General features: G+C 59.5%; 59 protein-coding genes and 1 tRNA gene (1 of these 60 only partly in view). 48 read left to right on the top strand and 12 right to left on the bottom strand.

Annotated elements, in window-relative coordinates:
* Nucleotides 1-102 precede the first annotated feature (102 nt).
* Genes VFO29_09055 through VFO29_09040 form a run of 4 tightly spaced genes read left to right on the top strand, consistent with a single transcriptional unit; the run spans nt 103 to nt 3,123 of the window.
* Entirely contained in the window at nt 103-339 is a 237-nt protein-coding gene (locus tag VFO29_09055; protein HET9393647.1) for a hypothetical protein, read from the top strand.
* A gap of 24 nt (nt 340-363) precedes the next feature.
* Nucleotides 364-1,635 (top strand): Glu/Leu/Phe/Val dehydrogenase, encoded by a 1,272-nt coding sequence (locus tag VFO29_09050; protein HET9393646.1) that lies wholly within the window; start codon nt 364-366, stop codon nt 1,633-1,635.
* Nucleotide 1,636: 1 nt separating this feature from the next.
* A complete protein-coding gene (locus VFO29_09045) occupies nt 1,637-2,296 on the top strand; it encodes a hypothetical protein (protein ID HET9393645.1) in 660 nt (219 codons plus the stop codon).
* Nucleotides 2,233-3,123, top strand: coding sequence for a dihydrodipicolinate synthase family protein (locus tag VFO29_09040; GenBank protein ID HET9393644.1), 891 nt, complete (start codon nt 2,233-2,235; stop codon nt 3,121-3,123). The genes VFO29_09045 and VFO29_09040 overlap by 64 nt, the downstream gene beginning before the upstream one ends.
* Here the strand turns inward: VFO29_09040 and VFO29_09035 are convergent.
* Together VFO29_09035 and VFO29_09030 are read right to left on the bottom strand one after the other, a co-directional pair.
* Nucleotides 3,120-3,350 carry a NifU family protein gene (locus VFO29_09035; GenBank protein ID HET9393643.1) on the bottom strand — a complete coding sequence of 77 codons (231 nt, stop codon included), beginning with the start codon at nt 3,348-3,350 and terminating at the stop codon, nt 3,120-3,122. The genes VFO29_09040 and VFO29_09035 overlap by 4 nt on opposite strands.
* The gene (locus VFO29_09030) at nt 3,340-4,248 is read right to left on the bottom strand and encodes a hypothetical protein (GenBank protein HET9393642.1); all 909 of its coding nucleotides are present in this window, start codon (nt 4,246-4,248) and stop codon (nt 3,340-3,342) included. Before VFO29_09030 ends, VFO29_09035 begins: the two co-directional genes overlap by 11 nt.
* Nucleotides 4,249-4,370: 122 nt before the next feature.
* Here VFO29_09030 and VFO29_09025 point away from each other — a divergent pair, with 122 nt between their 5' ends.
* The 18 genes from VFO29_09025 (at nt 4,371) to VFO29_08940 (ending at nt 19,112) form a co-directional block, all read left to right on the top strand.
* Nucleotides 4,371-5,096: a response regulator transcription factor gene (locus VFO29_09025; protein HET9393641.1), complete on the top strand. Its 726-nt coding sequence runs from the start codon at nt 4,371-4,373 to the stop codon at nt 5,094-5,096.
* Between the two features lie 72 nt (nt 5,097-5,168).
* Complete coding sequence (locus VFO29_09020; GenBank protein ID HET9393640.1) at nt 5,169-6,224, top strand: ATP-binding protein; 1,056 nt, start codon at nt 5,169-5,171, stop codon at nt 6,222-6,224.
* Between the two features lie 59 nt (nt 6,225-6,283).
* Nucleotides 6,284-7,168 (top strand): phosphate ABC transporter permease subunit PstC, encoded by an 885-nt coding sequence (gene pstC / locus VFO29_09015; protein HET9393639.1) that lies wholly within the window; start codon nt 6,284-6,286, stop codon nt 7,166-7,168.
* A 74-nt stretch (nt 7,169-7,242) separates the two neighbouring features.
* Complete coding sequence (gene pstA, locus VFO29_09010; GenBank protein HET9393638.1) at nt 7,243-8,076, top strand: phosphate ABC transporter permease PstA; 834 nt, start codon at nt 7,243-7,245, stop codon at nt 8,074-8,076.
* A 5-nt stretch (nt 8,077-8,081) separates the two neighbouring features.
* On the top strand, nt 8,082-8,876 hold the full coding sequence (gene pstB / locus VFO29_09005; GenBank protein ID HET9393637.1) for a phosphate ABC transporter ATP-binding protein PstB: 795 nt from the start codon (nt 8,082-8,084) through the stop codon (nt 8,874-8,876).
* A gap of 171 nt (nt 8,877-9,047) precedes the next feature.
* A complete protein-coding gene (locus VFO29_09000; protein ID HET9393636.1) occupies nt 9,048-10,577 on the top strand; it encodes a hypothetical protein in 1,530 nt (509 codons plus the stop codon).
* Entirely contained in the window at nt 10,577-11,404 is an 828-nt protein-coding gene (locus VFO29_08995; protein HET9393635.1) for a phosphate ABC transporter substrate-binding protein, read from the top strand. Before VFO29_09000 ends, VFO29_08995 begins: the two co-directional genes overlap by 1 nt.
* A 51-nt stretch (nt 11,405-11,455) precedes the next feature.
* Nucleotides 11,456-12,511 carry an L-threonine 3-dehydrogenase gene (gene tdh / locus VFO29_08990; GenBank protein HET9393634.1) on the top strand — a complete coding sequence of 352 codons (1,056 nt, stop codon included), beginning with the start codon at nt 11,456-11,458 and terminating at the stop codon, nt 12,509-12,511.
* Entirely contained in the window at nt 12,508-13,689 is a 1,182-nt protein-coding gene (locus VFO29_08985; protein HET9393633.1) for a glycine C-acetyltransferase, read from the top strand. The genes tdh and VFO29_08985 overlap by 4 nt, the downstream gene beginning before the upstream one ends.
* A complete protein-coding gene (locus tag VFO29_08980) occupies nt 13,686-14,717 on the top strand; it encodes a hypothetical protein (GenBank protein ID HET9393632.1) in 1,032 nt (343 codons plus the stop codon). Before VFO29_08985 ends, VFO29_08980 begins: the two co-directional genes overlap by 4 nt.
* Before the next feature lie 2 nt (nt 14,718-14,719).
* On the top strand, nt 14,720-15,805 hold the full coding sequence (locus VFO29_08975) for a multicopper oxidase domain-containing protein (GenBank protein ID HET9393631.1): 1,086 nt from the start codon (nt 14,720-14,722) through the stop codon (nt 15,803-15,805).
* Between the two features lie 14 nt (nt 15,806-15,819).
* On the top strand, nt 15,820-16,026 hold the full coding sequence (locus tag VFO29_08970; GenBank protein ID HET9393630.1) for a hypothetical protein: 207 nt from the start codon (nt 15,820-15,822) through the stop codon (nt 16,024-16,026).
* A gap of 208 nt (nt 16,027-16,234) precedes the next feature.
* Nucleotides 16,235-16,573: a hemerythrin domain-containing protein gene (locus VFO29_08965; GenBank protein HET9393629.1), complete on the top strand. Its 339-nt coding sequence runs from the start codon at nt 16,235-16,237 to the stop codon at nt 16,571-16,573.
* Between the two features lie 70 nt (nt 16,574-16,643).
* Nucleotides 16,644-17,252, top strand: a complete 609-nt coding sequence (locus tag VFO29_08960) for a histidine phosphatase family protein (protein HET9393628.1) — start codon at nt 16,644-16,646, stop codon at nt 17,250-17,252.
* The gene (locus VFO29_08955; protein HET9393627.1) at nt 17,249-17,572 is read left to right on the top strand and encodes a cupredoxin domain-containing protein; all 324 of its coding nucleotides are present in this window, start codon (nt 17,249-17,251) and stop codon (nt 17,570-17,572) included. Before VFO29_08960 ends, VFO29_08955 begins: the two co-directional genes overlap by 4 nt.
* On the top strand, nt 17,569-17,889 hold the full coding sequence (locus VFO29_08950) for a cupredoxin family copper-binding protein (GenBank protein HET9393626.1): 321 nt from the start codon (nt 17,569-17,571) through the stop codon (nt 17,887-17,889). Before VFO29_08955 ends, VFO29_08950 begins: the two co-directional genes overlap by 4 nt.
* 6 nt (nt 17,890-17,895) lie before the next feature.
* On the top strand, nt 17,896-18,783 hold the full coding sequence (locus tag VFO29_08945; protein HET9393625.1) for a metallophosphoesterase: 888 nt from the start codon (nt 17,896-17,898) through the stop codon (nt 18,781-18,783).
* A 5-nt stretch (nt 18,784-18,788) separates the two neighbouring features.
* A complete protein-coding gene (locus VFO29_08940; protein HET9393624.1) occupies nt 18,789-19,112 on the top strand; it encodes a putative quinol monooxygenase in 324 nt (107 codons plus the stop codon).
* Between the two features lie 53 nt (nt 19,113-19,165).
* Here VFO29_08940 and VFO29_08935 read toward each other — a convergent pair whose 3' ends face one another.
* Nucleotides 19,166-20,542, bottom strand: coding sequence for a winged helix-turn-helix domain-containing protein (locus tag VFO29_08935; protein HET9393623.1), 1,377 nt, complete (start codon nt 20,540-20,542; stop codon nt 19,166-19,168).
* Between the two features lie 97 nt (nt 20,543-20,639).
* Between VFO29_08935 and VFO29_08930 the strand changes: the two genes are divergently transcribed.
* Nucleotides 20,640-22,886, top strand: a complete 2,247-nt coding sequence (locus VFO29_08930; GenBank protein HET9393622.1) for a CocE/NonD family hydrolase — start codon at nt 20,640-20,642, stop codon at nt 22,884-22,886.
* Between the two features lie 53 nt (nt 22,887-22,939).
* On the top strand, nt 22,940-24,316 hold the full coding sequence (locus VFO29_08925; protein ID HET9393621.1) for a hypothetical protein: 1,377 nt from the start codon (nt 22,940-22,942) through the stop codon (nt 24,314-24,316).
* 93 nt (nt 24,317-24,409) lie between these two features.
* Here the strand turns inward: VFO29_08925 and VFO29_08920 are convergent.
* Nucleotides 24,410-24,486 (bottom strand) — tRNA-Met (locus VFO29_08920).
* 20 nt (nt 24,487-24,506) lie between these two features.
* Here VFO29_08920 and add point away from each other — a divergent pair.
* From add to VFO29_08890, 6 genes are read left to right on the top strand one after another with little or no spacing between them, the layout of a single operon-like run.
* Nucleotides 24,507-25,553, top strand: a complete 1,047-nt coding sequence (gene add, locus VFO29_08915) for an adenosine deaminase (GenBank protein ID HET9393620.1) — start codon at nt 24,507-24,509, stop codon at nt 25,551-25,553.
* Nucleotides 25,554-25,575: 22 nt separating this feature from the next.
* On the top strand, nt 25,576-26,241 hold the full coding sequence (locus VFO29_08910) for a metal-dependent transcriptional regulator (GenBank protein HET9393619.1): 666 nt from the start codon (nt 25,576-25,578) through the stop codon (nt 26,239-26,241).
* The gene (locus VFO29_08905; protein ID HET9393618.1) at nt 26,238-26,870 is read left to right on the top strand and encodes a rhomboid family intramembrane serine protease; all 633 of its coding nucleotides are present in this window, start codon (nt 26,238-26,240) and stop codon (nt 26,868-26,870) included. Before VFO29_08910 ends, VFO29_08905 begins: the two co-directional genes overlap by 4 nt.
* Nucleotides 26,867-28,774 (top strand): ATP-dependent DNA helicase, encoded by a 1,908-nt coding sequence (locus tag VFO29_08900; GenBank protein ID HET9393617.1) that lies wholly within the window; start codon nt 26,867-26,869, stop codon nt 28,772-28,774. The genes VFO29_08905 and VFO29_08900 overlap by 4 nt, the downstream gene beginning before the upstream one ends.
* Complete coding sequence (locus VFO29_08895; protein HET9393616.1) at nt 28,771-29,790, top strand: hypothetical protein; 1,020 nt, start codon at nt 28,771-28,773, stop codon at nt 29,788-29,790. Before VFO29_08900 ends, VFO29_08895 begins: the two co-directional genes overlap by 4 nt.
* Nucleotides 29,759-31,087, top strand: coding sequence for a histidine-type phosphatase (locus VFO29_08890; protein ID HET9393615.1), 1,329 nt, complete (start codon nt 29,759-29,761; stop codon nt 31,085-31,087). Before VFO29_08895 ends, VFO29_08890 begins: the two co-directional genes overlap by 32 nt.
* 68 nt (nt 31,088-31,155) lie before the next feature.
* Here the strand turns inward: VFO29_08890 and acs are convergent, their stop codons facing one another.
* Nucleotides 31,156-33,117, bottom strand: a complete 1,962-nt coding sequence (gene acs, locus VFO29_08885; protein HET9393614.1) for an acetate--CoA ligase — start codon at nt 33,115-33,117, stop codon at nt 31,156-31,158.
* 50 nt (nt 33,118-33,167) lie between these two features.
* Here acs and VFO29_08880 point away from each other — a divergent pair, with 50 nt between their 5' ends.
* From VFO29_08880 to VFO29_08825, 12 genes are read left to right on the top strand one after another with little or no spacing between them, the layout of a single operon-like run.
* A complete protein-coding gene (locus VFO29_08880; protein HET9393613.1) occupies nt 33,168-33,662 on the top strand; it encodes a TlpA disulfide reductase family protein in 495 nt (164 codons plus the stop codon).
* A gap of 17 nt (nt 33,663-33,679) precedes the next feature.
* Nucleotides 33,680-34,732, top strand: a complete 1,053-nt coding sequence (gene hrcA, locus VFO29_08875; GenBank protein ID HET9393612.1) for a heat-inducible transcriptional repressor HrcA — start codon at nt 33,680-33,682, stop codon at nt 34,730-34,732.
* A gap of 3 nt (nt 34,733-34,735) precedes the next feature.
* Nucleotides 34,736-35,863 carry a molecular chaperone DnaJ gene (gene dnaJ / locus VFO29_08870; protein HET9393611.1) on the top strand — a complete coding sequence of 376 codons (1,128 nt, stop codon included), beginning with the start codon at nt 34,736-34,738 and terminating at the stop codon, nt 35,861-35,863.
* A gap of 3 nt (nt 35,864-35,866) precedes the next feature.
* Nucleotides 35,867-36,598 carry a 16S rRNA (uracil(1498)-N(3))-methyltransferase gene (locus VFO29_08865; GenBank protein HET9393610.1) on the top strand — a complete coding sequence of 244 codons (732 nt, stop codon included), beginning with the start codon at nt 35,867-35,869 and terminating at the stop codon, nt 36,596-36,598.
* An 8-nt stretch (nt 36,599-36,606) separates the two neighbouring features.
* On the top strand, nt 36,607-36,888 hold the full coding sequence (locus VFO29_08860; GenBank protein HET9393609.1) for a hypothetical protein: 282 nt from the start codon (nt 36,607-36,609) through the stop codon (nt 36,886-36,888).
* Nucleotides 36,888-37,589, top strand: a complete 702-nt coding sequence (locus VFO29_08855; protein HET9393608.1) for a polyprenol monophosphomannose synthase — start codon at nt 36,888-36,890, stop codon at nt 37,587-37,589. Before VFO29_08860 ends, VFO29_08855 begins: the two co-directional genes overlap by 1 nt.
* 1 nt (nt 37,590) lies before the next feature.
* A complete protein-coding gene (gene accD, locus VFO29_08850; GenBank protein HET9393607.1) occupies nt 37,591-38,442 on the top strand; it encodes an acetyl-CoA carboxylase, carboxyltransferase subunit beta in 852 nt (283 codons plus the stop codon).
* A complete protein-coding gene (locus tag VFO29_08845) occupies nt 38,439-39,443 on the top strand; it encodes an acetyl-CoA carboxylase carboxyltransferase subunit alpha (protein HET9393606.1) in 1,005 nt (334 codons plus the stop codon). The genes accD and VFO29_08845 overlap by 4 nt, the downstream gene beginning before the upstream one ends.
* Nucleotides 39,440-39,748, top strand: coding sequence for a hypothetical protein (locus VFO29_08840; protein ID HET9393605.1), 309 nt, complete (start codon nt 39,440-39,442; stop codon nt 39,746-39,748). Before VFO29_08845 ends, VFO29_08840 begins: the two co-directional genes overlap by 4 nt.
* Complete coding sequence (locus tag VFO29_08835; protein ID HET9393604.1) at nt 39,745-40,110, top strand: hypothetical protein; 366 nt, start codon at nt 39,745-39,747, stop codon at nt 40,108-40,110. Before VFO29_08840 ends, VFO29_08835 begins: the two co-directional genes overlap by 4 nt.
* A 56-nt stretch (nt 40,111-40,166) precedes the next feature.
* Entirely contained in the window at nt 40,167-41,039 is an 873-nt protein-coding gene (locus VFO29_08830; protein HET9393603.1) for a hypothetical protein, read from the top strand.
* 33 nt (nt 41,040-41,072) lie between these two features.
* Nucleotides 41,073-41,597: a hypothetical protein gene (locus VFO29_08825; protein ID HET9393602.1), complete on the top strand. Its 525-nt coding sequence runs from the start codon at nt 41,073-41,075 to the stop codon at nt 41,595-41,597.
* On the opposite strand, the gene VFO29_08820 is transcribed toward VFO29_08825, so the two are convergent.
* Nucleotides 41,594-41,830 (bottom strand): DUF6496 domain-containing protein, encoded by a 237-nt coding sequence (locus VFO29_08820; protein HET9393601.1) that lies wholly within the window; start codon nt 41,828-41,830, stop codon nt 41,594-41,596. The genes VFO29_08825 and VFO29_08820 overlap by 4 nt on opposite strands.
* A 15-nt stretch (nt 41,831-41,845) precedes the next feature.
* Entirely contained in the window at nt 41,846-42,052 is a 207-nt protein-coding gene (locus tag VFO29_08815; GenBank protein HET9393600.1) for a hypothetical protein, read from the bottom strand.
* Nucleotides 42,053-42,107: 55 nt separating this feature from the next.
* Between VFO29_08815 and VFO29_08810 the strand changes: the two genes are divergently transcribed.
* Complete coding sequence (locus VFO29_08810) at nt 42,108-42,824, top strand: hypothetical protein (GenBank protein ID HET9393599.1); 717 nt, start codon at nt 42,108-42,110, stop codon at nt 42,822-42,824.
* A 24-nt stretch (nt 42,825-42,848) separates the two neighbouring features.
* Here VFO29_08810 and VFO29_08805 read toward each other — a convergent pair whose 3' ends face one another.
* Nucleotides 42,849-43,091: a hypothetical protein gene (locus VFO29_08805; GenBank protein ID HET9393598.1), complete on the bottom strand. Its 243-nt coding sequence runs from the start codon at nt 43,089-43,091 to the stop codon at nt 42,849-42,851.
* Nucleotides 43,092-44,043: 952 nt separating this feature from the next.
* On the opposite strand from VFO29_08805, the gene VFO29_08800 reads away from it, so the two are divergent.
* Genes VFO29_08800 through VFO29_08790 form a run of 3 tightly spaced genes read left to right on the top strand, consistent with a single transcriptional unit; the run spans nt 44,044 to nt 45,376 of the window.
* Entirely contained in the window at nt 44,044-44,442 is a 399-nt protein-coding gene (locus VFO29_08800) for a hypothetical protein (GenBank protein ID HET9393597.1), read from the top strand.
* 53 nt (nt 44,443-44,495) lie between these two features.
* On the top strand, nt 44,496-45,062 hold the full coding sequence (locus VFO29_08795; protein ID HET9393596.1) for a hypothetical protein: 567 nt from the start codon (nt 44,496-44,498) through the stop codon (nt 45,060-45,062).
* Entirely contained in the window at nt 45,059-45,376 is a 318-nt protein-coding gene (locus VFO29_08790; protein ID HET9393595.1) for a hypothetical protein, read from the top strand. Before VFO29_08795 ends, VFO29_08790 begins: the two co-directional genes overlap by 4 nt.
* Before the next feature lie 33 nt (nt 45,377-45,409).
* Here the strand turns inward: VFO29_08790 and VFO29_08785 are convergent, their stop codons facing one another.
* Entirely contained in the window at nt 45,410-45,637 is a 228-nt protein-coding gene (locus VFO29_08785) for a helix-turn-helix transcriptional regulator (GenBank protein HET9393594.1), read from the bottom strand.
* A 74-nt stretch (nt 45,638-45,711) separates the two neighbouring features.
* Here VFO29_08785 and VFO29_08780 point away from each other — a divergent pair, with 74 nt between their 5' ends.
* Nucleotides 45,712-46,257 carry a helix-turn-helix transcriptional regulator gene (locus VFO29_08780; protein ID HET9393593.1) on the top strand — a complete coding sequence of 182 codons (546 nt, stop codon included), beginning with the start codon at nt 45,712-45,714 and terminating at the stop codon, nt 46,255-46,257.
* A 2-nt stretch (nt 46,258-46,259) separates the two neighbouring features.
* Here VFO29_08780 and VFO29_08775 read toward each other — a convergent pair whose 3' ends face one another.
* Genes VFO29_08775 through VFO29_08765 form a run of 3 tightly spaced genes read right to left on the bottom strand, consistent with a single transcriptional unit; the run spans nt 46,260 to nt 48,494 of the window.
* Nucleotides 46,260-47,231, bottom strand: a complete 972-nt coding sequence (locus VFO29_08775) for a hypothetical protein (protein ID HET9393592.1) — start codon at nt 47,229-47,231, stop codon at nt 46,260-46,262.
* Entirely contained in the window at nt 47,192-47,848 is a 657-nt protein-coding gene (locus tag VFO29_08770; protein HET9393591.1) for an alpha/beta hydrolase, read from the bottom strand. The genes VFO29_08775 and VFO29_08770 overlap by 40 nt, the downstream gene beginning before the upstream one ends.
* Nucleotides 47,838-48,494, bottom strand: coding sequence for a phosphoribosyltransferase (locus tag VFO29_08765; GenBank protein ID HET9393590.1), 657 nt, complete (start codon nt 48,492-48,494; stop codon nt 47,838-47,840). The genes VFO29_08770 and VFO29_08765 overlap by 11 nt, the downstream gene beginning before the upstream one ends.
* Before the next feature lie 420 nt (nt 48,495-48,914).
* Here VFO29_08765 and VFO29_08760 point away from each other — a divergent pair, with 420 nt between their 5' ends.
* Nucleotides 48,915-49,373 carry the 5' portion of a hypothetical protein gene (locus VFO29_08760; GenBank protein ID HET9393589.1) on the top strand. 3 nt of this gene lie beyond the right edge of the window, so the window shows 459 of its 462 coding nt (coding positions 1-459); its start codon is at nt 48,915-48,917; the stop codon falls past the right edge of the window.

Genomic DNA, 49,373 nt, shown 5'->3' with positions numbered 1-49,373 from the left:
CTGGGCGTTTGAGCGCATTTCGCGGATCGAGCCCCCACCCACGGCCCCACAAAGGTGCCTCCCAGGAGAAGCAAAGACGAGTGAGCGAAACCTCACTTCCGCATGATACCGACTCAGATTATCGACGAGTTTTTCGCGTGGGCTCCGCTCACGGTTCTCGTGGTGATTCTGGTGGTCGTTTACATGTTGACGCGCGGTGAGAAACAGTTCTCCCCTCCAATTGGAAAGACGTATTCTTGCGCGCAGTGCGGACGCCGGGGCGTGCGCGAACACATGGTGCCCGTGAGCGTCGAAGGCGCGGTCGTGTGGTATTGCGGACGCTGCGCGCACACCCACTAAGGAATTTGGAGGACTCGTAAAGGTATGGCCCTGGATCTTTCTGCCGTTTCGTCATCCGAAAATGTTTGGCAGATGGCGCAGCATCAGCTCGACGACGTCGCCCGTTTAATCGGCTTGAATGAGTCGATGCACGGGTTCTTGCGCGAACCCAAGCGCGTCTTGGAAGTTTCCGTGCCCGCGCGTATGGACGCCGGTACGTTCCGCATGTTCAAAGGTTTTCGCGTTCAGCACAACATGTCGCGCGGACCGACCAAGGGCGGCATCCGGTTTCACCCGGACGTGACGCTCGACGAAGTCAAAGCGCTGGCCATGTGGATGACGTGGAAGTGCGCGCTTGTGAACATCCCGTTCGGCGGCGCCAAAGGCGGCGTGATCTGCGACCCCAGAACCATGTCGATGCAAGAGCTCGAGAATCTGACGCGCCGGTTTACGAGCGAGATTTCAATTATCATCGGGCCGGAAAAAGACATTCCGGCGCCCGACGTTTACACCACGCCGCAGATCATGGCCTGGATCATGGACACGTATTCGATGCAGAAGGGCTACTCGGTCCCGGGCGTGGTCACCGGTAAGCCGGTGGCGATTGGCGGTTCGCTGGGACGCGACAAAGCGACGGCGCGCGGCTGTCTCTATGTAACGGATGAAGCGATGGCGACGCTGGGCTTGAAGATCGAGGGCGCGCGCGTTGCTATTCAAGGTTTTGGAAACGCCGGCATGTACGCGGCGGAGCTGATGTCGCAACGCGGATACTCCGTTGTTGCAGTCACCGACTCGAAGGGCGGCGTCGCCAATCCCAAAGGTTTGGATGTCGCCGGCGTGATGGCGCACAAGGCCGAGACCGGCTCGGTGGTCGGTTTCACCGGTGGCGACCGTATCAACAATAAAGACGTGCTCGAATACGACTGCGATGTTCTGGTGCCCGCTGCGCTCGAGAAAGTGATCACCAAGGACAACGCGCCCAAGATTCGCGCCAAAATTGTGGCCGAAGCGGCCAACGGACCGACGATGCCGGACGCCGATAAGATTCTGCACGAACGCGGAATCATGGTGCTGCCCGACATTCTGGCAAACGCAGGCGGCGTGAGCGTTTCGTATTTTGAGTGGGTCCAAGATCTGCAAGAGAATTTCTGGGAGGAAGACGAGATCAACGACCGGCTCAAGCGCAAGATGACGCGCGCATTTAAAGAAACCCACGAGCATGCGCAGCGTCTCGACGTTGACATGCGCCGCGGAGCGTACGCGGTCGCAGTCAGCCGGGTGGCCGAAGCCACCAAGCTCCGCGGACTCTATCCGTAGCATGAAGACGATCGAAGAGGTCGCGCGGAGGCCTTCACCGGCGCCGCGCCCGAACGCGCTGGCGTTCGACGGAGAATTACTGTGGATGGGTTCGCTCGAAACGCAGCGGCTCTACGCGATCGATCCGCGGACGTGGGGCGTGCGCGAAGAAGCGCAGGCGCCAGGCAAGCCCTACGGTGCCGTTTCGGTCGGCGATGAGCTGCGCGTGGTTTGTTCCGAGACCGAAGAGGATCACCGCATCATCCGCAAGTTCGTTCCGGGTCATGGTTTTAAGAACGACGGAGCCATTCCGTGTCCGGATGACACCGGCTCGTACTTGGCATACGACGGCGATCTTCTGTACCTCAGCCAATTCTATGAACGAAAGATCATGTCGTTTGACGATGCCGGCCACTTTGGAAACGCCATCGCTGCGCCGCACGACATTTGCGGGCAAGTGGTCGTCGAGGGTCTGTTTTATTTGGTGACGACCGATGACGAAGAGACCGACGACTACTTCTTGACGCGCATCGATGCGCGCGACGGCAAGGTAAAATCGGAAGACGTCGCCCGCGTTCCTTTTAAAGCGCGGTCGCTGGCCTACGATGGCAGCCGTTTCTGGACCAGCCATCGCGAGCGGCACGAGATCGTGGCGTTTACGGTCGAAGGCGTTCCTCGATAGCCGCTCTCGCGCCGCGAGGCATTTACTCCGCGACGCTTACGCCGTTCGACGGCGAATATCGCCCCGACGCTTCGCTGGCGATTCCGTATTATCGTTCGCTGTTGGAGCGCGGCTGTGACGGCCTAAACATTCTCGGCACGACCGGCGAGGCGATGTCCGTCACGCCCGCCGATCGGATGCGCTTCATGGAATCCGTCGCCGGCGCGTTGCCGGCCGAAAAGTTCATGGCCGGTACGGGCGCCGCGGCGCTGCACGACGCGATCGCGCTCACGCGTGCTGCCTTTGCGTCCGGCTTTGGCGCAGCGCTCGTCATCCCGCCGTTTTACTATCGCGACATCTCCGATACCGGGATTCTCCAGTTCTTCGACGCCGTTTTCAGTGGTGCAAGCCCGCCGCAGGGCGGGATTCTGCTCTACAACTTTCCGCGGATGTGCGGCATCACGTTTCATGCCGGTTTGGTGGAGTTGCTGCTCAAAGAGTTTCCGGGCCTGATCGGCGGCATGAAGGACAGCTCCAACGATCTCGCGCTGGAGCGCGAGCTGCACGCGCGCTATCCCGAGTTCGCGATACTTCCCGGCTCTGAAGAATTATTGCCGGCGGTTATCGAGGAAGGCCTCGCGGGCTGCATTTCGGGTAGCGTTTGCTTGTGGCCCGAGCTCGCAGCCGAGGCGTGGGCGAATCGCGATCTCGCAAGGGCGAATGAAGTGCGAAGGATCCGGCTCGACCTGCCCGTTCCGTTTATAGCTGCAGTTCGCGCGCGAGTGGCGGCCGAGCAGAAGAACGAAGCGTGGCTTCGTTCTATTCCGCCGCTCATGCCGGCCGGTTAGACCTGAACGACTTCTTTGATTTCGGGGACGTCGGCGCAGACGACTTGTTCGATCGCACCCTTGAGCGTGATGTTGGCTGCGGAACAGCCTCCGCACGCGCCTAGCATTTGCACGAACGCGGTTTCATTCTCGACTTTGATCAGCCACACTTCGCCCCCGTCCATTTGAATGCCGGGGCGCACTTTGTCGAGCGCCGCGTTGACGCGTTCCGCTATGTTATTGTCCATAGCCTTTCATCAATTCGTGCATGCGTCCGGCAACCAAGAGCGCATCGTCCCAGTCGCGCTGCCACATGTTGCGGCCGAAGATCAAACCGACGCAGCCGGCTTCCATCGCCATCTGCGCTTTGTGCACCGTGTCTTCGTCGCTGATCTTGCTGCCGCCGGAGACCAGCACGAGCGACCGTCCGGCCGACTTCACAACTTTACGCAATCCATCTAACTCCGACAGCTGCAGCGTGTCGTAAGGTTTCGGCATCTGGCTTGCGGTCGCGGCGTCCCATTTTGGCACGTTCAGTTTGATGACGTCCGCGCCCATCTCGCATGCGACCCGCGCCGCGTAGTCAACAGCGTACAGCGAGTCGATTCCACCTTTGGATTTGACTGCCGCGCCGCGCGGATACGCCCAAATGACCAGCGGCATGCCATAGCGTTCGCAGTCGCGGCGCACGTCGCCGCACTGGGCGATGTCAACGTCCTGCGAAGGGCTGCCGACGTACAGTGTGTAGCCGACGGCGTCGGCGCCTAACCGGACGGCGTCTTCCACCGAAGCCGTTTGCGAACTGAACGCTTCGTCGTCCGGAGGGACGTTCGTCTTGCCGTTGATCTTGAGGATCAGCGGAACCTTGCCCGCGTATGGTTTGTGATACTTCTCAGCCAGGCCGATGTGCAGTGCCATTCCGGAGAAATTCCCCGCGACCGCCAGCCGGTAGATCCAGTCCGTGTCGATCGATTCCGGATTGCTGAAGAAATCGATCGGGCCGTGTTCGAGTCCCTGATCGATCGGCAGCAGCATCAGCGTTCCGTTGGCGGGACCGTGTTCGTACATAAAGCGGTGTAACCGCACGCGCTTCCCCGTCGATAAGTTCAGTTCGTCAAATGTCGGTCTGCGGACCGGTGCCAACATGCTTGCTCCCTTCGCCGCCGCTGGAGGACCTCGGCGCCCTGTGCCTGCCCAGCCTGTGCCTAAAGGAAGATTGGATTGAGAACTGCCAAATCATTCCACTAGACATCTTTATGACCACCTCCTTGGCCAGCAAAAGGGGCAGCTTCAACAAGCACCCCGACTTCAACAAAAAAATCCTCGTCGTGGACGACGAGGCGGCGATCTTGCAAACGCTGCGCTACAACTTGGAGCGCAGCGGATACGAGGTCGTGACCGCCAGCGACGGCCGGACTGCCGTGGCAATGGCGCAAAGCGAGGAGCCGGATCTCATCATCCTCGACATCATGCTGCCCGTGCTGGACGGCATGGAAGCCTGCAAAGAGATTCGCAAGGCGAGCTCGGTGCCGATAATCATGCTGACTGCCAAGGATCAGGAGATCGACAAGGTGCTGGCGTTGGAACTCGGGGCGGATGATTACGTCACGAAACCGTTTGCGCTGCACGAGTTTCTGGCACGCGTCAAAGCGCGCTTACGCCGTCCGTCGCCGTCGACGACGCCTGGCCGCGAACAAGCCATCGTGCTCGGCGGAATCGTGCTCGACCCGTCGCGGCAGCACGTTACGGTGCGCGGCAAAGAAGTCGCGCTTGCGCCAAAGGAATTCGCTCTGCTGCGCGTGCTGATGGAGAATCACGGCCGCGTCGTCACGCGCCAGGTGCTGCTCGACAAAGTTTGGGGCTACGATTTCGAAGGCGAGCAGCAGACGGTCAGCGTGCACGTGCGCTGGCTGCGCGAAAAGATCGAAGAGGACGCGCAAGTCCCCCGGCACATCGTCACCGTTCGCAGCCGCGGCTACATTTTTAAGGAATAGCATATTCGCTGGTTCAGACGATCGCAAGCGTCGCCCGAACCGCCTGAGGGGCAGAGCCGCGCCGAAGCGCGCTTGGACGATCGCTTCGACGCGCTGGTGCGCGCGCTTCCGCTCGGCGTCATCATGCTGCGCCGCAACAAACGCCTGCGCTTCGCCAATCGCGCGGCCGCCGCGATCTTCGGTTTCGATCGCGCGCGTGCCAAAGGCTTGCATCTCATCGAAGCTGTTCCGTCGATAGAACTCGAGCGCCGCGTCGATGCCGCGCTCGCGGGAGAAGCGCTGGTAGCTGCTCCGCTCATCGTTACGGGAAAGCGAACCGATCGGAGCTATGCGGTGACGGTTTATCCGCTCAGAATTTCGCGCCGCGGCGACGATGAGGAAGGCGGCGAAATATCCGGCGCGCTGATTCTAGCCGAAGATCAAACCGAGCAGCTGGCGCTGGAACGCACGCGTCAAGAGTTTCTTTCCAACGTCTCGCATGAATTGCGCACCCCGCTGTCGTCGGTGAAGCTCATGCTCGAAACGCTGGTGCAGGGCGGCGACGACGATGCGCGGGCAGTGTTTCTTCCGCAAGCGTTGCGCGAAGTGGACCGCCTCGCGGGGCTCGTGCAGCGGTTTCTCGAGCAGGCCCGGGCCGAGTCCGGGCAGCCGATGCTCCGCATCGAGGAAATTGATCTCGAGGCGGTTGTGCGGGCGGTCCTGCAGCCGCTCCAGCGGCAGGCTGTGGCCAAACGCATTTCGCTGGACTTGCGTGCGCATCGCCCGGTAATTGTGGAAGCTGACGGACAGCAACTCTCGCAAGTTCTCGTGAACTTGATAGACAACGCGCTGCGCTTTACGCCTGCAGGCGGATCGGTCACGGTGGATTTGGACGTGGAAGACGGGTATGCCAAGATCGTCGTCTCCGATACCGGCATCGGCATTCCATACAAAGACATCCCGTATGTATTCGAGCGGTTTTTCGTGGCGGATCGTTCGCGGGCACGCGGCGTAACGGGCGCCGGGCTGGGACTTTCGATCGTCAAACAAATCGTTGAATCGCACGAAGGAACTATTACCGTGGAATCGGTACTCGATGCGGGCACGCAGTTCACCGTCCGAATTCCCATGATTGCGCGCGTTTCTTAATCTTTCTTAAGGTTGCCTTAAGATGGCCTTATTGTTGATTTAAGTACGATGAGGTGGCTTTGATCCGAAGTCGAACCGGCTTCGCGCACGTCCAAGAGCGTATCGCATCGGGTGCGCTTTTTTCAGCGAGTGCTTTTGTGATCGCGGCGATGGCGGCGCTCATTGTCTACCTCGCGTACATGGGGCTGCAGCTCTTTTTCGTCGACCACGTTTCGCCCCTCACGTTTTTGTTTTCGCCGAACTTCACTCCGGACGATCGGCATCCGGGTGCCCTGGTGTTCATCGTCGGATCGCTCACCATCACGCTCTTTGCGATTTGCGTCGGCGGCCCGTTCGGCGTGGCGGTCGGAATCTTTCTCTCCCTCCTGGCTCCCAAACGTTTGGCCAGCGCGATGAAGCCCGCGATCGAGATTCTGGTCGGCATTCCGTCGGTAGTATACGGCTGGCTGGGCTTAACGCTGCTCGTGCCGCTTGTTCGTGAGCATGCGGGCAGCCAAACCGGCTTTGGACTGCTCACGGCCGGCATCGTGCTGTCTATCATGATCCTGCCGACGGTGATTTCACTATCCGAAGACGCATTGCGTTCGGTGCCGGTAGCGATACAGGAAGGCTCGATGGCACTCGGCGCAACGCGCTGGCAGACCATTTGGAACGTCCTGCTCCCGGCGGCGCGCAGCGGCCTGACGGTGGCCGTCATCTTGGGCATCGCGCGCGCGATCGGTGAAGCGCTTGCAGTGCAAATGGTGATTGGAAATAGCGCGGTATTGCCGAAGGGATTGCTTGCGCCGACCGCCGCGCTGACGACTGAAATCGTGACGGACATGGGCAGCGCGCAGGATGGCACCATCCTCTATCACTCGCTCTTTTCGATGGCGCTGTTGCTATTGCTGATCGCGATGGCCCTGATCGTGGCCGTGCGCTTGGCATTGCGGAGAAGCGTTTAGTTATGGCGACCGCTGCCGCATCGTTCCGCGCGAAAGCTGACGCCATCGGAAAGCGGCGTGCAGCGGACGCGTTCATGACGGGCGTCCTGTGGGCGGCCGCCCTGTCCATCATCGTGCTGCTGGCGTTTTTCGTCGGCTACATACTCTATCTGGGCGCGCCGGTCATCTCGTGGCATTTTCTCACCTCGCCGCCCAGCGAGGTCTCTGCCGGCGGCGGCGTCGGGCCGGAGATATTCAACTCGTTCTACATTCTTATACTCACCCTGATCTTCACGACGCCAATAGCAATGGCGGGCGGCATCTACTTGCAAGAGTATGCGCGCCCCGGCCTGTTTACGTCGCTGGTACAATTCTGCGCCGAGTCGCTCGCGACGGTGCCTTCCATTGTAATGGGCCTTTTTGGCCTCTTGCTCTTCGTAACGATGCTGCATTGGAAGTTCACTGCGATTGGCGGCGCACTCACGCTGACGCTGCTGAATCTGCCCGCGCTCATGCGCGTGACGCAAGAGGCGTTACATTCTGTGCCGGACGCCTTTCGCGAAGGGTCGATGGCCTTGGGGGCGACCAAGTGGCAAACCATCACCAAAGTCGTGTTGCCGAGCGCGATCGCGCCGCTCACGACGGGGGTGGTCTTGATCGCCGGCCGCATCTTCGGTGAGACCGCGGCGCTGATCTTCACGGCGGGCGTAAGTGTCTCCGCGGGAAGGTCGGCATATGATTTCGGCCTATTCCATCAAGCGGAGACGCTTTCGGTCCACCTTTGGTACACGCACTCCGAAAGCTTGATCCCCGACGCCGCGCGGGTTGGAAACGGATCGGCGCTGGTCTTGCTGGTAATGGTGCTGGTCTTCAACGTATCGGCCCGCTTGTTGGGGCTTGGTCTAAGCAGACGGTTCATGGGAAGATGATAACGATGATGTCGATGCCTGCCGGCCCGGAGACGCTGCCCGAGACCGCGCCGAAGCTTCGAGTTGACGACTTGAACGTCTATTATGGACCGGTTCAAGCGATCAAGCACGCCTCGCTCAACGTCCGCGAGAATCGCGTCACGGCTCTGATTGGACCCTCAGGCTGCGGCAAATCGACCTTCGTGCGCGCGCTCAACCGGATGCACGATCTTACCCCGGGCGTGCGCGTCGAAGGCGCAGTCATTCTCGATGGCGAGAACATCTACGCCAAAGACGTCGATCCCGTGGCGATCCGTCACCGCATCGGCATGGTCTTTCAGCGCGCCAATCCGTTCCCGAAGTCGATCTTCGAAAACGTCGTCTACGGATTGCGCATTCACGGCGTGCGCGGACGCAAGCTCTTGATGGACCTCGCCGAGCGCAGCCTACGCCATGCCGCGCTGTGGGACGAGGTGAAAGATCGCCTCAACCGATCGGCACTCGACCTCTCGGGCGGCCAGCAGCAGCGTCTGTGCATCGCGCGCGTGCTGGCGGTCGAGCCGGAGGTCATCGTCATGGATGAACCCGCTTCGGCGCTCGACCCGATCGCGACGAGCAAAATCGAAGACCTGATCGGCGAACTGAAGAAAGAGTACACGGTCGTCATCGTCACACACTCGATGCAGCAGGCTGCGCGTATCTCGGATTACACCGCGTTCTTCCTGATGGGTGAGCTGATCGAGACGGGCAAGACACGCGACATTTTCTTCAAGCCCACCGACAAAAGAACAGAAGACTACATCACCGGCCGCTACGGCTAATTCGGGCTCTTTTCCGCGCCATCGTCGTTGCGCCGAGCCTTGTGTACGTTCCACATGGGTACACCGCGGCTCGTCGCGCCTAAATGGCGCGAAAAATAGCCCCGAATTCATACAATGAGACCTTAAGGATATGATAAAGGCCCCTTAATAGGATCTCGTTACGATGGGGGCATGCGATATCTGCGATACGTGGCGCTTGCATGCTTCAGCTTCGCATTGGCGGGTGCGGCCGTTTCCGGCGCGACCGCCGACCCGCAGCCTAAGAATCGGCCGACGCCCAAGCCGCCGGCATTCGCGTTCGGCGGGTTCGTGCGATCGTATGATTTTACGCGTCAAAACGCCAGCGGGTTTGCGAACACGTTCAAAGCCATGAATCAAGGCTCGGTCAACACGGCCGTTAGCTTGCGCGCCAATTACCGCTTTAACAACAGCCCGTTCTCGATCGGCGCAACCTATCTCTACGCGAATCCCGGGGCATGCGTCTCCTCGGTTTCGCACCTTTCGCTTCCGTGCGGCAAGCATTCGTTCATCACGCAAGGCAGCGAACCGCTGAATCCCGACGACACGCTGCCCGGATTCGAGATGAGCACGCTCTACGAAGCCTATCTACAGTACAAGGATCCGAGCGCGACAATTCGATTGGGCAACCAAGTCGTTACTACGCCGTGGGCGAATCCATCGGACTCGCGGCTGAAGCCGGTGGCGTTCCAAGGTCTCGACGCCACGGTCCGGATCAATGCGCGCTGGAACGCGGAAGTGATGTACATGGCCCGATTCGAAAGCCGCGCGAGCTCTGATTTCGACAACGCGACGCTGTTGACGAGCCACCCCGTTGATGCGCCCGGAGCGGCAGCCAATATTTTCACGCCGGGCGGGACGTCGATCACAACGCCGGGGTTTGGGTACGCCCGCCTTGGATTCGCGGCCGGTAATCTCAGCGCCAACCTGCACTATTACGGCTTCTTGGACATTGCAAACGCGCTGTGGCTGGACGCAAAGTACGCCTGGTCGAATCCGCACAAACCGTTCGTCGCCGTCCAATTCGGCTCGGAAAGCAACGCCGGTCGTGCTGTGGCCGGCAAGATTAACAGCCAGGTGTTCGGCATTCAAGCCGGCTTCACGCCACTAAGGAATCTCGACCTGGCGGTATCCTATAACATCGAGCCGCAACGCAGCGATACGCTGTCGCTGCCGGGCGGCGTCAGCTGCGGTTCGAACAACCAAATCAAGACCGCCGCCGGCGTGACGTTCCCGTACTTCTTGCCGGCCGGCGGTACGACAAATTGTTTCGGCAATCCGGATGGCACAACCACCGTCTATTATGGCGGCTGGGCGAGCCCGTACACGGATTCGTACGCCACGGATCCGTTATTCACGACGAGCATCAGCCAAGGCATGGCTGACCGCCGCAGCCCCGGACAAGCACTGAAGTTCGCAGTCACGTTCCAGCCCGGCGACAAGCAATTCCGTTTCATCGCAAGCCGTGCATATTACACGTACGGCGCTTCGTTAGCGGGTGTCTCGCCCACGCAAGAGACGGATCTCGACGGCACCTGGTTTTTCCGTAGGCCGGCCGCCGGCCCGTATCGTGGTTTTTCACTGCGCCACCGCTACGCGGAACGGACGCAAAGCAACACACAGCTGTTCGGCGGTACGCCGATCTTCAAGTACAACCGTACCCAATTGGAATACGACTTCTAATGAAGGAGGCGCACCTCATGTTCAAACGGCTGATGACGGCGATCGCTATGATTGTCGTGGTTCTTCCAACCGGCGTGCTTGCCGACACGCAGATCACAGCGGTCGGGTCGACCGCGCTCCTGCCGCTCGTGAAAGAATCGGCAACCCAATACCAACAGCAGCACGGCGACGTACGCATCAACGTGTCCGGAGGGGGGTCGTATCAAGGCATCGCGCAAGCTTCGTCGGGCGTCGCCGAGCTCGGTGACTCCGACATAATCGCTCCCGGCAACTCGGGCCTGACCGACCACAAAGTCGCCGTCGTCGGATTCGCCATCATCACTAACCCGTCGACACGCGTGACGAACCTGACGGCCGCTCAAGTGCGCGGCATATTCGCGGGGCGCATCACCAATTGGAAGGATGTGGGCGGCGCCGATCAGGGAATCGTCGTGATCAACCGTCCGCGGGCCTCGGGAACGCGGGCTGTTTTCAGCGCGACGATCATGGGCGTTTCAAAGATCAATGAAGCGGGGTTGACGGTCGACAGTTCGGGTACCGTCGTTACCACCGTCAATTCGACTCCCGGTTCCGTTTCGTATGTTGCGCTCGGGTATACGCGCAATCAGCCGGTCACCGTGCTCAAGATCAACGGCATTGCACCGAACGAGGGTACGATCGTTACGGGCAAGTATCCGATCTGGTCGTACGAACATATCTTCACTAAAGGCAAACCCTCCGCTGAAGTGGAGAACTTTATCCGGTTCATCGCGTCCAATCAATCCGTTCTGGAGAAGCTCGGGTATATTCCGATCACGCACATGAAGGTCAAAGAGACCAACCGCTGACGCGGCGCGGCGAATGAGCGCATAAGGCCGGTCTAGAATAGACCGGCCTTCATGCTTCCTAAGACGATGCGCGCGCTCTGTAAAACCGCGCCGAAACCCGGGTTTGAGGCATGCGAGGTTCCCGTTCCAAAGGTAGGCCCGGCCGACGTGCTGATCCGCGTCGAAAAGGCGGGCGTCTGCGGCAGCGATCTCCACATCTATTCCTGGGACACGTGGGCGCAAAGCCGCATCAAGCCGCCGCTCGTCGTGGGCCACGAATTCATGGGGCACGTCGCGGCCGTGGGCGAGGCGGTGCGCATGGTTTCCGTGGGCGACCGCGTGTCGGCCGAGGGACACATCGGCGACGGCACCTGCTTTTTATGCCGCACCGGCCAAGCGCATCTCTGCGAAAATCTGAAGATTATCGGCGTCGATCGCGATGGCGCGTTCGCCGAATATATTTCGATGCCCGAAGGCAACGTGTGGAGGCTGGATCCGGCGATCCCCGACAACGTTGCCGCAGTTTTCGATCCGCTCGGCAATGCGGTACACACAGTGATGGCTGCCGGCGTGAGCGTGAAGTCGGTACTCATCACCGGCGTCGGCTCGATCGGCTTGATGGCGGTCCTGGTCGCGCGCGCGGCGGGCGCGTCGGCAATCTACGCGGTGGACGTCAATCCGGCGAAACTCGCGTTGGCCAAGAATTTAGGCGCCGACGAAACGTTTCTCGCAAACGATCCCCAAATCGTCGAGAAGGTACTGACGCGAACGCGCGGCGAGGGCGCCGACGTGCTGCTGGAGATGTCAGGCAGTCCGCAAGCGATCGATATGGGGTTACAAGCGGTGCGCAATGGCGGCACCGCGGCTTTGCTCGGGATTCCCTCGGACAACATCAGCATCAATCTGGCCGACCGCGTAATCTTCAAAGGCCTGCAAATCCTTGGCATCAACGGTCGCCGCATGTTCGAGACGTGGTACCAAACGGAAGAGCTCGTTCGCAGTGGACGTGTTGATTTGCAAACCATCATTACACACGTCTTACCGTTCGACGAGTTCGACCGGGCGTTCGAATTAATGCGCAGCGGCGAGGCGGCCAAGATCGTTCTCGATATAAAGGGGAGCTCGTGAATACCGTCTTTGAGCAGCGCCTGCAAGGCGACATCGAAAAACTGAAAGCGGCGGGCACATACAAAACGCTGCGTCACATCACTACGCCGATGGCGCCCGAAGTGCACATGGAAGAAGCCGGCGACGTTATCGTCCTTTCCAGCAATAACTATCTCGGGCTGTCTGATGAACCGTCAGTCGTCGAAGCCGGAAAAACTGGGCTCGACAAGTACGGCGCCGGCACGGCGTCGGTGCGCTTCATCTGCGGAACATTCGACATTCACCGGCAACTCGAGGACCGCATCGCGCAGTTCCTGCGCACAGAATCTTCACTTACCTACGTGTCGTGCTGGAATGCTAACACGGGCCTGTTTCCAACCATATGCGAAGACGGCTCCGCGATTATCTCTGACGAGTTGAATCATGCGTCGATCATCGACGGCTGCCGCCTTGCGAGCAAGGCAAAGCGCGAACGCTATAAGCATAGCGATATGCGCGACCTGGAAGAGAAACTCAAGGCGCTGCAGGGGTCTGCGCCGATTCTCATCGTTACCGACGGCGTCTTCTCGATGGAAGGCAGCGTCGCAAAGCTGCCGCAGATCGTCGAGCTCGCGAAGAAGTACAATGCGGTCACAGTAGTGGACGACTCGCACGGGACGGGCGTGATGGGCAAGACCGGACGCGGAACGATCGAACACTTCGGACTCGACGGCCAAGTTGACATCATTACCGGAACGCTCGGAAAAGCATTGGGAGGCGCGGCGGGCGGTTTCGTGGCGGGCAGTCACGCGCTCATCGATACACTCATCCAACGTTCGCGGCCGCAGCTGTTTTCGAACGCGTTACCGGCCACCGTTGCGTGCAGTTCTTTGGCGGCAATCGATTTTGTGGATGCGCATCCCGAGCTCGTGCAGCACCTGCGCGACAACGTCGCCTATTTTCGCGAGCGCTTGGTGAAGCTTGGCTTCAAACCGCTCGAGGGAGAGAGCGCTATCGTCCCAATCATCATTGGGGAGACGGCTGCCGCAATCGCGATGAGCGATCGACTCCTGAAGAAGGGCGTCTTCGTAACGGGTTTCGGCTTTCCGGTCGTACCCGAAGGCACCGCCCGCATCCGCGTGCAAATCAGCGCCAAGCTCACCAAGGACGAGATGGATCGCGCCTTGGCGGCTTTTGCTGAGGTTGGGGGTTTCGCATGAGGAGCTTTTTCGCACTCGCGATTTGCGCATTGGTCTTAAGTATCGCGCAGCCGTCGTTTGCGCAGACCGCAACTGCGCCGTCACCCGCGCCGTTCACGGCGCCCGCAAATTGGGTGCAGATGCCGCGCGGATTTACGCTGACGGAATTCAAGAATCTGTGGCAAGGGGCGAAGTCCGGGAAGACGCGCGCCGGGATCTTCGGCCAGGCGGTTCTGCCTGTGCCGGCGGGCTTTGTCGGAGCCGGCATCGCGCAGTTGAAATCGATCCTGTCGAAGCCGAGCACGCCGCCGAAGTCAAAGTCAAAATCCAAATCAAAGGCAAAAGCGAAAGCTAGCGTGAGCAATCAGTTCAGCGCGTCGACCGTGCCGGCGACGTTGTGCGGCGGAAAAGCCAGCATTTCGACCATCCGCTTCGGCCAGGGTACGAGTGCGGCAATTCTCGAGATCGTCGTGCTTTCGAAGAACGGGCTCACCTATGCCAGCGCGTACGCGCGGCCGAATGGCGGCGCGGCAAACAGCACGATCGAAACGACGATGCGCACGTCTTGTCCGCTACCGAACGGTGATTTGGCCGATGCCGTGCCGCCGGCCGGGTTTGCACCCGTGGCGAAAGGATTGGAAGCTGAACTTGCGGGCATCTGGCTTGGAAATTCTCCGTGGCAGATTATTATTCTCTTGCAAGGCCACGGCATTCCGTCGCCCAACTCGATCGCGGACATGGTGAAGCCCACCACCGTCATGAAGAACGGTCAGATGCAATCTCGGGTGTCCGTAAAGCGCGTGAAATTTTGCGGCGACGCTGCCGTTCCGGGAATATTGGTCAACGCCCAAGGAAGCGTGCCGCCGGGCTTCGGCATAAGTTCCGATCTGGCAGCGGTGCAGGGCACGAACGCAACGTACCTGCTTTGGTACTTTCACCCATCCGATTACAACGATCAGAGTGCGCAACAGTCGCTGCTGACGCTTTGTGGCGGCGTGCCTCCGCCCGAGTCAACCGCAACACCCTCGCCGTCTCCGGGAAAGAGTTAAGAGTGAAAAAGGTTCTCAGCTTGCTGATCGTCGCGATCGGCACGTTCGGCATGTGTGCAGCTCCGGCACTCGCCCGGACTCGCACCTACTACATCGCCGCGCGGGAAGTGCAATGGAACTACGCGCCGGGCGGGACTAATCAGATCACCGGCGCTCCGGCTAGAAAACCATTTCCCATGGACTACATCGGTTGGACCTACACGAAGGCGCTGTATGTGCAGTACGCCGATCGCGCGTTTACTAAACCCGTGCCTAAACCGCCCTATTTCGGCATGCTGGGCCCGGTGATTCGCGCTGAGGTTGGAGATACGATCGTCGTCTACTTTAAGAACGCGACGCGTTTTCCGGAGAGCATTCACGCGCACGGCGTTTTTTACGACAAAGCATCGGAAGGCGCGCCATATAGGGACGGCATGAGCTTAGCTAGGAAAGGCGGCGACTCGGTCGCGCCCGGTGCTACGTTCCGTTATGTTTGGCACGTGCCGGTTCGAGCCGGTCCGGATCGTATGGACGGCAGCTCGGTTTTGTGGATGTATCACGCCCACGTCGATGAAGTCGCGGGCATTAGTGCGGGGTTGATCGGGCCGATGGTCATTACGCGCAAGGGGATGGCCCGCCCGGACGGCTCGCCCAAGGATGTCGATCGTGAACTGTTCTCCATGTTTTCGCTCGACGATGAGAATCAGAGCTTGTACATGCCGGAGAATTTAAAACGGTCGAAAGCCGCCGAGCAGATTCCGCCTCCCGATCGGTTCAATCCATTCGGCGCGTTTTATCCTACGAATGAGATCCCAAACATCAACGGCTTCGTTTTCGGCACGGGGCCGATGCCGACGGCGCGCGTCGGTCAGCACGTGCGCTGGTATCTGATGGCCGACGCCAGCGATGCGTTCGACATCCATGTGATCCACTGGCATGGCAATGACGTTTCGAACAACGGCATGCGCACCGACGCCGTACAAGTCTTGCCGGCAGGCATGACGATTGCGGACATGGTTCCGGACAACCCCGGCATTTGGCTCTACCATTGTCACGTGAATTTCCATTTGCAAGGCGGAATGGTAGCGCGCTATAAAGTGGTGCGCTAGCGTATAAGGCGGCTATGTCGAAGGAGTTACGCAGAGCGCAGACCGCGCGAGCGCCGCAAACTCCGCAGCAGCGGCAGCACGTTGTGCTGCAAATCATTCAGCCGGGCTTAGCGGGGCTGATGGACAAGTTTTTTGCGTCGAATTTCTGGATATCGGCAATCGAGGTCATCGTCGGCGGCTCGCTCGTGTTCGCAGCCGGAGTCATTATCGGCAGGTCGTAGGCGAGCGAGCGCCCGGAATCCGGTTTCGTTCGGTCCATATTGGTGAAAAACCCGTGAGCGAGAGGGAGGACCGGAATGAATGCAATTGAGTTACTGAAAGCGGACCACCGCGGTGTGGAAGCCCTGCTGCAACAGGTCCAAGATCTTAGCGAGACGGCGCACGACCAGCGGCGCGACCTGTTCCAAAAGATCCGATAAGGAGCTGAGGGTGCACTCGAAGATCGAAGAGACGATCTTCTATCCGGCGCTCAAGCAAAAAGCAAAATCGGAAAAGGACGACGACGCGACGGAAGAAGTCCTCGAAGCATTTGAGGAACATGCGAACGTAAAAAGCATGATAGAAAAACTGGAAGCCACCGGCGCCGCCGACGAGACCTACAATGCGAAGCTGGAAGTCTTGAGCGAACTGATAAAACATCACGTGCACGAAGAAGAGCACGAGATGTTTAAGGAAGCTTCGGAACTCATGGATGAATCGGAGCTGGAAGAGCTGGGCGGCCGGCTAGCGCAGATGAAGGAAGAACTTCTGAACGCCGCTCCCGCATAGACGACCCCGCGAAGGGCCTTAAGGCTTTCCTGAGGGCAATCCAACCGTCCGGATTGCGCATACCAGTCCTATGAAACAATTTCTCTCGGGCGCGCTGGTATTCGCATTGGCAGCCGCCTTGGGTACGGCATCCCCCGCAGCAACTCTGCAGGGAAAATCCCTCCTAAGCGCCCTGCGCCACGGCGGATACGTTATCGTTTTTCGCCATGCCGCCACTGATCAAACGAAACCGGATCATGCGGTCGTCGATCTCAAGGATTGCAGGACGCAGCGCATCCTGACCGATGACGGGCGCATCATGGCTCGAAACATCGGAAACGCCTTCGATCAAGACTACATTCAAGTCGACAAGGTGCTGTCGAGTCCGCTTTGCCGGACGACGTACACGGCTGAGCTTGCGTTCGGTCACGTGGATTCGGTGGTTCCCGGTTTGCGAGAGCCGAAACCGAAGAACGCGGCAAATGCGGCAAAGGCGGCAGCTGTACTGCGGCCTTTACTCGCGGAAATTCCCGCGCCTGGAATGAATGATGTTATCGTAACGCACGGTTTCAATATCCAGGCCATCACGCATTTCAAACCCGCCGAGGGAGAGGCCGTCATCTTCAAACCGGCTCCCGGCGGTACGTTTGTCATAGTTGCGCGAGTTAAAGCGTCAGAGTGGCAGGGCTTGAACAAATGATCGCTGCTTTTCGCGCGCTAGCACCCGCGATCACCCTCATGCTTTTCGTCGGCGGATCGGTCTACGCGAAGGGCGGGCCGGCAGTATCCATCAAGGACGAAGCGTTTCATCCGGCAAGCATTCAGGTGCGAACCGGAGACGCGGTCAAGTTTACGAACAATGACGGCGAAGAGCATACTGTCACCGCCGATAACAATTCGTTCGACTCAAATATACTTACGGCGGGTAACGGCTTTCAACACAAATTCACCAAGGCTGGGCGTTACAGTTATCATTGTAAAATCCATCCATTCATGCATGGAGTTATCATCGTAAAATGAACAAGCTACTCGTCTTTTTGTCGCTTATGCTGCTAACGGCCGGCTCTGCGGCTGCGGCCACACGAACGGTTGACATCCGCAATTTCAAATTCAACCCCACACCGCTCCGTATCCACGTGGGTGACAGCGTAACCTTCGTCAACCACGACAATGAAGCACATACAGCGACGGCCTACGATAAGTCGTTTGATTCACAGGGTCTGGACAGTAACGACAAGTGGACGCACGTTTTCCGCAAGCCGGGCACGTACAGATACTTTTGCCAGCTGCATCCCTACATGAAAGCGATCATCATCGTCCTTCCTTCGAAAATGTGAGGAAACATGAAACGTAAGAGCTTCGTCGAGCACATCGGGTGGACGGGAGCCGGAATCGTTTGGACGCTGAGCGCGGGCGGTCTGCTGACTGAAAGCGCGTGCTCGGCGGAACAGCCCGGCGGTGGATTCAATTTCGTGCAGATTAGCGATAGCCACATAGGCTTCCACCGCCCCGAGAACCCGGATGTCGCGGGAACGTTAAAGAAGACCGTGGATAGAATCAACGGCCTGAAAACCCAGCCCGCATTTGTCGTTCATACCGGCGACGTCACGCAGCTCTCCAAGCCTTCCCAGTTCGGTACGGCGAAAGATATTTTGAGCGGCCTCAAGGCTCCCGTGATTACGCTACCCGGCGAACACGACGTCATCGGGGGTCCGAAAGAATTCTTCTCCGCTTTCGCCAGACAAGACGCCCCGGATGGCTGGTTCTCGTTCGACCAGGGCGGTGCGCATTTCGTGGCCATCGTCAACGTCTTTGACTTCGAAGTCATGGGCAAGATGGGACAGAAACAGCTCGACTGGATGAAAAAGGATCTCTCAACGGTGAGCAGCAGCACGCCGGTGGTCGTGTTCGGACATGTACCGATGTATGCGTTGTATCCGAAGTGGGGCTGGACGACGGAAGATGGCGCTCAGGCGCTTGCATTGTTGAGGCGTTTCGATCACGTCACCGTTCTCAATGGACACATTCACCAAATCGTCCGGCACAGCGAAGGGAATATTCAATTCGCGACAGCAGCCGCGACGGCATATCCCCAGCCGGCTCCCGGTAAAGGGCCGGGGCCGGGTCCACTCATGGTGCCGCCGGGCCATCTTCTGAGCGTGATTGGGTACCGCACCGTGGAGTTATCGAATACGAAGGCAGCCGCCGTCGAAGATTATTCGCTAGCGTAAAATCCATGCTGGTGCCGGGAAAGCGTACGGCGAATGCCGGCGCCATGCTCGTCAACTCCGTTCACTACACCTTTGCCTCCGAAGACGCAGGCAAAGCCGCATCGATCTTTAGAGAACTTCGCGATGCATCGCGCATGGAAGAGGGTGTCATTTCGTTCGAGGTGGGCCGCGGTCAAGACGACCCCAATGTGTTCGCATTGTGGGAAGAGTACCGCGATAAGGCGGCTCTTGATGCCCACCTTGCGTCCGACCATTTCAAGCGTCTTGTCATCAACGGCGTCCGGCTGCTCGCCAAACGGCGAGACTTCGCAATGGTCGCGCCACTCTGAAGCCTAACTCGCGGTCGCCTTCAGGAACGTTAGACCAGAAAGTCCGCGTTCCGTCAATTAAACAGTTGCTGAAAGCGGTGGTCGCTTCCCAAGGTTGCGAGGCGCGGATCAAAGCGTTCCAGCGCGGCAGCGAGAGGGGTATCCGGCCGGGCGATCTCCAGGGCGTGCATTGCGGCGTTGCGCTGTCCGATGGAAAGATAAAAGGCGGCAGCTTCGGCCGGTTCGATTCTTCGCAAGGCCAGAAGCCGTTCCACGCGTTGTCGTTGCCAATGCTCAACGTGGCCGTGCTTCATCAAAGCCAAAACGAGCGCCTCATCAGCATAGACGTAGTCTCGTAAACCTGGAATTGCGCGGCGCAGGGCTCGTAGTGCCGATGACGCCCCTTTCAGATCGCCCTCTTGCGCTTGCGCTGTGGCGAGCGCGAGGCGAGCCGGCACGTCGGCAGATTCGATTTCGAGCGCTTCCCGAAGGACGCGAATCGCTTCACCAGGGCGGTGGTCATAGATGTACGCTCGGCCGAGCCAGCGCAATGTCACCTCCGCCGTCGGGTCCGACCTATGCGCGGACTCTAATTGCTGCACGGCGGCTGGGATCGCCCCACGCGAAAACAGCAGCAAAGCATACAAATGATGAGCCGGGGCGTAATCGGGATTTGCGCGCAGCGCTTCTTGGAACGCCATTTCGGCACGCTCCGGATCGTGATGGAAGCGGTACGCCAAAAAAGCTGACGCCGTTTGCGCCTCGGGTCCAGTCGCGTCGCGGGCGAGCGCTTCTTTGGAAAAGCGTCCTGCCAGACTTACATCGATTTCACGGCGCCGTGTACCCTTCGGATCATATTCCGCTTCCAAACCGTACGCCACGGCCAATCCGGCGAAGCCTAACGCGCTTGCCGGTGCAAGTGCGGTGGTTTGCTTGAAGTACGCGATACTATTGTGAAGGTTTGCGCGAGTGCGCAGGTTTAGATGGTACTGGCCGAGTGAGTACGCCGCAGCGCTGCGCCCGACCAGGGGCACGGAATTCGTCCTTACTGGCGATGTCGCCAGTAGAACCGTCGCGAGAATGCAGGCGGCCGCATAGAACGAGCGCAACAACGGGAGCCTTGAGGCGCCGTGGCGGGTGCTCGGACCGAGAATGCGGAGTGGGTGCACAAACTTGTATCCGCGGCGGGGCGCCGTCTCGACATACGTCCTGCCATCGCCGCCCTCGTCCAGAGCGCGCCGAAGCATGTAGACGGCCTGGGTGAGGTTGCTTTCTTCGACGATGGACTGCGGCCAGAGCGCCTCGTACAGCTCGGCGCGACCGATGCACTCTCCAGGCCGCGTGATGAAAATTTCGAGCAGGTCGAACACCTTGGCTTGCATCCGAACGGGGTGCCCGCGCTTGAGCAAGACGCGGCCTGACGGATCGAAGACGAAATCGCCAAAACTCATCGTGGTTAGCGGCATAGCGGCCGCCCGAAAGAGAAAAAATCTATCAAATTGATGTGCTCTTGAGGTCTTACTTTCGACCATATCGTAGGATTTGCGAATGACTAGGTTCTTTGCGATTCTCGCGTTTGGCCTGCTCGGAGCGGCATCCCCCGCGCCCGTGCGCGACTACGTTCTCCCAACGGGCGGCGCCTCATCGATGGCATCTTCAATGACCGTCCTGGCCCGCGGGGCCCTTGCCCACGGCGGCTCAGCCAGGGTCAGAGATCCCGATGACTTGTTTCGCCTTCAAATCACCGCCGGCGATTACGATGGCGCTGAGAAGACGCTCCAGCAGCTTCGCCGGGCGAGCGATCACTCACTTTGGGGGAGCACGAACTACTCGCAGTTCGAGATATTCGTGGCTGCTAAGAAACTCGAAAGGGCGGGCCGTCCGTTCAATGAGGCATTCAAACGCGAATTCCGTAAGGTATTGGGAAAATTAGACGATCGCCATGCTGCGGTCGTGATCCGTCGCTTCGAGCTCAGCGCGCCGGCATTCCAATCGTCCCTTTCGGACGCCCTGCGACGGGCGCGCGGCGAGAGCCCGCTGCATCTGGAAGATGTGGTGCCGTTGATTCGCGCTTATCAACTCGCGCAAATGTATGAGAGCTTCGATACGCTAACCCGCGCACTGATCTTGGAGGACGACGAGCGGCGTTACATCATTAACCGGAATTTCCTCATCCAGACGCCCGACGGCGCACACATCTGCGCAACGATCGCGCGCCCGCGTCATTCACTCATTCGCCTACCCGCGTTGCTGCAATTTACGATCTACGCGGACAAAGCGACGGCCTTTACCGACGTACGCCGGTCGGCATCAAACGATTACGTCGGCGCCGTCGCGTTTACGCGAGGAAAGGGCTGCAGCCCGGATGCCCACATCGTGCCTTACGAGCACGATGGAGCGGACGCTGCCGCGATAATCAATTGGATCGCCGCGCAACCATGGAGCGATGGCCGCGTCGGCATGTTCGGCGGAAGCTACAACTCGTTCACGCAGTGGGCCACAGCTAAGCGTTTGCCGCTTCATCTCAAGGCGCTCATGACCGCTGTAAGTAACGCGCCGGGAATCGACACGCCTATGGAAGCCAATGTGTTCGAAAGTTGGGACTACTATTGGCCACTTTACGTCACCGACGGAAAATGGCTCGACGCGACTTCTGCCGGTGATCCGGCGCGCTGGACAAATCTACAAAAGAGATGGTACCTCAGCGGCAAGTCGTATCGGGCGATGGCCACCATCGACGGGACGCCGAATCCGATCTGGGACCGGTGGCTCGATCATCCGTCCTACGACCATTATTGGCAGGGACTCATTCCGTACAAGGCGGGCTTCGGGCACATTCACATCCCGGTTCTGATGGTTGATGGCTATCTCAACGGGCAGAACGTCGGTGGATACTATTACTTCTCGGAGTACCAAAAGTACAGTCCGCACGCCGAAAAATATCTCGTGCTGGGTCCGTATGATCACATTCGCGCCCAACGCGGGACGATGTCATCGGTGGGACGGGATGTCACGAACATAGCCGGATACGATATCGACGCTGCCGCTCGCATTGATGTCGAGACATTGCGCTATGAATGGTTCGACTACGTCCTTAAAAGGGCTAAGAAGCCAGCCATCCTTCGCGACAAAGTCGACTACGAAGTTATGGGCGCCAACATGTGGAAGCACGCGCCGAGCATCGCGGCAATGGGTGGCAGCGCGTTGTCACTGTGGCTTAACGCAACCCCGGACGGTAGGTTTCACCGCTTGGGCAACAAGGCGATGCCGCGTTCCTTCGTTCTGCAAACCGTGGATTTTAAAGATCGTTCCGATGTCAATCGAACACCTCCGGCGAACGGTTTGGATATGTACCTTGCGTCTGGGTACTTGAGCGGTCCTTTCAAGCGCGGATTTTCATTTACCGGAGTATTCTCGGGCATGCTAGACTTTTCGGCTAACAAGAGAGATTTCGACTTTAACATAGCTTTCTTCGAACTGAATGCCCGGGGCGATTACACGTTTGTCACCAATTACCAGGCGCGGGCCAGTTATGTAATGGATCGCAGCCAGCGCCACTTACTTGTTCCCGGCAAGCGCACCAGGCTAGCTTTTACGAGCAGCCGCATTACCAGTTGGAAATTCCACCCGGGAAGTCGCATGGTCGTCCTCGTCAGCATACCCAAGGACCCGGGGGTACAGATAAACTACGGTACCGGAAAAAACGTCAGTGATGAGTCCATCGCTGACGCCAAAATTCCGCTGCAGATCAAATGGTACGGCGACAGCATCCTGCGGATCCCGGGCGGGAATTAGATGCGACCGACCAACGGGATCTATAAGATTCGTGAAGGAAAAAACCAGGAGATATGGAGCGGAGACGCTTTCTCAAAGTTGCCCTAGCCACTTCAGTCGGGCCGTTCTTGATCCCGGCGGGCGCCTCAGCGCAGGGAGCGCCTTTCGAGACAATTGGGTTGTACTGCTCGCTCCCGACGGACCTACCTCCAAAGGATTCGAACACATACGATTTTTTCAAAGCGTGCGGTTACAATTATCTGGAGTTTTGCGAAGCCGGATTCCGCTATCGTCCCGACCTTCTACCTGATTACTACGAGCAGATGTCTCACGCCGTCAATCTCGCGCACGAGAAGGGTTTTCGCGTGGGAATCGTTCTGCTTGCCGGGATGGAGCAATGGAAAGGGCCCGGCAAGATTGGGTATGCCGGGACGTTCAGTACGATTGACCAACCGAAGTTGGCGGAGCGACTCGTGCACTTACGTCGAGAAGTCTCGCTATTGAAGAATGCCGACGCCTTCATCGTAATTCCGGGGGATCCGGGCGGAGATCCAAAGGGCCGCACGACTTTGAATGACTGCATAACGTTTTGTCGTCACGTGCAGGACATTGTAAAGGAAGAGGCCCCCGGGGCAAGCTTCAGTGTAAACCTCTGGGGCGTGGCGGAATGGGAGGGCTTTCCGTCTGCGTTCAGCCTGCGTTTTTGGCAACAGGAGGCAAACCTGTCGCGTCGCCTCGTTTCGTCCGATTTGCTCGGGCTTAATTGCGGAGTGGCTTTCCCTCTCCACAACTATTACCGGCCGCTCACGTTAGCGCTTTATTCTAAAGCAGGGATTCAGCCGGATCCTTATCCGACGTTGAGCGACATTCAAAGGTTACGGACGCGAGGCGTCAAGCCGCTCCTAGGATGGCCGTACTTCTTGGTAGACGAGGCCGATGAGGGCTACATGAGTCCCAACAATGTCGAATCCGGCGGTCAATCGTCGGCGGAGACGCGTTATATCCGCGCGCTTGTCGATACGGGACACCGGATCGGTCTGGACGGGCTCGTGGCTAACGCCATTTTTTTCCAGGCTGAATCACTCAACATCTATGCTTTCGGGCAAATGTGCCGCTCCGATTTGTCTCCCGGCCAAGTGCTCGACAAATACGCGGGCTTCATTGCTGACGAGAAGAGCAGGGCCAGCCTTGGCGGCATCCTTCGCTACATTGAAAATAATAGCAATTGGCAGAACAGCTTTCCGGTTTCATACCGGCTCAGGGAACTTGACGTTCCACAGATCGATAGCGCCTCGGCTGCACTGAAGTTGCTCGCTCAGGTCAAGCCTTGCGAGCGCCCAGCAATTCCCTTACTGGAGGGTCCAACCGTTTATTTGGGGCGCCTCAAGCGCCGATTAGAAGCCATAGCTGCCGGCAAGATCGGCGGCGTTTCCAATGATTTGAATAACTAGAGATTTAGGCCGCGCCGCAGCAGATTTGGACCAAGAAGTACACGCCGGAAAATCAACAGGTCCAGAAACTAAGTAGTTCCTGGACCTGCGTTTTGGTTGCGGGGGCGAGATTTGAACTCGCGACCTTCGGGTTATGAGCCCGACGAGCTACCGGACTGCTCCACCCCGCGGCGGAAGAGTGTTATACGGTATGTTAACGCCTGAAGTCCTGCGCGCGTTGCCCAAGGTCCAGCTGCATTGCCACCTGGAGGGGACGCTGCGCGCTACGACCTTCGTAAACCTAGCGCACAAGCACGGGGTTGCGCTGACCTACCGCCCTCACGAGAAGGGCCCGTTTCCTAAAGACGAGCCCCCGGCCGACCCGAGCGATCCTTACGCCTTTCGCGATTTCGAGGGCTTTCTGCTGACCTTTGCTGCCGTTAGCCGGTCGCTTGCCGAGCCCGCGGACTACGGACTGCTCGCAAAAGAGTATCTCGAGGATGCCACCGCCCAGAACGTGGTTTACGCCGAACTCTTTATCTCGCCGTCGGTGTGGCAATTCTTTCATAAAAAGATCGACGTGCGAGCGTGCGTCGCCGCGATCCGCGACGCGCGTGAAGCTGCACGGAAAGCGTACGGCATCGAAACCGCATTGATCGTCGATCTCACGCGCAACTTCGGCGTAGAGAGCGCGATGCGAACCGCCAGGCTCGCGGTCGAACTGCGTGACCTCGGTATCGTCGGCATTGGACTTGGAGGCGATGAAGCGCACTTTCCGCCGGAGTTGTTCGAAGCGTCTTTCGCCTTCGCGCGCGAGAGCGGGCTGCACTGCGTCGCCCACGCGGGTGAAAGCGCCGGAGCGCCAAGCGTGCGCGCTGCGATCGAGGTGTTGCACGCCGAACGAATCGGCCACGGAATTCGCGCGCTCGAGGACCCGAGCGTTGTGCAGCTGCTCGTCAATAAGAAGATTCCGCTCGAAGTTTGCCCGACGTCGAACTTTTTGACCGGCGTTGCGTTGGGCGAAGCGCCGCATCCGCTGGTCGATCTCGATGCCGCCGGTTGCATCGTCACCATCGACGCCGACGATCCGGCGATCTTTAAGACCAGCGTGACAGACGAGCTCGCGTACGCCGCTGAAGTAGCCGGCGACGATGCGCCGCGCCGCTTCACGCGCAATGCGATCGAGGCGAGTTTTTCTCCCGATGCAACCAAAGCCAGGCTGCGAGAGCGCCTGGAGGCATACAGCCTGGAACAATAGCCCCGGCGTCGAAGGTTCAGATATGTCGGGGCACAGCCATTTCGCCGAATCGACCGAGGAGTATCTCGAGGCGGTCTATCGGCTCGAACGTGAAGGTCCGGGCGTAACGACCTCCGGCCTGGCTTCGGAGCTTGGCGTCGCGCCCGCGTCGGTGTCGGGCATGCTCAAAAAACTCGCCTCGGACGGTTATCTGGAATATGTTGCGCGCGGCGAAGTCAAACTCACGCAAAAAGGTTTGGCGGTCGCGGTGCGCGTCGTGCGCCGCCATCGGCTGGCGGAGTGTTTGTTGACAAACGTGCTCGGCATGCCGTGGGATGAAGTGCAATCCGAAGCCTGCATGCTGGAACATGCGATCTCCGAAAAAATGGAAGCGCGCCTGATCGACATCTTGGGAGATCCCAAAGAGTGTCCGCACGGATTGCCGATTCCTCCCAAGGATTTAAGCGATCCGCAGCGCGCGGGCATTCCGCTCGCGCAGATCGAGGTCGGCAGCGACGCGGTGGTGCAGGGCGTTACCGAAGAGGTTCCCGAGATACTGCGTTATCTCGGCGATGTCGGGTTGCGCCCGGGCGCGCGCGTGCGCGTGCATGAAAAAGCACCGCTTGGCGGTCCATTAACAGTTGAAGTCGATAAGCGCCGGCACGCAATCTCGCTCGAACTCGCGCGCATGGTAATGGTGGCCGGTTGATTACGCGATTGCTGATCGTTCTCAACATCGTGGGCTTCTTGTGGGAAATTTCCGTCGGCGGATCCGGCGTGCTGTCCGGAAACATTCCCAACAATTCGCGAATCAACGACGGGCTGCTGGCGCCAATCGCTATCACGCAATATCATCAATATTACCGGTTCTTCACGTCCGCATTTCTCCACGGCAGCATTATCCATATCGGCGTGAACATGCTCTCGCTTTTCTGGCTGGGGCGATTTATCGAAGCGGTGCTCGGTTCTCCGCGCATGTTGTTCATCTATATAGCTTCGATCATCGGTGCAGGTGTCGGCGTGGTTCTGTTTTCGCCGCCACTCGCGGGGACGCTGGGCGCCAGCGGCGCGATTTTCGGCTTGTTCGGTGCACTCTTCGCGATCGGGTTAAAGTTGGGCCACCGTGGCGGCGAACTCGTACGGTCGAATATCGGGATTCTCATTCTGAATCTGGTCTTCTCATTTTCATTTCCGGGAATTTCTTGGCAAGCACACATCGGCGGTCTGATTACCGGGTTCTTGCTGACGCTTGTGATTTTTTGGCCGCCGCAGCCGGTTCGCACGCGCGTGTTCGACCCGACGACCGGCGCTGAATACGAGTCGCAACTCGAGTCGTGACGGCCATCGACGAGGTCTTCGCGCCGGGCGGCCCGATCGAGCAGGCGCTGTCGGGCTTTGAAGCGCGTCCCGGCCAGCTGCAGATGGCGCAGCTCATCGAGCGCGGTTTTTTGGAAGGCATGCACACGATCGTCGAAGCCGGCACCGGCGTCGGCAAATCGCTGGCCTATTTGGTCCCCGCACTGCGCAGCGGTAAGAAGATAGTCATTTCGACGGGGACGATCGCGCTGCAAGAGCAGCTCTACCATAAAGATATCCCGCTGGTCACGCGCGCGCTCGATATTCCCGCGCGCGTTACGCTGCTCAAAGGCCGCAACCACTATTTGTGCAAGCAGAAGCTCGAAAACATGCGCGCGGACCGGCTGCTCGCGCCCTCCCGCACGATGCAGCAGATTTGGGAGTGGGGCGCGCGCACGCAAACCGGCGACCGCGCGGAGTTGCCGTTCCTACCCTCGGGCGATGAATGGGAGCAACTCGACGCCGACGCCGACGATTGCGTCGGCGAGTACTGCGAGCACTTCCGCGAGTGCTTTTTCTTTAAGAAGCGCGACGAAGCCAAATTCGCGGACATCGTCATCGTCAACCACGCGCTGTTCTTTCTCGACCTCGCGATGGGCGGCGGCCTGTTGCCGCCATACGATTTTGTGGTGCTCGATGAAGCGCACCAATGCGAACGCTGGGCCACCGCTGCGCTGACGGCGACGCTCTCGCGCGGCACGATTAATCGCATGCTGCGCAAACTGCACCGCTCTTATGCTGTTCCCGCGTCGTTCGATGCGGATTTCGAACGCGGATTGCGCGGCCTCGAGTCGACGCTGGCGCGTGTGCCGGGAGATCGTTACCCGCTGCATGCGAACGAAGAGGCGTGGCCGGCGCTTGAAACGCTGCGCGACTCGCTGTACAAGCTCGAGAACTGGCTCTATGCGAATTGGCACGACGCACTCAAGAAGAAGCCGGCGAACGAAGCCGAGGCCGAGCGGCGGCGCGATCTGGCGATGCGAGCGATTCTGGCGCATGAAGCGACGATCGAGCGCGCGCAAGCGCCCAGCGACACCGCCATCGCCTGGGTCGAACGCGGTGATGCGGACGCGTCGTACCAACTGAATAGCGCGCCGTATGATATCTCCGAGTATTTACGCGGCATGCTCTTCGAGCGCACGCAAAGCGTCGTCCTCACCAGCGCGACGATCGCCGACAACGGCTCGAGAGAAGAAGCGTTTGAATTCTTGAAGCGCTCGCTCGGGATTGGCGACGCGCAGGAACTGATCGCGCCCTCGCCGTTCGACTACCCCTCGCAGGCCCGGCTCTATGTCGCGCCGCCCGAGCTGAATCCAAAGACGCCGAACTTTGCGGTACTCGCGGCGCCGCTCATCGAGGAATGTTTGGATCGCAGCCGCGGACGAGCGTTCGTGCTCTTCACGTCGCACGCGCGCTTGCGGGAAGTGTACGCGCTGCTGCGCGAGCGCGTCGCCTTTCCGATACGCTTGCAGGGTGAGCTCCCGCGCATGCATTTGCTGGACTGGTTTCGCAAGACGCCTAATGCCGTGCTTTTTGCGACCGGCACGTTTTGGGAGGGCATCGACGTGGTCGGCGAGCAGCTCTCGTGCGTGATCATCGACCGGCTACCGTTTCCGTCGCCCGGCGATCCCCTCGTGCAGGCGCGGATCGAAGCATTGGAAGCGCGCGGGTTGAGCGGCTTCGACCACTATATGATCCCCTCGGCAATCGTGCGGCTCAAGCAGGGCTTCGGCCGGCTCGTACGCAGCAAGACCGACCGCGGCATGGTTGCGTTGCTCGACGGCCGTGCGGCTTCATCGCGCTACGGCGCGCTCATTTTGCAGGCGTTGCCGCCCGCCACCCGCATTACACACCTGGACGAGCTGACGGAGTTCTTTAACGCATGAAACGGATCGCCGCGTTTATTACTGCCACGCTGTTCTTCTTGCCGACGCCCGCATTCGCGTGGGGGACGAAGGGGCACGAAATCATCGGGCAACTCGCGGGCTCGAGATTTCCATCTGTTTTGCCGGCCTTTTTGCGCACCATTTCCGCGCAGTACGAGATCATGTATCTCGGCCCGGAATTGGACCGGCTCAAGGGTTCAGGCACGGCATGGGACGCCGAAAATGACCCCGGGCATTACATCGATTTGGACGACAACGGCATGATCGCCGGCGTCGTGTCGCTACAAAAAATGCCGCCGACGCGCGAGGCGTACGACACGGCGTTGCGAACAGCGGGCACCGACCAGTACAAACAGGGCTATTCACCGTACGCGATCGTGGAAGGCTGGCAGCAGCTCCGGGACGACTTCGCGTACTGGCGTGTCGATAACTATCGCGCCAGCCACGCTTCGCCGCCTCCCATGCGCGTAGAAGCGGCCACGAACCGGGCAATCGACCAACAACTGATTCTGCGCGACATCGGCGTGTGGGGACATTTCGTCGAGGACGCGTCCCAGCCGCTGCACGTCACGATCCATTACAACGGTTGGGGGAAGTATCCGAACCCCAACGGCTATACGATGTCGTACGAGACGCACTCGTTCTTCGAAAGCACGTTTGTCGACAAGTATCTCAGCCCGGGCCTTGCCCTTCAATATATGAAGCCCTCAACGATAACAGCGCCGGCGGCCCTGCTCACGCAAGACCAAATCATGGCGAACGTCGCCGATTACATCAATGGATCGTTGCAAGCCGTCGGGCCGTTGTACGACATCGAAAAAGCGGGCGGTTTCGCGCAGGGGACGCCGCAGGCGATCTCGTTTACCGCAACGCAGTTAGCGCGCGGCGCGGACGAGCTGCGCGATCTTGTCACGTTGGCCTGGTACGACAGTCTGAATGAAAAAGTTGGCTACCCGTATCAGAGCGTGCGCGACATTCTCAACGGTGCGCCACCACCGAAAGGCTCATCCGATTAGCCGGCTCGCGGCTATTACTGCAGTTATTCTACTGCTTGCCGGTTGCGCGGGCGGCGCCGGGACGCTGCCGAGTACTTCCACAAATCCCACGACTCCGGCAGCGACGCTTCGTTTTGTTCTCTTGGTCAGCCGGCACGGCGTTCGCGCGCCACTTGGAACAAATGCGCGGATTGCGGAGTTTGCCGCGCAGACGTGGCCCACTTGGAGCGTTCAGGCCGGTTTTTTGACCCCGCACGGCGGCGACGCTGCCCAGCTGATGGGCGCGTACTATGCGTCGTTCTATCGCCGCATGGGGCTGCTCTCCGCCGATTGTCCGGTGCAGAAAGCATATCTGTACACGGATTCAGATCAACGCACGATCGTGACCGGCGAACGGATCGCGCAAGGAATGAACACCTCGTGCGCACCCGTCGTCAACCATCTCCCGCAAGGCCAGCGTGACTCCCTTATCCACACCCTTGGGCCGAACCCACCGTTTTTAAAAGCCAATACGGCGCAATCGCTCGCAGCGCTGCAAGCCGCCGTACCCAATCCTGCGCAGCTGCTGGTAACGCAGGCGCCTGCGTTTGCACAGCTGGCAACGCTCCTTGCTTGCCCAAGCAGTTCGGCGCCGTCGTGCACGCCGGTGACGTCGTTGCCGTTTCGGGAAGTAACCGAGGCCGATACCGGCTTGGCCCGGCTCGACGGACCTTTGGCGGTAGGGAAAAACCTGGCCGAGATCTTCGTTCTCGAGTATGCCGATGGGATGGATGCACCGGCTTGGGGCCGCGCTACGCCGCAATCGATCGATTCGGCCATGCCGCTTTACGTCGCTAACTACGTGACGCAAGTGCGGCCGAGTTATCTTGCGCGGGCTCAGGCCTCCGATCTGCTTTGGCATATTTCCCTTACGCTCGCGCAATTCACAGATGGGCAACAGCGGTTGACCGCCGCTTACGCACCGCCAGCTTCAAGCAAGTTCGTGCTGATCGTTGCGCACGACACCAACCTTTCAGCGCTCGCCGGAATACTGAACTTGCACTGGAACTTTGGAAACGATTATCAGCCGGACGATACGCCGCCGGGCGGGTCGCTAGCGTTTGAGATTTACCAAGCGCCGTCTGCGCCGCCGACCATTTCCTTATACTATCAGGCGCAAACGCTCGACGAGATGCGCAATCTCACGCCGTTGACGGCACAGACGCCGCCGCTGCGCGTTCCGGTCACGATTCAGGGCTGCGCCGATCCGTGCGCGCTCGCCACGTTTCAATCACTCATCGCGGCGCAAGTCGACCAAAACTTCGTTATTCACGACTAACGAGCACCCTTCGTTACCTCAGGGTCGTTCGATACCTCACGATGACAGTGTCGCCTGCGCGCGTTTCCTTATTCGTCCGCGGTGCTGGCCTCGGATTTGGCGCGGTCCTGTAGATCTTTGACGATCGTGGCGTCGGCAAGCGTCGTCGTGTCGCCGAGCGTTCGCCCTTCCGCGACATCACGTAAAAGGCGACGCATGATCTTGCCGCTGCGCGTTTTGGGCAACTCTTGGGTGAATGTAATGTATTTCGGACGCGTGAACTTGCCGAGCTTTTCGCCGACGAACTCGCGAAGCTCATCCGCTAGCTCCTTGCTGCCGATCTCGCCGCCGCGCAGCGAAACGAACGCGTAGATCGCCTGTCCGGTAACGTCGTCCAGCTTCCCGCAAACGGCGGCTTCGGCGACCTTCGGATGCTCGACGAATGCGCTCTCGATCTCGGTGGTCGAGATGCGATGGCCGCTGACGTTCATCACGTCATCGATGCGTCCCATGAACCAGTAATTGCCATCGAGATCGCGCCGTCCGCCATCGCCGGCGAGATACTTGTGAGGGAATTTCGACCAATACGTTTGTTTGTATCGTTCGTCGTCGCCCCAAATGCCGCGCAACATGCCCGGCCACGGCCGCGTTATCACCACGTAACCGCCGCCACCGAGCGGCACAGATTCGCCCTTGTCGTTAACGATGTCGGCCGCTATCCCCGGGAAAGGATAGGTCGCGCTCCCGGGCGGCGTCGAGGTAATGCCGGGCAGCGGCGATATAAGGATGCCGCCGGTCTCCGTTTGCCACCAGGTATCCACGATCGGACACCGGTTGCCGCCGATATGCTCGCGATACCACATCCACGCCTCGGGATTGATCGGCTCACCGACCGAGCCGAGCAGCCGCAGCGATGAAAGGTCGTGCTTGCCCGGATACTCATCGCCCCACTTCATGAACGTGCGGATCGCGGTCGGCGCCGTGTACAGAATGCTGACCTTGTAGCGCTCGGCGATCTCCCACAAGCGATCCTTGTCGGGAAAATCCGGCGTGCCTTCGTAGATCACGCTCGTCGCCTGATTGGCGAGCGGTCCGTACACGATGTATGAATGCCCCGTTACCCAGCCGATATCGGCCGCGCACCAATAGACATCTTTGTCTTCCTTGAGATCGAAGATGAGCTTGTGAGTCGCGGTAATATGGGTCAAATAGCCGCCCGTAGTGTGCTTGATGCCTTTCGGCTTTGCGGTAGTGCCGCTGGTATATAAAAGGAAGAGCAAATCCTCTGCGTTCATCGCCTCCGGCGCGCACTCCGTAGGCTGGCCCTCGATCACCTGATCCCACCAGAGATCGCGGCCGGCTTGCATCTCGACCGGATCGCCTACGCGTTTGGCGACGATGCAATGTTTGATAGACGGCGTACTCGCCATGGCAACGTCGCAGTTATTTTTGAGCGGCACTTTATTACCGCGGCGCCAGCCTTGGTCGGCGGTGATCAGCGCGACGCACTCCGCGTCGTTGACGCGGTCGACGATCGAATCGGGTGAGAAGCCGCCGAAGATCACCGAATGTGCCGCGCCGATGCGCGCGCAAGCCAGCATAGCGACCGGCAGTTCGGGAATCATCGGCATATAAATGGCGACGCGGTCGCCTTTCTTGATGCCGAGCTTACGCAGACCGTTGGCGAAGCGGCAGACGTCGTCGAGCAGCTGTTTGTAGCTGATCGTGCGGCGATCGCCCGGCTCGCCTTCGTAGAAGTACGCGACTTTGTCGCCCTTGCCGGCGCGCACGTGACGGTCGAGGCAATTGACCGACGCGTTCAACTCGCCGTCGGCGAACCAGCGCGCGAACGGTTCGTTCCACTCGAGCGTCTTGGAAAACGGCTTGGACCACTCGAGCTTGTGCGCCCAGGATTCCCAAAAAGCCAAATAGTCGCGTTCGGCTTCCTTATAAATGCCGTGCTGTGCGTTGGCTTGCGCGGCGAACTCGGGCGGCGGCGGAAAACGGCGGCTCTCTTGAGAGAGCGCCTCGATCGATTCCTCGGTCTTCATGCCGCGATTTTACCGGGAGTCGGCGGCCATGCCTGCCGAAGCACGCGCGCGTGAGGATCCTGGCCGCAGTGGTGCTTGCGGCGAGCGCGACCGGCGGACTTGCGACGGTTCGTGTCGGCGCGCCTCCGCCCGATTTCACGCTTCGCACGAAGCACGGGCCCGTGCAGCTCGCGCAGCTGCGCGGAAAACCGGTCGTCATAAACTTTTGGGCGTCGTGGTGTCCGCCGTGCACCGATGAGTTGCCGCTCTTCCAGCGGCTGAGCCGCGATTACGGCGATCGGGTCGTCGTCGTGACCGTATCTAATGAAGCCGCCGGCGTCGCCCACGACTACCTGAAGGCGCATCACCTGGATCTGCGGCTGGTGGAGGACTCGCAGGGCTCAGTCTTTACAGCCTACGCGCTGCCGCCTATTCCGGGGACCGTGGTGCTCGATCCGGACGGGAGGGTGCAGTACATCTCGGCCGGCGGGCTGTCGTGGGACGAGCTGCAAGGGGCGGTCGACAAGGCGCTCGGCAGCCCAGGTCCTAGCACTCCCGGGCCCTGACTGCTAAGATAGGTCCTATGAATCCGGGAGGCCCAGGCGAGCTGGACAAACGCAAGGCGTACATTCTGGCGACGGTCGTCTACGAATACATCGCGACGGCGGAGCCCGTCGCGTCCCAGACGCTCACGCAGAAGTATCAGTTGGGCGTGAGTTCAGCAACCGTTCGCAACGAACTGGCCGATTTGGAAGCCGGCGGATACCTCGTGCAACCGCACACCTCGGCCGGGCGTATACCGTCCGATGCCGGTTACCGTACATTCGTCGATCAGTTAATGCGTCCCGAAAGTTTGCGCGCCGACGACCGGCGCCGCATTCACGACGAGCTGCGTGACGCCAGCCGCGAGCTGGACGAAATCATCGAAGGCGCGACGCGTCTGCTCGGAAAGCTTTCGAAGAATCTAGCGTTTGCGACCAAACCCGCCAGCGACACGCAAACGTTCCGGCATCTGCAACTCATCTGGCTTTCGGCGCGCACCGGCATGGCTATCGTCGTTACGTCGATGGGCGTCGCGACGCAGAGCCTTTTCGAACTTTCATCCGACGCATCGCCCGACGAGCTGACGCGCCTTTCGAACGCGCTGAACTCCCGGCTGGGAAATAAAATGCTGCGCGACATCAGCGAATCCGAGATCGCCGCGGCGGTAAAAGAGCTCGGCTTGCCGGACGATCTCAAGAAAGCGGTCGTCACCGCATTGCGCAGCGCGCGGTCGGCCGAACAACCGGCGCTGGCAACTTCGGGCGCGCAAAATCTGCTGGATCAACCGGAGTTTCACGACGTCAGCAAACTGCGCTCCATCTTAAACATCGTTGAGGAGCAGAAGACGCTCTACGATCTCGTTGCCGAATCCATGACTGCCGAGGCGGCGGAAGTGAAGATCGGCCACGAACTCGGCGTGGACGAGATGATTGACTTCAGCATCGTCACCGTTCCGTACCGCTTCGGCGCGAGCGCGATCGGCATGCTTTCGATTTTAGGCCCGCGCCGCATGCCCTACGGACGCTTGGTTGCGCTCGCGTCGGGGACCGCCGAAACGTTGTCCGCGCGTCTTTCGGACGCCGAGATCAAATAAGTCATGACAAGAGATCTCTACGAAGTGCTCGGCGTAAGCCGCGCAGCGAATGCCGATGACATCAAGCGAGCCTACCGGAAGCTCGCGCGCAAGCATCATCCCGACGTCGCGGCCGATAAGTCGGACGCCGAACACCGCTTCAAAGAGATTAACCAAGCCTACGAAGTGCTGTCAGACGTTCAAAAGCGCGCGCAGTACGACCGCTACGGAACAATCGGCAACGGCGCGAGTGGGGGCGACTTTGGCTTTGGGCAAGGCTTCGGTGGAAGCGGTTTCGGCGATATCTTCGACATGTTTTTCGGCCAGCGCGGCGACGCACAGCAGACGATGCGGCGCAACGGCCCCGCGCGCGGGGGCGACCTGCGTTACGATATGCAGATCTCGCTGGAAGAAGCTTTCTCGGGAGTCACGCGGCAAATCGAGTTCACGCACTTGGCAGAGTGCAACACGTGCCACGGATCGGGAGCAGCGCCCGGTACTTTAATCACGGCGTGCGATCGGTGCGCGGGCACCGGGGTCATGCGCATGGTCCGGCAGACGCCGCTCGGACAATTCGTGACGCAGTCGGCTTGCACGAAGTGCGGCGGTGAAGGGCAAACCGTCGAGCATCCATGCCTCGACTGCGGCGGACGCGGCCGGCGCGAAGTCGAGCGCACGCTCAGCGTGAAAGTGCCCGCGGGGGTTGACGATGGCAGCCGTATCCGCATCAACGGCAGCGGCGAGGCCGGCATGCGCGGCGGTTCGGCGGGCGATCTTTACGTCTACATCACGATAACGCCGCATGCACGCTTTCAGCGCAATGGTCTCGACACGCACGTGGACGTGCCGATCAGTTTTCCGCTCGCGGCGCTCGGCGGGATCGTGCGTGTTCCGTCGCTGGAAGGCGACTTGGATCTTTCAATCGGGCCGGGAACGCAATCGGGTACGAGCGTTGCCATGCGCGGCCACGGCATGCCGACGGTGCGCGGAACGCAGCGGGGTGATCACTATGTTACAGTGCACGTCGAGATCCCGGGCAAGATCACCAATCGTCAGCGCGAGTTGCTGGAAGAGTACGCGAAACTCGGCGGAGATCGTATACAAGAGAAGTCGTTCTTTGACAAAGTCAAAGACGCATTCCGTCCGGAGTAGCGGATGGCCGCAGCGCGCTTTTTTGTTGACGGAAATTACGCTACCGGTGAAACGCTCGACTTGTCGGGCGGCGACGCGCATAAGATCGTTGACGTGTTGCGCAAACGCACGGGCGATTCGATCGAGATCGTGGACTCCTCCGCTAACCGTTTTGCCGCAACCTTACAGATCGAGGGACGCAGCGTACGCGCGCGCTTAGATGAATCGCACGCGCCTGGCGAGACCCAAAGTTTGGAAATCACGGTCGCGCAAGGTCTGCCTAAAGGGCAGAAGATGGATTTCGTCGTTGAGAAACTCACGGAACTTGGCGTTGCGAGAGTGATTCCAATCTACTCGGAGCGCACGATCGTTGCGGATGCCGGCACGGCGAAGCTCGATCGCTGGCGCCGGCTTGCGCGAACGGCCGCCGCCCAATGCGGCCGCGATCGGATCCCCGAGATCGCCGCGCCGCAGCGCTTCGAGGGGCTGCTCGAATCGTTTTCTGCATACGAGACCGTGCTTTTTCCATGGGAGCTCGCCGAGCAAGGACCGCTGAAAGACGCGTTGCCCGGACTGCTTGCGAACGCGCGCCGGGTGCTGGTTATCGTCGGCCCCGAAGGCGGCTTTTCGCACGTGGAGGCCGAAGCGGCGCAACGTGCGGGCGCGAAGTTAGTGTCGCTCGGCCCGCGCATTTTACGCACGGAAACGGCAGCACTCGTGACGGTTGCGGTGCTGAATTACGCCTCGGGGGTATAAACGGCGATATGCCACGATTGCTCGAGAATCTCGAACATGGGACGCCGGTTGTTACGGCGACCGAAGGCAAGGTTGGCGAAGTCCGCGGCGTCTTCGCAATCGGTGAAACGCGCATTGCTCAATCGCTCTTGATCTATTGGAGCGACACGAAAGAAGAGACGCTGCTCGACACCAATGAGGTTCTGACGATCTCCGATGACGGCGTTGTGCTGCGAAGCATGCGCAAGATGTACGAAGTGTTGCCGGCCTACGATCCGCAGAGCAGTCCGCTGCTGCACCGGCTGGCGTAATGAAGTTTTCCATCGTCATCCCAACCTATAATGAAGCGGGCGGAATCGAGCGTCTGGTACGCGGGCTCGACGAGGTTTTCAAACAGAACGGATTGGATGGCGAGATCGTAATCGTCGACGACAACTCTCCCGACGGCACCGGCGAGATTATCGATCGCCTCGCAACAGAATTTCCCGTGCGTCCGGTGCACCGAGCCGGCAAGCTCGGACTTTCGAGCGGTGTGATTGAGGGATGGCGCGCGGCGCGCCCCGACTCCGAAGCGCTCGGTGCGATGGATGCCGACTTCAGCCACGACATCGCAATTCTTCCGAAGATGGTGCGCGCGCTCGAGGACGGATATGGTTTGGCCGTCGGAAGCCGCTACGTCGAGGGCGGCGGAATTACGAATTGGCCGTGGCGGCGGGTGATGATGTCCAAGGTCGCCTGCGCGATCGCGCGTCCGCTTACGCGCGTCAAAGATATCACCAGCGGCTACTTCTTGGTGCGGCGCAGCGCCATCGAAGACGTGAAGCTGGATCCGATCGGTTTCAAGATCGGCTTGGAAGTGATCGCAAAAGGCCATTATGGCAAAGCGTTGGAAGTTCCGTACGTCTTCACCGACCGGGTATCCGGTGAATCAAAACTCAATGAGAAAGAGATCTTCAACTACTTGAAACAACTGCGCAAGCTCTACGCCGGCCGGCTCTTCTCGAGTTCATAGTATGCCGGATTGGTTGCCGCGCCGCCGCGCGAAAGAAGAACCGGCGGAAGATGCCGGGACCTGGAGCAAGTGTCCGAAATGCTCCGAGGTCGTCTACCGGCGCGACCTGGCGGCGAATATGTGGATCTGTCCGCGTTGCGGCCATCACTTCCGCATGAGCGCGGTCGACCGCATTAACATCACGGTGGACGGAGATTTCAAAGAGATCGGCGGCGACGTGCTGCCCGGCGATCCGTTGGAGTGGGTAGACAAGCGAAAGTATGGCGCGAAGCTGGCCGCCGATCGCGAGAAGTCGCAGTTGAGCGAAGCAGTCATCTGCGGAACGGGAAAGATCGGCGGCTTCGACGCCGCCATCGGCGTGATGGATTTTCATTTCCGCGGCGGTACGATGGGGACCGTCGTCGGCGAACGGATTACGCTCCTGCTGGAACGCGCGCGCGACCTGCGCATTCCGTGCATCATCTTTACCGCCAGCGGCGGAGCGCGGATGGAAGAAGGCATGCTGGCGCTGATGCAGCTGGCCAAGACGACCGCGGCCGTCGCGCGATACCGCGAAGACGGCAATTTTCTGACGACGGTTCTGACCGACCCGACAACCGGCGGCGTCTCCGCGTCCTTCGGATTTCAGGGCGACGTTATTTTGGCCGAACCGAAAGCGATGATCGGCTTTGCCGGCCGGCGCGTCATCGAACAAACGATCCGCCAGAAACTTCCCGATCAGTTCCAGACGGCCGAGTTCCTGTTGGAAAAAGGCCACATTGACATGGTCGTCAACCGGCACGACATGAAAGCTACCCTGACACGACTGTTGGATTACGCCTCGCACGGTCGCGCCCGGATGGCGGCGTCGTGAACCTGATCGTGGAACGCGAACGCGGCCTGCTCGAACTCGAAAAGCGCATCGCGGAGTTGCGCGAAGCCAACGCGCAGCAGCCCCCTTCGACAGGCTCAGGGCAGGCTGTGGACATGTCCGCCGAGATCCGCGCGCTCGAGGAAAAGTACGCGCAGATTCAGCGCGAGATCTTCGGATCGATGTCGCCCTGGCAGAAGGTGCATATGGCGCGGCATCCTAACCGCCCGACCGCCGCCGACTATATCGCCCAATTCGATCAATTCGACGAGTTGCACGGTGACCGCCACTTCCGCGACGACCACGCGATCGTGGGCGGCCTCGCGAAGTTGGGTGGACGCGCCATCATGGCCGTCTCGCAGCAGCGCGGACGCGATACGAAAGAGAATCTGCGGCGCAACTTCGGCATGCCTTCGCCCGAGGGTTATCGCAAGGTGCAGCGGCTCGCGCAGCTCGCGGACCGCATGGGGCTGCCTATCGTAACGTTCGTCGATACCAAGGGCGCCGATCCGGGCATCGGGTCGGAAGAGCGGGCGCAATCGGAAGCCATCGCCGGCTGCCTCTATGAGTTTACGACCGCGTCGGTCCCGATCGTCGCAACGGTAATCGGCGAAGGCGGCAGCGGCGGCGCGCTGGCGCTCAGCATTGCGGACCGCATCATCATGCTGGAGCACAGCTACTATTCGGTCGCGAGCCCGGAGGGCTGCGCGGCGATTCTGTGGAGTGATGCGTCCAAAGCCGAAGAGGCCGCGGCCCGCTTGAAGCTGACCGCGCAAGACCTGCGCGACTTCGGCATTGCCGACGATATCGTCGCCGAGCCGACGGGCGGCGCGCACCGCGATCCGGCGGGGACGATCGAGCGCGTGTTGAAATATATAGGCAGCGCTCTGGACGAGCTCGCGAGCTTACCGGCAGCGCAACTGAAAGAGGCGCGCTATCAGAAGTATCGGCGAATAGGCGCATGGGAAAGCGAGCGCCTGGAAGCAATAAAAACCGGCCCGTGAAGAAGCGCGGGACCGTGGTTTTCCGCTTCTTTAGCCGCCTGGCCATCGCCGCAATGACCCTCGTCGTCTTGGCACTCGTATCGATTCAGTTTGCGCGCATCGTTAACGAGAACATCGCAATGGCGCGCTCGCTTCATTCAGTGCAAACAGACATCGCCGCGCTAAAGCGGCAGAAGCGCAACGACGAGCGGCAGATTCGCCGTCTGATGGATCCGCAAGGCGCGGTCCCCGAGATTCACGATCGCCTGCACCTCGTTCGCCCCAACGAAACGATTATTTACGTAAAGCAGCCGCCGACGCAGTGAACGACGAGACGCTCCGGGGTGTCGTCATCAACATGCACGCGTTGGGAGCGGTGGTTCGTTTGGAAGACGGACGGCTGGCCAGCGTTCCATCAACGGACATCGCGCGAAATCGAGACTCCTACGATCGCGCATTGATCCGGCGAAAGTCATTAGCCTTTCGCGTGCAAGCTGACTCCCGGCATCCGATTGCGCTGCTCGCACCGCAAGTGCAAGATCCGGATCTCGAGGAGCAGATCGCGCAATATTTGAAGATGACCGAAGAGTGGGAGAAACCGGACGCGCCGCCGGCCCACGAACGGCACTTTCTGCGCAAAAAGCGCCGCGCCGCAATATTCGAATCCCGCCATACGTCTGACAATTAGCACGCAGTGGCGGACCTTCACTGTGTCATGGTGAGCTTGTCGAACCACGGCCGAGCTTGACGAGGCCCGCGGGCATCATCTCCATCGGCACAAACTCTACGCGAGCTTTGGTCGCTGAGCTCGACCCAAAGCCGCACGTCTTATTCAAGCGCTCGATTGGCACGCGCATCGGCGAGGGCCTAAAGGAAAGTGGCGCCCTGCAAGAGGCCGCCATGCAGCGTACCCTGGACGCGATCGGCGAGCACGTGAAACGCGTCCGGAAATATAAGTCCGACATCCGCGTCATCGCCACAAGCGCCCTACGCCGAGCAAACAATTCTGAAGAGTTTTCCGCTCGCGTAAGAGCGATCGCCGGAGCTGCACCTGAGATCATAAGCGGCGACGAAGAAGCGCGCTGTTCGTACGCCGGCGCAATCTCCGGTTTGCCGCCAGGCGTAACTTACGGCGTGCTGGACGTCGGGGGCGGAAGCACCGAATACGCGACCGCGGACGACCACGTCTCCTGCGAGATCGGTGCAGTGCGTTTGACGGAGCATTTTCCGAGCTTGCGTGGTATCGTGTGCTCGGATGAATTGCGCAAGGCCCGCGATTATGCGCGTGCCGACGTGCAACCGCTGCTTTCCCTGGGTGCGGTCGACCAGTTGGTCACGGTCGGCGGGAGTGCCAGCACTGCCTGCGCGGTAATTAAGGGCGAACGGAGCAACAAACCCTACAGAAACCTCAACCGAGATCGCTTGAGCGCTCTGATCGACCTGCTCGCATCATTGCCGCTCGAGCGGCGCAAACAACTGCCGGCGATGCCGGAGCAGCGAGCCGACATTTTGCTCGCGGGCGCCCTCATCGTCGACGAAGCATGTGCGGCCACGGGCCATTCGAAAGCAATTGTCTCAGCCAATGATCTGCTCCTAGGCTACCTGATCCGCCACTAGCGGACCGGCGCGTCGTGCGTAGAAGTGCGCAGTATGAGCGATAGCGATGTTTTCCGGGCAGTGCTCGACGCACGCCGTGCGTGGAGCTACTACCTCGACGCGACCGAAGAGGACGAAGAAGAGCTGTACGAGGCGTATCTGGAGACGGCGACCGAAGCCATTCCGTACGTCGGCGGTTTAATCGAACTGTGCGTCGAGGCCAACCTCATCGCGATCTCCGCGCACGATCGCGAAGATCGCTACGTTGACTTAGCCGCCACCGGCGCGCGGGTGCACGCCGATGCAATCATCGAGATCGCCGGCGATATCGTGCTGGGACACTCCGACGAACTGCCGTCGTTCGAGCGGCGTTCGCGCGAAGAAGATGAAGAAACCCGTTTCAACCGGGCGCGCGAAGTCTTTCGCGAAATGAACCGGCCGGACATCAGCCGCGCAGTCGAAGAGCTGCGTCAATTGCGCGACGAAGCGCTCCGAGGCGGACAGAATCCGCTGGCGGAACGCCTGTCGCACATCCTCAGTCTGTTGCAGATATCGCCGCCGAGGTTGACGAGCGACTAGCTCTTCTTGCGCTTCGGTACTTTGTCGCCTTCACGGCGAGCCTCGGAGAGGCCGATCGCGATGGCTTGCTTCCGGCTTGTAACTTTCTTGCCGCTACGTCCCGATTTTAATTTGCCGCGCTTCATCTCGTGCATCGTGCGCTCAACTTTGCGTGACGCCTTGGGTCCGTACTTCCGCTTGCCTTTTTTACGAGCGGTCGTTTTCTTGCGGGTAGTTTTGCGTTTTCGTGCCATGTGTAACTCCTAGGTTTACTCCGTGCTCGGGGCACTGTCGGTGTCGCCCGATGATTTCGTGACCAAAGCTTGCCTAAGGGCTTCGCGCAGCTCCGCGAGTGCGGGATCGAGCCCGCTCTGCTGATCGAGCCGTTCCAGCGCGAGCAGTACACGATTTGCGCCGGGTGCATCGAGCCGGATTGCGATCTGCCCGTGAGCAGCCGAAAAACGGTCAGCTTCCATATAACTCCTTTTACCCCGAACGGGCATTTAAACTATCATGCTCGAAGGCGCGATCATGATACCACCCGGAGGCCCCGATCAGGCCTCCTATCACGTTCACACGCATCCGTCGCGCGCCGAGCACTGGCGTCACATCGCGGAGATCGCCGCGCTCGTTATCGCTGCAGGCTGGGCATTCTACGTTTTTGTGTACCAAGAACGGATAAAACCGGCGAACCAGCCGATAAACGTTGAATCGTCGCTTGCGGTCGCCCATCAGGTCCAGCGCTCGAACATGGAGTTCGTCAGCGTGACCGTGAATTTCCATAGTATCGCGGCATCTCCAGCGGATCTTGCGGGCATCGCCGTCAATGTGTTCGGCACCCGATTCTTGCCGCGGCAGCACCACCAGGTCTACTTACATCCGCGTACGCGGGGCTTTACGGAAATATACAATACGCTCGACACGCAGAACGCCGTGCTGCTCGCGTCTTTCAACCACCTCTGGCAGCCTTTTGGCGGAGGCCAGGTCTTTCATTTGGATGCTAATGGCGCCGGCAACGTTTCGTTTTGGTTTGGTGTCAATCGTGGTCAATATGATGTATTGACTGTTGGCTACACGTACTGCTTTGTGAGGACGGGAGACCAGCGCACCTACGCGATTGCGATCGATCACCGGCCGGACGGCTCACTCAATTTTCCGGCGGGGATTGAGAACAGTCTTCCGGGAGGCAAGACCGGCTACCGCTGTGTTCGCGCCGCGGGTTCAGCCACGAATGGATTTCCGATCTGATGCCGGACGAGCCCAAAGAGATCTTTATGACTGCAGCAACGGTTTGAGATCGAATCGGCCGCGAGCTAGCGTCAGCGGCTTCCACAGATCGCCGAGCTTCTCAACCCGCTTGAGCGCATTGAGCATCGTAAAATCCTCGGGCTCGATTCCGCGCTCGACTTCTTTCCACGTCACCGGCATGGAAACGCCGGCATAAGCATTGGGGCGCACGGAATAGACCGAAGCGAGAGTCGCCCCCGAGCGATTCTGGTTGCAGAAACGTCGCAACGGTTGTGTTAAGGGGCACCTTGGCGCACGTAACGCGACCGCGATTCCATCGATTTTCGTCAACCCATTGAGGCGTTATCTTACCGCGTAGCCAACACTATCGGGGCATGCGGACATTCTTACGGCTAGCCTGGAAACTGCTTAAGCGAAATAGATACCGAGGGTCAAGACTCCGGTTAGTGGGTCTATGTGTTCCGCTGAAACTACGAGTATCGTGAAACCGGGGGCCCTGGCATAAATAGCGGTGCCCGCACCACTACTTAGGGTACGGATAGGCAGCCTAAATATGTTCTGTCCGATCTCCTTGGCATCTGGACCGGGCGTGAACGTTAGCTCCTTGTCTGCGAAGGCTGCGACTGCGCGAACGTGTGCTGCGTAGATGTTGTCGCGACGGTCACGAGAACAACCCATGTACGTTAGGGTCATTCGTAACCTATCCCAACTGATATTTTGGAAATGCTCTGGCGCAGGTAGCGTTATCTGCTGCTGTCCGGGACCACCAGTGTGTAGGGCGGTCGGGCCCGGCAAGTTGGGATTTATCCATGTGACCGTCTCGTATCTCAACCTCCAAGCGACGGATCGGCCGGCGAAATAAAGCAGCCATGACAATATGAATGTCGCAATAAAGACTAGGAGCGGAGCGAGCGGTCCCGGGATTGGCCCGACATTGTGGAGCTGCAAGAACGCGCTACCGAAAGCCTGGGCCAGAGCCCACAGAACTAGCGCGATAAAACTTCCAATAATAGTGGCGGCCACAAGATCGGAGAACGCCTTGTCGCTCAGTCGTTCGCGCCACCAGCTCATGAGCGGTCGCTTCTGGAGCAACCTAGCCGGCCCCTTAACTCAAATGGGACGACCACCCGACGGATGGCGCTCGGCGAGGTGAAAGGCGGCAAAACAAGCGAGCCAGCGCTTGTTGATTTTATTGTAATCAAAATACTACAATAAACTCATGGCAACTACGGAAAGCGACCAGGTTATATCTCTGCGCCTCTCGCCGGAAATCCTCGACTTGGTTGACCGCGCCGCAGAAAGGGACTTCCGCAGTCGCTCAAACCTAATCAAGACGCACCTCGCGCGAACGCTGGACTTCAGCCGGCCGGCCGACGTAATCAGGCGGATCACCGAATCTTTCTATCATGAACAAATCAATTTCGGCATGACGCAGCACCTGGAGGAGATCCGCGCGCAACTCGCGGGCGCGAAATGGATGTTGACAACTCTCTTGGGTGAACAGGTCAAGGAGGAGGTTCTGAATCGCGTTCGCCATCAAACGGAGAAGGCGATCCCGTCCGTTGTTCCTTTGAGTTCTGACGGGAATCGCTACGGTGTTGACCTGGATGCCGGATAGGTGTGCATCACGTGACTAAGACGGAATTGCGCGAGCCCATATCATCTTGGGCTATGGCCGGCATTGCGGCCGTCATCGTGGGGATCGCCGTTCTCTTAGCCGTAATCTTCGTCGGGCTCATAACGAAGTCGCACGCCGATTCGGTTGCAAGTGTAAGCGGGGTGGCAATCACTGTCCTCGGCTTCGCTATTACCCTAATTCAACTCCACCGAACGGAAACGGCAGCAAGCGCAGCAAATAAGGCTGTCGGCACGGTACGTGCCGACCTTGGCAGGTACGATACCTTAACCGAGTTAACGAAGGCCGCCTCAACTCTGCAAACCGTGTCGGAAATGCATCGCGACAAGAAGTGGGCCCAACTCCACGAGCGATACTCTGATGTAAAGCGATCGCTGGCGACGGTCAAGGCTATGCACGCCACGATGAAAGCGGAGCATGCGGGATTTCTTGATAGTACGGCCGCGGAGCTAACTGAAATGGACAATTACGTCGAAAAATTTTTGAATGGCCAAGGTGTGCCCGAACCAGACATTGCCTCGTTTAACAAGTCGATATACCATCAACTTGATTGGTTAAACGAGGTGTCCGCCGACATTCGTAGCCAAGTAGGGATGAAATGAGCACTGTTGATCCCAAGGCCGTTGAGGTTTTGCGGCTCGTATTGGATAGGACAAAAAAAGGTGCCATTTCGTGGTTGGCTCAAGGCGACGTTGTCACCACTCGCGTTGGTGAAAATCGCATCACGATTAGGAACATGGCTGAGTTCTATAATATGGCCATTACGAATGCCAACGGCGACCTATTAACATCGGTTGACTCGCGCGCGGGCGTGATCCCGGGACACTGGATTAGGGAACTTTTTGAACTCGCGCGGCGCCAGACGCTTAAAGTTGACGAAAATCTGGATTCGATGATAAACAAATTGAAGGGTTAGCGAAGCGGGGCACGCGCGAACGAGTCTTTGGGCCTAAATCAGCCTCATGAAGCGGGCTCGGTCCACGCCTAGGATATCAAGGATTTCGAAAAGTTCTATGACGTCGAGCCGCCGCTCGCCAGACTCCACCTTACTGATGAAGGATTGCGGCCGGCCCATTTGTCTGGCCACTTCGCCTTGCGTGAAGCCCCGCTTTTCACGCTCCCTGACCAGCAGGGCGCGCAAGACCGCATAACGGGGTGAATAGATGCTGCGGCTCACCCGTTTACTCTAGAACCCCTATTGGGATATCCCAAAAAAGGATAAAGCGCTTTAGCGATTAACTCAAAGGGCTTATGCGGCCACGGAAGAGCCTATCGGAAGAAGGCATCGCGACACTGCATGAAGTCGTCATGCGAATCGCGCGGGAATTGGAGGACGCGGTGCCCCAATCCGACTCGCGACCAACCTCCGCGACCGCGCAGCAAAGAGGCCACCGTCGCCATAGGCATCGCGCCGTACCCGCACGCACTGTCAATGAGCAGTTGATTGAATTAGGGGCCCACGGAATCCTCAAGCAGGCTATCGCGCAAAAAGTAGGGTTCGACCCCTCTTATCTTTCACAACTACTGCGCCGCGGCATGAACGCGAAGATGTTGCTTAAGATCGCCAAAGCGGCCGGCGTGCCGCCCCAGCATTTTGAGGAGTATGTGGCAAAGGCGGCCCCGGAAAAATTAATGCATGACTTGGAAATGCTCGAGGTGCTGCGAGCCTATTTCTTTGAAGCCGACGAATTTACGAAGTGCCGTCTCATCGAGCGCTCACGCCAGATTCTGCGTGACGAGTTAGATGTGGATTACCTCGAACGGCTGCGGAATAGTCCAGGTACAAGTCGGGAGTAGAACTATCCGCCAAGGCCCATCTCCTTAATCAACGCGCCAAGGTTGTACCTCCCCCGTTTCTGCAGAAGGGGCGCCCACAAATCCCCAATTCGGTTTACGCGCTTAACCGAATTTAGTATGGTGAAGTCTTGCGGCGTTATTCCGCGCTCGACTTCCTCCCATGTCACCGGCATGGACACGCCAGCGTAAAGATTTGGCCGAACACTGTAAATACTACTTAACGTGCGCCCACTCGCATTTTGGTTGTAATCCACGAGCACGGTGCCCCGCGGGCGTTTGGCCACCTTGTACTCGACCGTGAGCAGGTCGCGGTGCGCGCGCGCGAGCTCATGCCCGATACTCTTGGCAATTGCCCACACCTCGTGCTGCTTGGGGCCGCGCTTAATTCCCACGTAGAGATGCATGCCGTGACCGCCTGAAGTCTTCGCGAAGACCGTCATTTTGAGCGCGGTAAGCGCATCGTTTACGATCAGCGCGGCTTCGCGCACGGCCGAAAATGGCGCTCCCTGCGGATCGAGATCGAAGTGCAAGTAATCCGGCTGATCGGGCGAGTCGCAAGGCGCGTACCATGGATTGAGGTCGATGCATCCCAAGTTAATGAGCCACAGCAGCGCCGCGCGGTCCGGCGCAAGGGGAAAGTCGATGATGCCTTTGCCGTGCGCGATCGGACAGGTCTTGATCCAATCGGGGCGCGACGGCGGCGTGCGTTTCATGAAGAAGAAATCGCCGTCGATCCCATTCGGATAGCGTTTCATGACGATGGCCTTGCCGCGCAGGTGCGGCAACAGCACCGGCGCGATGCGCACGTAATACTCGAGCAAGTCGCGCTTGCGCAGGCCGAGTTTCGGCCAGAAGACCTTATTCAGGTTGGTTAGCCCGACGCGGTGGCCGTCGATCTCGACCGTTGCCGCTTCGGCGTTCTTTGGAAAGATGCTCAAGCCGGACGCCGTTCCGGCAGGTGTTGCAGAAACCATCGCTGCGCAAGCGAAACAACCTCTTCGAGCATACCCGCCTCTTCGAAGAGATGCGTCGCATCGGGAACGATGGTAATCTCGTGGCTGCTTAATTGCGTCGCCGCTTTGCGGTTCAGCTCCAAGACGACGGGATCTCGCGCGCCGACAATCAGTAATGTAGGAGCGCGGACAGCCCGGAGTGCGTCGCCGGCGAGATCGGGACGGCCGCCGCGCGAAACGACGGCGTAAATGTCGTTGCGTTCGGAGGCGGCCAGAAGCGCCGCGCCGGCGCCGGTGCTTGCGCCGAAATAGCCCACCGGCATCCGCGCGAAGGCTTTTTGCCCGCGCGCCCAGTCGGTGACGGCGGTTATCCGACGCGCCAGCAAGCCGATGTCGAAGCGCAGCGAAGCCGTGCGATCATCGAGCAGTTCTTCGTTTTTGGTGAGCAGATCCAAGAGCAACGTTGCGATGCCGGCTTCATTGAGACTGGACGCGACGAAGCGATTTCGCGGGCTGCGCCGCCCGCTGCCGCTGCCATGCGCGAAAATGACCAAGGCACGCGCGGGCTCGGACATGTTGAGATCTCCGGTGAGCTTTCGATCACCGGAACCAAAGTGGATTTCGCGCTCAGTTGCCATCCCGGTCCGTCACCGGTCGCGCGCGACGAAGCATTAGGCGCACTTCCTCATCGTCAACTTGCCTGAAATCGTGGTACCAGGCGCCGACGCCGCGAAACGGCTCGGGCGTTTCGGCGCAGACCATTTCGTCCACGTGCCGTGCAATCGCTTCGCACGTTTCGAGCGGAGCGACCGGAACGGCCACAATCGTGCGGCTCGGCGATCGCGCGCGCAATGCCAGGACGGCCGCGTACATGCTCGCGCCGGTTGCGAGGCCATCATCGATGAGAATGACGGGTTTGCCGGCGACGTCGTGCGCAGGCAAGCCGTCGCGGTAAACCGCTTCGCGCCGGTTCAGCTCGCCGAGCTCAGACTTGGTGACGGCATCGACGGTCTCTTGGCTGATGCGCAGCTGCGCGATCGTGTCTTCATTTAAGACGCGCACGCCTCCCGATGCGATTGCGCCCATGGCGAGCTCTTCATGTCCGGGAACGCCGAGTTTGCGCACCACAAAAACATCGAGCGGAGCGTTCAATGACCGTGCCACCTCGAACGCGACCGGCACGCCGCCACGCGGAAGCGCGAGCACGCGCGTATTGCCGCCGGCATAAGCCGACAGCTTTTCGGCCAGCCGGCGTCCGGCGTCAGCGCGATCGCGAAAGAGCATTCAGCACAACTTTGTGAGCGGCCGCCCAAGCGCCCTGCGGGTCCGCCAAGCAGTAAAGGGGCGCTCCATTCAATAAGAGTCGACCGCCCCTTCGTTATGGGACGGTGGTGGAACAGGTAGACACAGCAGACTTCGTTGGAGCCGCGGACCGGGAAACCGCCCGCGGGATGCGCTCAAATTCGGTGAACGCTTTTGCAGAATGTGCAAGTGCCAACGCCGAGCCAAGCCGCAAGCGCGGAAGGTGTAGAGACTGGACGGGCGCGGCCTACGTGGCGTAAGCCATAAGGTCAAGGCACAGTCCGGACCATCAAACGCCTAAAAGGGCGGTAGCGAAAGCTATAGTGGTGCGAAAATTTGCTGGCCGAAAGGCCGTCCGAGTTCAAGTCTCGGCCGTCCCAGAATACGTTAGCTTCGCAGCACGTGTACAAGACGATATTTGATCTGGGCTCGACAAACCCGATCGACTGGGTTGAGCTCATTCCCGCTCTGCTCGCTATCGTTTTTTTGACGGTTGGTTTAATCATTACGCGTGGCAAAGCGCGCTCGAACGGGCTGCCTTGGTGGGTGCTGCTGGCGTTCTTCGTCTTATGGACTCTTATTGCCGGACTATTGCCGTACGCCAGCTACCAGCGTAACCTGGGCTTGTATCGCTCCGGCCAATACCACGTGGCTGAAGGACCCGTCGAACTTTTTCAGACCAGTCGTGACGGGAAAGACGAGAGTTTCATCGTGGGTAGCTCCGTGTTTGACTACTCTTGTTATGAAGCTCTTGGGCGATTCCATAGGGCGAATGCATGCGGCGGAGCCATCAGGCCCGGCATGCGTGTGCGGCTAACTTACGTGAATGATGCAGACATAGTGCGCGTGGAAAAGCGGCTA

The organism is Candidatus Rubrimentiphilum sp., assembly GCA_035710515.1.
GTDB lineage: Bacteria > Vulcanimicrobiota > Vulcanimicrobiia > Vulcanimicrobiales > Vulcanimicrobiaceae > Rubrimentiphilum.
The sequence above is the reverse complement of the archived record's forward strand: the minus strand, read 5'-3'. Positions and strand labels throughout refer to the sequence as shown.

What these genes read in the sequence shown, in the direction of transcription:
- VFO29_09055 (HET9393647.1), top strand. Translation starts at nt 103, where the DNA reads ATGATACCGACTCAGATTATCGACGAGTTTTTCGCGTGGGCTCCGCTC.
- VFO29_09050 (HET9393646.1), top strand. Translation starts at nt 364, where the DNA reads ATGGCCCTGGATCTTTCTGCCGTTTCGTCATCCGAAAATGTTTGGCAG.
- VFO29_09045 (HET9393645.1), top strand. Translation starts at nt 1,637, where the DNA reads ATGAAGACGATCGAAGAGGTCGCGCGGAGGCCTTCACCGGCGCCGCGC.
- VFO29_09035 (HET9393643.1), bottom strand. Translation starts at nt 3,350, where the DNA reads ATGGACAATAACATAGCGGAACGCGTCAACGCGGCGCTCGACAAAGTG.
- VFO29_09030 (HET9393642.1), bottom strand. Translation starts at nt 4,248, where the DNA reads ATGTTGGCACCGGTCCGCAGACCGACATTTGACGAACTGAACTTATCG.
- pstA (HET9393638.1), top strand. Translation starts at nt 7,243, where the DNA reads ATGACGGGCGTCCTGTGGGCGGCCGCCCTGTCCATCATCGTGCTGCTG.
- pstB (HET9393637.1), top strand. Translation starts at nt 8,082, where the DNA reads ATGATGTCGATGCCTGCCGGCCCGGAGACGCTGCCCGAGACCGCGCCG.
- VFO29_09000 (HET9393636.1), top strand. Translation starts at nt 9,048, where the DNA reads ATGCGATATCTGCGATACGTGGCGCTTGCATGCTTCAGCTTCGCATTG.
- VFO29_08995 (HET9393635.1), top strand. Translation starts at nt 10,577, where the DNA reads ATGAAGGAGGCGCACCTCATGTTCAAACGGCTGATGACGGCGATCGCT.
- tdh (HET9393634.1), top strand. Translation starts at nt 11,456, where the DNA reads ATGCTTCCTAAGACGATGCGCGCGCTCTGTAAAACCGCGCCGAAACCC.
- VFO29_08980 (HET9393632.1), top strand. Translation starts at nt 13,686, where the DNA reads ATGAGGAGCTTTTTCGCACTCGCGATTTGCGCATTGGTCTTAAGTATC.
- VFO29_08970 (HET9393630.1), top strand. Translation starts at nt 15,820, where the DNA reads ATGTCGAAGGAGTTACGCAGAGCGCAGACCGCGCGAGCGCCGCAAACT.
- VFO29_08960 (HET9393628.1), top strand. Translation starts at nt 16,644, where the DNA reads ATGAAACAATTTCTCTCGGGCGCGCTGGTATTCGCATTGGCAGCCGCC.
- VFO29_08955 (HET9393627.1), top strand. Translation starts at nt 17,249, where the DNA reads ATGATCGCTGCTTTTCGCGCGCTAGCACCCGCGATCACCCTCATGCTT.
- VFO29_08950 (HET9393626.1), top strand. Translation starts at nt 17,569, where the DNA reads ATGAACAAGCTACTCGTCTTTTTGTCGCTTATGCTGCTAACGGCCGGC.
- VFO29_08945 (HET9393625.1), top strand. Translation starts at nt 17,896, where the DNA reads ATGAAACGTAAGAGCTTCGTCGAGCACATCGGGTGGACGGGAGCCGGA.
- VFO29_08940 (HET9393624.1), top strand. Translation starts at nt 18,789, where the DNA reads ATGCTGGTGCCGGGAAAGCGTACGGCGAATGCCGGCGCCATGCTCGTC.
- VFO29_08935 (HET9393623.1), bottom strand. Translation starts at nt 20,542, where the DNA reads ATGAGTTTTGGCGATTTCGTCTTCGATCCGTCAGGCCGCGTCTTGCTC.
- VFO29_08930 (HET9393622.1), top strand. Translation starts at nt 20,640, where the DNA reads ATGACTAGGTTCTTTGCGATTCTCGCGTTTGGCCTGCTCGGAGCGGCA.
- VFO29_08925 (HET9393621.1), top strand. Translation starts at nt 22,940, where the DNA reads ATGGAGCGGAGACGCTTTCTCAAAGTTGCCCTAGCCACTTCAGTCGGG.
- add (HET9393620.1), top strand. Translation starts at nt 24,507, where the DNA reads ATGTTAACGCCTGAAGTCCTGCGCGCGTTGCCCAAGGTCCAGCTGCAT.
- VFO29_08910 (HET9393619.1), top strand. Translation starts at nt 25,576, where the DNA reads ATGTCGGGGCACAGCCATTTCGCCGAATCGACCGAGGAGTATCTCGAG.
- VFO29_08895 (HET9393616.1), top strand. Translation starts at nt 28,771, where the DNA reads ATGAAACGGATCGCCGCGTTTATTACTGCCACGCTGTTCTTCTTGCCG.
- acs (HET9393614.1), bottom strand. Translation starts at nt 33,117, where the DNA reads ATGAAGACCGAGGAATCGATCGAGGCGCTCTCTCAAGAGAGCCGCCGT.
- hrcA (HET9393612.1), top strand. Translation starts at nt 33,680, where the DNA reads ATGAATCCGGGAGGCCCAGGCGAGCTGGACAAACGCAAGGCGTACATT.
- dnaJ (HET9393611.1), top strand. Translation starts at nt 34,736, where the DNA reads ATGACAAGAGATCTCTACGAAGTGCTCGGCGTAAGCCGCGCAGCGAAT.
- VFO29_08865 (HET9393610.1), top strand. Translation starts at nt 35,867, where the DNA reads ATGGCCGCAGCGCGCTTTTTTGTTGACGGAAATTACGCTACCGGTGAA.
- VFO29_08860 (HET9393609.1), top strand. Translation starts at nt 36,607, where the DNA reads ATGCCACGATTGCTCGAGAATCTCGAACATGGGACGCCGGTTGTTACG.
- VFO29_08855 (HET9393608.1), top strand. Translation starts at nt 36,888, where the DNA reads ATGAAGTTTTCCATCGTCATCCCAACCTATAATGAAGCGGGCGGAATC.
- accD (HET9393607.1), top strand. Translation starts at nt 37,591, where the DNA reads ATGCCGGATTGGTTGCCGCGCCGCCGCGCGAAAGAAGAACCGGCGGAA.
- VFO29_08825 (HET9393602.1), top strand. Translation starts at nt 41,073, where the DNA reads ATGAGCGATAGCGATGTTTTCCGGGCAGTGCTCGACGCACGCCGTGCG.
- VFO29_08820 (HET9393601.1), bottom strand. Translation starts at nt 41,830, where the DNA reads ATGGCACGAAAACGCAAAACTACCCGCAAGAAAACGACCGCTCGTAAA.
- VFO29_08815 (HET9393600.1), bottom strand. Translation starts at nt 42,052, where the DNA reads ATGGAAGCTGACCGTTTTTCGGCTGCTCACGGGCAGATCGCAATCCGG.
- VFO29_08810 (HET9393599.1), top strand. Translation starts at nt 42,108, where the DNA reads ATGATACCACCCGGAGGCCCCGATCAGGCCTCCTATCACGTTCACACG.
- VFO29_08800 (HET9393597.1), top strand. Translation starts at nt 44,044, where the DNA reads ATGGCAACTACGGAAAGCGACCAGGTTATATCTCTGCGCCTCTCGCCG.
- VFO29_08795 (HET9393596.1), top strand. Translation starts at nt 44,496, where the DNA reads ATGGCCGGCATTGCGGCCGTCATCGTGGGGATCGCCGTTCTCTTAGCC.
- VFO29_08790 (HET9393595.1), top strand. Translation starts at nt 45,059, where the DNA reads ATGAGCACTGTTGATCCCAAGGCCGTTGAGGTTTTGCGGCTCGTATTG.
- VFO29_08780 (HET9393593.1), top strand. Translation starts at nt 45,712, where the DNA reads ATGCGGCCACGGAAGAGCCTATCGGAAGAAGGCATCGCGACACTGCAT.
- VFO29_08775 (HET9393592.1), bottom strand. Translation starts at nt 47,231, where the DNA reads ATGGTTTCTGCAACACCTGCCGGAACGGCGTCCGGCTTGAGCATCTTT.
- VFO29_08770 (HET9393591.1), bottom strand. Translation starts at nt 47,848, where the DNA reads ATGGCAACTGAGCGCGAAATCCACTTTGGTTCCGGTGATCGAAAGCTC.
- VFO29_08765 (HET9393590.1), bottom strand. Translation starts at nt 48,494, where the DNA reads ATGCTCTTTCGCGATCGCGCTGACGCCGGACGCCGGCTGGCCGAAAAG.